The organism is Agrococcus sp. SL85, assembly GCF_026625845.1.
Classification (GTDB): Bacteria; Actinomycetota; Actinomycetes; order Actinomycetales; family Microbacteriaceae; genus Agrococcus.
On the sequence record NZ_CP113066.1, the window covers coordinates 2,293,110 to 2,347,940 of the forward strand.

Genomic DNA, 54,831 nt, shown 5'->3' on the forward strand with positions numbered 1-54,831 from the left:
CGAGGACCTCGGCTGGTTCGTCGTCGACAACCTGCCGCCGACGATGCTGCAGGCGCTCGTGCGCACCGCCGCGGCCGGCGCAGCCAGCCAGCCGCGCCTCGCGATCGTCGTCGACGTGCGCGGCGGCACGCTCTTCGACGACGCCAAGCAGTTCATCGAGATGCTCCGCAGCGAGCACAGCGTGCGCATCCTCTTCCTCGAGGCGAGCGACGCCGAGCTCGTGCGCCGCTACGAGCAGGTCCGGCGGCCGCACCCGCTGCAGGGCGACGGCACGATCCTCGACGGCATCCGGCTCGAGCGCACGCGCCTCCAGTCGATCCGCGGCCTCGCCGACGAGACCATCGACACCTCGGGGCTCAACCCCCACCAGCTGACGACGCGCGTGGGGGAGCGGTTCGCCCCCGGCGGGCAGCTCGAGGTGACCCTCACGATCATGAGCTTCGGCTTCAAGTACGGCACCCCGGTCGATGCCGACCTCATCGCCGACATGCGCTTCCTGCCGAACCCGTTCTGGATCCCCGAGCTGCGGGGCCACGACGGCACCGAGCCGGAGGTGGCGCAGTACGTGCTCTCCCAGGAGGGCGCGACGGAGTTCGCCGACCGCTACGTGGAGGCCCTGCGACCGGTGTTGGCCGGCTACCTCCGCGAGAACAAGCTGCACGCCGTGCTCGGCGTGGGCTGCACCGGTGGCAAGCACCGGTCCGTCGCGATGAGCCAGCGCATCGCGGCGAGCCTCGAGGGCACCCCTGGCGTCCGGGTGTCCGTCAAGCATCGAGACCTGGGGCGCGAATGACGAGAGGAGCGGGTGTGGCATTGACCGACGACGTCAAGGAGGAGCTCGCGCGCGTGCGCGTGACGCGACCCCAGACGAAGGCGGCGGAGGTCGCGACCCTCCTGCGCTTCGCAGGTGGGCTGCACGTGATCTCGAGCCGCGTCGCGGTCGAGAGCGAGCTGGGCAGCGCATCGGTCGCGCGCCGGCTCGCGAAGAGCATCCTGGAGCTGTACGGCATCCGGCCGGAGATCGCGCGGATCTCGTCGTCGTCGAACCGGACGAGCGGCGCGTACCTCGTGCGCGTCATCGCCGAGGGCGAGACCCTCGCGCGCCAGACGGGCCTCATGGACGCACGTCGCCGCCCCGTGCGCGGCCTGCCGAACAAGGTCACGACGGGCTCGCTCGAGGACCTCGCGGGCATCTGGCGCGGCGCCTTCCTCGCGCAGGGCACGCTCAGCGACCCCGGCCGCTCGGCCGCGCTCGAGGTGGCCTGCCCGGGCAACGAGGCCGCGATGGCGCTCGTCGGCGCCGCCGGGCGCCTCGGCATCCCGGCGAAGTCCCGCGAGGTGCGCGGCGCCCACCGCGTCGTGATCCGCGAGGGCGAGCCGATCTCGCGCATGCTCACGACGATGGGCGCGCACGAGACGGTCCAGGCGTGGGCGGAGCTGCGCCAGCGCCGCGAGGTGCGCGCCACCGCCAACCGCCTCGTGAACTTCGACGACGCGAACCTGCGCAGGAGCGCCCAGGCGGCGGTCGCCGCGTGCGCGCGCATCGAGCGCGCGCTCGAGATCCTCGGCCCGGAGGTGCCCGAGCACCTCGCGTACGCCGGCCGCCTGCGGCTCGAGCACCGCGACGCGAGCCTCGACGAGCTGGGCCACCTCGCGAGCCCCACGATGACGAAGGACGCCGTCGCGGGTCGCATCCGCCGCCTCCTCGCGATGGCCGACCGCGCCGCGCAGGACCAGGGCATCCCGAGCACGGAGGACGCCGTGCCCGAGGACCTCGACGCCTGAGCACCTGGTCGTCTGCGGACGTCCAGGCCGCTCCGATCCCGCGCATCCTCGCGCGGATAGGATCGAGACGACCGTGATGCGCGCGAGATCGCGCGCGAGTGAGGAGAACCGGACATGACCGTGTACACCCTTCCCGACCTGCCCTACGACTACGCGGCGCTCGAGCCCCACATCTCCGCGAAGATCATGGAGCTGCACCACGACAAGCACCACAAGGCGTACGTCGACGGCGCGAACACGGCGCTCGAGAAGCTCCAGGCAGCGCGCGACGCCGACGACTTCGGCGCGATCAACAAGCTCGAGAAGGACCTCGCGTTCAACCTCGGCGGCCACACGAACCACACCGTCTTCTGGAACAACCTCTCCGGCGACGGCGGCGGCGAGCCCGAGGGCGAACTGCAGGCGGCGATCGTCGAGTTCTTCGGCGGCTTCGCGAAGTTCCAGGCGCACTTCACCGCCAACGCCACGGGCATCCAGGGCTCCGGCTGGTCGGTGCTCGCGTGGGACTCCGTGGCCGAGCGCCTCAACGTCTTCCAGCTCTTCGACCAGCAGGGCAACGTGCCGGTCGGCGCCCACCCGATCCTCATGCTCGACATGTGGGAGCACGCGTTCTACCTCGACTACCTCAACGTCAAGGCGGACTACGTGCAGGCCTTCTGGCAGATCGCGAACTGGCAGGACGCGCAGGCCCGCTTCGACGCGGCGAAGGCCCAGACCTCGGGCCTCATCGTCCGCTGACCCCCAACGTCACCCAGTGACCCGGAGCCCCGGGCATCGGCCCGGGGCTCCTTCCACCCCCGACAGTCAGGAACCCACCCCATGACTCTCAAGGTCGCCATCAACGGCTTCGGCCGGATCGGCCGCAACTTCGTGCGTGCAGCGCTTGCCCAGGGCGCTGACATCGACGTCGTCGCGGTGAACGATCTCACCGACAACGCCACCCTCGCCCACCTCCTCAAGTACGACTCGGTCTCCGGCCCCCTCGCGCAGGAGGTCTCGTCCGACGAGGGCTCGATCCGCGTCGGCGAGCTCGAGTTCCGCGGCTACGCCGAGAAGGACCCGTCGAAGCTGCCCTGGGGCGAGCTCGACGTCGACGTGGGGCGAGCTCGTCATCGAGTCGACCGGCCGCTTCACGAAGGTCGACGACGCCTCGGCGCACCTCGCCGCGGGCGCCAAGAAGGTCATCCTCTCCGCGCCGGCCACCGGTGCCGCCCCGACCTTCGTCATGGGCATCAACGAGGCCTCCTACGACCCCGAGAACGACCACGTCATCTCGAACGCGTCGTGCACCACGAACTGCCTCGCGCCGCTCGCGAAGGTGTTCCACGAGTCGTTCGGCATCGAGCGCGGCTTCATGATGACGGCCCACGCCTACACGGCCGACCAGAACCTCCAGGACGGCCCGCACAAGGACCTGCGCCGCGCGCGCGGCGCGGCGATCAACATCGTCCCGACCTCGACCGGCGCTGCCAAGGCCATCGGCCTCGTGCTGCCCGAGCTCAACGGCCTGCTCGACGGCTCGTCGTACCGCGTGCCCGTCCCCACGGGCTCGATCGTCGACCTGACGCTCGTGACCCGCGACGGCCTCACGGTCGACGAGATCAACGCCGCGTACCGCGAGGCCGCCGACGGCGCCCTCAAGGGCTACCTGCAGTACTCGGACGAGCCGCTCGTCTCGAGCGACATCGTGGGCAACCCGCACTCGTCGATCTTCGACTCGGGCCTCACCGCCGTCATCGGCAACCAGGTGAAGGTCTCGTCGTGGTACGACAACGAGTGGGGCTACTCGAACCGCCTCGTCGACATCACCGAGTTCGTCGGCGCGAAGCTCTGACCCGCATGGCGATCCGCACGCTCGACAGCCTCGGCGACCTCGCCGGGCGCACGGTCCTCATCCGGTGCGACCTCAACGTCCCGCTCGAGGACGGCCGCATCGCCGACGAGGGCCGCATCGTGGCCTCGCTGCCCACCCTCCGCACCCTGCTCGAGCAGGGCGCGAAGGTGGTGGCGATGTCGCACCTCGGCCGCCCCAAGGGCGAGCCCGAGGCGCGCTACTCGCTCGCTCCTGTCGCGGCACGCCTCGGCGAGCTGCTCGGCCAGGAGGTCGCCTTCGCGACCGACACGGTCGGCGAGGACGCGCAGCGCGTGCGGATCGCCCTGCAGGACGGGCAGCTCGCGCTGCTCGAGAACCTGCGCTTCGACCCCCGGGAGACCAGCAAGGACGCCGCCGAGCGCGCGGCCTTCGCCGCCGAGCTCGCCGCGGGCGCCGACGCCTTCGTCTCGGACGGCTTCGGCGTCGTCCACCGCAAGCAGGCCTCGGTCTTCGAGGTCGCCCAGGCGCTGCCCAGCGCCGCGGGCCTGCTCGTGGCCAAGGAGCTCGAGGTGCTCTCGCGCCTCACCGAGTCGCCCGAGCGCCCCTACGCGGTCGTGCTGGGCGGCTCGAAGGTCTCCGACAAGCTCGGCGTCATCGAGCACCTGCTGCCCCGCGTCGACACGCTCGTCGTCGGCGGCGGCATGCTCTTCACCTTCCTCAAGGCGCTCGGCCACGACGTGGCCTCGAGCCTGCTCGAGGAGGACCAGGTCGAGCGGGTGCTCGGCTACATGAAGCAGGCCGAGGACCTCGGCGTGCGGCTGCTGCTCCCGACCGACGTCGTCGTCGCGGAGTCGTTCGGCGCGGACGCCGCGCACGAGACGGTCGCGGCCGACGCGATCGGCGACTCCCGCTTCGGCGCCGCCGGCCTCGGGCTCGACATCGGCCCCGACTCCGCCGCGGCCTTCGCCGAGGCGATCCGCGGCGCGAGGACGGTCTTCTGGAACGGCCCCATGGGCGTGTTCGAGCTGCCCGCCTTCGCGCACGGCACGAAGGCGGTCGCCGAGGCGCTCACCGAGGTCGACGGCCTCGCGGTCGTCGGCGGCGGCGACTCGGCCGCCGCGGTGCGCCGCCTCGGCTTCGAGGACGCGCAGTTCGGCCACATCTCGACCGGCGGCGGTGCGAGCCTCGAGTTCCTCGAGGGCGCCCGCCTCCCTGGACTGGAGGTTCTCGGATGGTGACCCGCATCCCCCTCATCGCCGGCAACTGGAAGCTCAACCAGGACCACCTGCAGGCCATCGCGCTCGTGCAGAAGCTCGCCTGGACGCTGCAGGACGCCAAGCACGACCACGCGGCGACGGAGGTGGCGGTGTTCCCGCCGTTCACCGACCTGCGCAGCGTGCAGACGCTCATCTCCGCCGAGCGGTTCGAGCTGCGCTTCGGCGCGCAGGACGTCTCGCAGCACGAGTCGGGCGCGCACACGGGCGAGGTCGCGGCCTCGATGCTCGCGAAGCTCGAGTGCTCGTACGTGATCGTCGGCCACTCGGAGCGCCGCCAGGACCACGGCGAGACCGATCCGATCGTGGGGCGGAAGGCCGCTGCGGCCCTCCGCGCCGGCGTCGTGCCCGTGATCTGCGTGGGCGAGACCGCCGAGGACCTCGAGACCCACGGCGCCTCCGCGGTGCCCGTGCAGCAGCTGCGCGACGTGCTGGCCGAGCTGCCGGAGTCCGGCGAGATCGTCGTCGCCTACGAGCCCGTGTGGGCGATCGGCTCCGGCCAGGCGGCCACCGCCGACCAGGCCCAGCAGGTGTGCCAGGCGCTCCGCGCGACGATCGCGGAGGTCCGCGGCGACGAGGCGGCAGCGGCGACGCGCATCCTCTACGGCGGCTCGGTGAAGTCGGGCAACATCGCCGGCTTCATGCGCGAGCCCGACGTCGACGGCGCGCTCGTCGGCGGCGCGAGCCTCGACGCTGCGGAGTTCGCGGCGATCGCGCGCTTCCGGAGCCACGTCGGCACCTGATCGGGCGACCGGTCCACGGCAGGCCGAAGGCCCTCCCGCCCCACGGGAAGGCCTGCGGTAGACTGCCCGTTGCACTTGACGCGGCTCGGCCGCGGAATCGGAAAGAGGGCTCGTGGAGATTCTCCAGATCATCATGCAGGTGATCCTCGGCATCACGTCGGTGCTGCTGACGCTGTTCATCCTGCTGCACAAGGGTCGCGGCGGCGGCCTGAGCGACATGTTCGGCGGCGGCGTCACGTCGTCGCTCGGCGCCTCGGGCGTCGCGGAGCGCAACCTGAACACGCTCACGGTCGTCATCAGCCTCGCCTGGCTGGCGTCGATCGTCGTGCTCGGGCTCATCACGAAGTTCGCGAGCATCTGATGGCCTCCGGAGGCAGCGCGATCCGCGGCTCGCGCGTCGGCGCGGGCCCCATGGGCGAGCAGGACCGGGGCTTCCACGCCGAGCGCGTGGCGATCTCGTACTGGGACGCGATGGGCAACGAGACCGTCCGCTACTTCGCGGCCGACCTCCCCGAAGAGGACATCCCCGAGGTCATCGACTCGCCCTCGACCGGCCTGCCCGCGGGCCGCGACAAGGCGAACCCGCCGCAGGTCGCGAAGAACGAGCCCTACAAGACGCACCTCGCCTACGTGAAGGAGCGTCGCACGCCCGAGGAGGCGACGCAGCTGCTCGACGAGGCCCTGCAGAAGCTCCGCGGGAGCGAGGGCCGCGCCTAGGCTGCGAGCCACCACGACGCAGCGGCCGTCCTCCTCGGGAGGGCGGCCGCTGCGTCGTGGTGCGGGCGCGTCAGGCGACGAGCGAGGCGGCGTCCGCGTCGGCGAGCAGGAGCGTCTCGACTCGGCCTCGCGCGTGCGCCACGGGTGCCTCCGACGGCGCGGCATCGCTCAGCGCGAGCCGCACGGCCTCTGCCTTGTCGGCGCCCGCGACGACGAGCCACGTGCGCTCGGAGGCCGCGATGGCGTCGAGCGTGAACGACAGCCGCTCGGGCGGCGGCTTGGGGGAGTCGCGCACGGCGATGATGCGCGCGCCGGCCTCCGCGACGCCAGGCAGGCCGGGGAAGAGCGACGCGATGTGCGCATCGGGGCCGACGCCGAGCAGCGTCACGTCGATGCCGCCCAGGTGCTCGAGGAGCGCGGTCGCCTGCAGCGCCGCCTGGTCGAGCGTGCCGGAGCCCGCGGCGGGCAGCTCGTGCACGTGGGTCGCGGGGATCGGGATCCGATCGAGCAGGGCCTCGCGCGCCTGGACGGCGTTGCGGTCACCGGAGCCAGCCTCGACGAAGCGCTCGTCGCTCCAGGTGACGTGCACGTGCGACCAGTCCACCGGCCGGTCGACGAGCGCGGCGAGCAGCTCGATGCCCACCGTGCCGCCCGTCACGGCGACGACGGCGCGCCCGCGCGCCGTGATCGCGTCGCCGATCGCCCGCACGAGGCGGTCGGCCGCGTCCGCGACGAGCGCGGCGCGATCGGGGGAGACGTGCAGCTGCGCGCTCATGCCGCGAGCTCCGCGATCTCGAGCAGCACCTGGCGATACATGTCGTCGGGATCGAGCTTGCGCAGCTCCTCGGCCAGCTGGTCCTCGAGGCCGCGCGTCGAGAGCGCGACGTGGTGCTCGGGCTGGCCCGGCTGCTCGAGGATGCCGACGGAGTCGCGCACGCGCGTGAGCGACGAGGGGCCGCTCTCGCGGTGCAGCTCGACGGCGTGGAGGCCGCTCGCGCCCACGGGCGCGTCGCCCGCGTCCTCGAGCGCCACGTCGATGCCGAGCCGCAGCCGCAGCCACGCCGCCATGAGGTGCGTCGATGGGTTGCCGAGGTCGCCGGAGACCCTGCCGGAGGCGACGGGCTCGAACGGCGGCTGGTCGAGGAGGGCCGCGAGGTGCGCGCGCCAGTTCGTGAGCCGCGTCCACGCGAGGTCGGTGTCGCCGGGCGCGTAGCAGTCCGCGAGGCCGAGGATCGCCGCGCGCGGGTCGCGCTGCTTCGCCGAGTCGGTGATGCGGCGCTGCGCGATCTGCCCGAGCTGCGAGCCCGAGGGGAGCGTCGGCATGAACGAGGGCCACCACGCCACGACCGGCGCGTCCGGCAGCAGCAGGCCCTGCACGATGCCGAGCAGGTGGCTGCCGAGCTCGCCGTAGCACTGCAGCAGCACGACCTCGCTCGCGCCCGCGTCGGCGCCGACGCGCAGCTCGGCGTCGAGGCGAGGCTCCTCGCCCGCGTTCACGTGGTCGGGGTTCCGCGAGACGACGATGACGCGCATGGGGTGCTCGCGCGAGGCGGCGTTCGCAGCCCGGATCGCCTCCTCCTCGGCACCGATCTGCGTGTGGACGACGAGCGTGAGCACGCGGCCGAGCGCGACGACGCCGCCCTCGTCGCGCATCTCGAGCATGCGCTTCTGGACCTCGGCGGTCGAGGTGCGGCTGAGTCGGATGATCACGGGCGCCTCCAGTGCCTGCCGTCGCGCTCGAGCAGCTCGTGGGCGCTCCGCGGCCCCCACGAGCCGGGCTCGTACTGCTCCACCGGGCCGCCGGCGGCGTCCCAGTGCTCCTCGATGGGGTCGAGGATGCGCCACGAGAGCTCGACCTCCTCGTGCCGAGGGAAGAGCGGGGGATCGCCGAGCAGCACGTCGAGGATGAGGCGCTCGTAGGCCTCCGGGCTCTCCTCGGTGAAGGCGTGGCCGTAGCCGAAGTCCATCGTCACGTCGCGCACGTGCATGCCGGGCCCCGGCACCTTCGAGCCGAAGCGCATCGAGACGCCCTCGTCGGGCTGCACGCGGATGACGAGCGCGTTCTCGCCCATCGTGCGCAGGTCCGAGGCGTCGAAGAGGTACTGCGATGCGCGCTTGAAGACGATCGCGATCTCGGTCACGCGGCGGCCGAGGCGCTTGCCGGCCCGGAGGTAGAACGGCACGCCCGACCAGCGGCGGGTGTCGACCTCGAGCTTGATGGCCGCGTAGGTCTCGGTGGCCGAGTCGGGGCGCATGCCGTCCTCGTCGAGGAAGCCCTTGACGAACGAGCCGCCGTGCCAGCCGCCGCCGTACTGGCCGCGCGCGGTCGACTCGGCGAGCGGACCCGGCACGCGGGCGGCGCGCAGCACCTTCTCCTTCTCGAGCCGCAGGTCGGCGGCGTCGAACGAGAGCGGCTCCTCCATCGCCGTGAGGGCGAAGAGCTGCAGCAGGTGGTTCTGGATGACGTCGCGCGCGGCGCCGATGCCGTCGTAGTAGCCGGCCCGGCCGCCCACCCCGATGTCCTCGGCCATCGTGATCTGCACGTGGTCGATGTGGTTCGCGTTCCAGATCGGCTCCCACAGCGCGTTCGCGAAGCGCAGGGCGAGGATGTTCTGGACGGTCTCCTTGCCTAGGTAGTGGTCGATGCGGAACACGCTGTCGGGCGGGAAGACCGACTCGACGACCTCGTTGAGCTCGCGCGCCGAGGCGAGGTCGTGCCCGAACGGCTTCTCGATCACGACGCGCCGCCAGCGGTCGCCGTCGGCCTTCGCGAGGCCCGAGCGCTTCAGCTGCTGCGTGACGAGCGGGAAGGCCTTCGGCGGGATCGAGAGGTAGAAGGCGTGGTTGCCCATGGTGCCGCGGCTCTCGTCGAGCTCGGCGAGCACCTCGGCGAGCCGGTCGAAGGCCGCGTCGTCGTCGAAGTCGCCCGTGACGAACCGGATGCCCTCGGAGAGCTGCCGCCACACCGACTCGCGGAAGGTCGTGCGAGCGTGCTGCTGCACCGCCTCGCGCACGATGTCGGCGAACTGCTCGTGCGTCCAGTCGCGGCGGCCGAAGCCGACGAGGCCGAAGCCGGGCGGCAGGAGGCCGCGGTTCGCGAGGTCGTACACGGCCGGCAGCAGCTTCTTGCGCGCGAGGTCGCCCGTGACGCCGAAGAACGTCATCGCGTTCGGACCGGGGATGCGCGTGAGCCGCTGATCGGAGGGGTCGCGGAGCGGGTTGACGCCAGGACCGACGGGCGCAGGGCCGATGGGCGCAGGAGCGACCTGCGCCGGCCCCACCGGGGCCGCCGGAGCGGCCCCGGTGGTCGCGGGCTCGGCGGTCACCGCGCCGCGAGGGCGAGGAGCCGGTCGAGGCCCTCGTCGAGGTCGTCGAGCGTCAGCGTCAGCACGGGGCGGCCGTGCTCGGCGAGCACGCTCGCGTCGCCCGAGGCCTGCGCGCGGATGAGCTGGCCGAACGTGAACGGACGACCGGGGATCTCGAGCTCCTCGTGCGGGCGGCCCAGCAGCTGCAGGAAGACGCCGTTCGGCGTGCCGCCCTTGTGGTACTGCCCGGTCGAGTGCAGGAAGCGCGGCCCCCAGCCGAACGTGACCGGTCGGCCCGTGCGCGCCGCGAGGGCGGCGCGGAGCCGCTCGAAGCGCGGCTGGCCGATGCGGTCGAGGTAGGCGTGCACGGCCACGTAGCCGTCGTCGCCGAGCGCCGCGAGGAGCGCGTCGAGCGAGGCCTCCACGGTCGCCTTCGCGACCTCGGCGGTGCCGCGCACCTCGATCGAGCCGTCGACGGCCTCGGGCGCCGCCTCGGGCGCGAGGTCGTCGAGGAGGCCGCGGGCGGCGACCTTCGCCGACTCCACGTCGGGCTGGTCGAAGGGGTTGATGCCGAGCAGGCGCCCCGCGACTGCCGTCGCGAACTCCCACACGAGCAGCTGCGCACCGAGGGTGCCGGTGACCTCGACCTCGCCGGGCGCGACCTCGCGGGCGTCGCGCGGCGAGCCGACGAGGCGCACGACCTGCACGTCGGCGGCGCCGGAGCGCAGCTCGGGGGCGTCCTTCTCGAGCACGACGGGCAGGATGCCCACGCCGTCCTTGCCCGTCGACTCCGCGATGAGCTGCTCGGCCCAGTCGCCGAGGCCCAGGATGTGGGTGCCGTCGGTGACGATGCCGAGCTTGTCGCGGAGCGGCATCGTGCCCGCGATGACCGCGGCCAGCCGGAGGCCCGGGTTGTCGTCCGCGTCCTCGCTGATCTCAGGCAGCGCCGCGATCGCCTCGTCGAGCAGCTCCGCGACGTCGACGCCCGCGAGGGCCGAGGGCACGATGCCGAAGGCGGTGAGCGCCGAGTAGCGGCCGCCGACGTCCGGGTCGGCGTTGAAGACGCGGTAGCCGGCCGCGCGGGCGTCCGCGTCGAGCGGGGAGCCGGGGTCGGTGACCACGACGATGCGCTCGGCCGGGTCGATGCCGGCCTCGCGGTACGCGGCCTCGAAGGCGCGGCGCTGGCTGTCGGTCTCGAGCGTCGAGCCCGACTTCGACGAGACGACGAGCGCCGTCGAGGCCAGGTGGTCCTTGAGCGCGCGGCGCACCTGGCCGGGCTCCGTCGAGTCGAGCACCGTGAGGCTCACGCCCTCGGTGCGCGTGATGACCTCGGGCGCGAGCGACGAGCCGCCCATGCCGGCGAGCGCGATGCGGTCGACGCCCCGGGCGCGGAGCTCCTTGCGGAGCGCCTCGAGCTCGGGCAGCAGCTCGCGGGTGACCGAGGCCGCCTCGACCCACCCCAGGCGGATCGACGCCTCGGGCTCGGCCGCCTCGCCCCAGAGCGTGGCGTCGCCCGAGACGATGCGGCCCGCGACGCCGTCGGCCACGAGCTGCGGCACGACGCGGTCGATGGCCTCCTGCGCGGGGCCGTCCGCGTGCAGCGTGAAGGTCATCGCGCCACCGCCGCATCCAGCTGGCCCTGCACCGTCTGCACGAGCTCGGCCCACGAGGCGTCGAACTTCTCGAGCCCCTCGTCCTCGAGCACGCGCACGACCTCGGCGTACGGGACGCCGACGGCCTCGAGCGCGTCGAGCACGCCCTCGGCCTCGTCGATCGCGCCGGAGACCGCGTCGCCGCGGATCTCGCCGTGGTCGGCGACCGCCTCGAGCGTCTTCTCGGGCATCGTGTTGACCGTCTGCGGCGCCACGAGCTCCGTCACGTAGAGCGTGTCGGGAAGCGACGGATCCTTGACGCCCGTCGACGCCCACAGCGGCCGCTGCGTGTTGGCCCCGGCCTCGAGGAGCGTCTGCGCACGCTCGGAGCCGAAGGCCTCCTGCCAGACGCGGTAGGCGAGGCGCGCGTTCGCGACCCCCGCCTTCGACTGCAGCGCCGCGGCCTCGTCGGTGCCGATCGCGTCGAGCCGCTTGTCGATCTCGGTGTCGACGCGCGAGACGAAGAACGACGCGACCGAGTGGATCCTCGAGAGGTCGTGGCCGGCCTGCTGCGCGCGCTCGAGGCCCGTCAGGTAGGCGTTGATGACATCGCGGTAGCGGTCGAGCGAGAAGATCAGCGTCACGTTGACGCTGATGCCCGCGCCGATCGTCGCGGCGATCGCCTCGAGGCCCTCCTGCGTCGCGGGGATCTTGATGAGGACGTTCTCGCGGCCGACGCGCTCATGGAGCTGCTTCGCCTGCGCGATCGTGCCCTCGGTGTCACGGGCGAGGCCCGGCTCGACCTCGATCGAGACGCGGCCGTCGAAGCCCTTCGTCGACGCGTAGAGCGGCGCGAAGAGGTCGCACGCGTTCGCGACGTCGGTCGTCGTGAGGTGCGTGATCGTCTCGTCGACGCTCGCGCCCTGCTCAGCGAGCGCCTTGACGTCCTCCGCGTACGACTCGCCGTTGGCGAGCGCGTTCGCGAAGATCGTCGGGTTCGTCGTGACGCCCACGACGTCGCGGGTCTCGATGAGCTCGGCGAGGTTGCCCGAGAGGATGCGCTGGCGCGACAGGTCGTCGAGCCAGATGCTCACGCCCGCGTCGGACAGCGCGCGGGTGTGCGGGGATGCGGTGTGCTGGGTCATGCGGATGCCTCCTGCTTCCGTCGCCCGCGTCAGCGAGCGGCCTCGATCGATGCGCGCGCGGCCTCGACGACGGCCTCCGTCGTGAACCCGAACTCGCGGAACAGCGTCTGCCAGTCGGCGCTCGCGCCGAAGTGGTCGATCGCGACGGTGCGGCCGGCGTCGCCGACGATGCCCTGCCACGTGAGCGCGGAGCCCGCCTCGACCGAGACGCGCGCGCGCACCGCGGCCGGGAGCACCGACTCGCGGTACTCGGCGCTCTGCTCGGCGAACCACTCGAGCGACGGCGCGGCGACCACCCGGGCCTGCACGCCCTCGGCGGCGAGCTGCTCGCGGGCGGCGAGCGCCAGCTGCACCTCGGAGCCCGTGGCGATGAGGATGACGTCGGGCGCGCCCTCGGTCGCGGCGAGCACGTAGGCGCCCTTGGCGACGTTCGACGCGTGCGCGAGCACGTCGCCCGAGGCCTCGCCCTCGCCGCGCTCGAGCACCGGCAGGTTCTGGCGCGTCAGCGCGATGCCGACCGGCTGGTCGCGGCGCTCGAGGATCGTCCTCCACGCCCACGCGGTCTCGTTGGCGTCCGACGGGCGGACGACCTCGAAGCCGGGGATGGCGCGGAGCGTCGCGAGCTGCTCGATGGGCTGGTGCGTGGGGCCGTCCTCGCCGAGCGCGATCGAGTCGTGCGTCCAGACGTGGATGGGGTGGACGCCCATGAGCGCGGCCAGGCGCAGCGCGGGGCGCTGGTAGTCGCTGAAGATGAGGAACGTGCCGCCGTAGGGACGCGTGTTGCCGTGCAGCACGATGCCGTTGAGGATCGCGGCCATCGCGTGCTCGCGGATGCCGAAGTGCATCGTGCGGCCGGCGTAGGAGCCCTGCGGCCACGCCTTCGTCGAGCGGTCGCCGGGCACGAAGGAGCCCTTGCCCTCGAGCGTCGTGTTGTTCGACTCGGCGAGGTCGGCGGAGCCGCCCCACAGGCTCGGGCAGCACGTCGGCGAGCGCGTTGAGCACCTTGCCGCTCGCAGCGCGCGTCGACACCTCGGTGCCCGCCTCGAAGACCGGCAGCGCGTCCTCGATGCCCTCGGGCAGCGCGCCGGTCTGCAGGCGGTCGAAGAGCGCCTTGCGCTCGGGCTCGGCCGCGGCCCACGCGTCGAAGCGGGCCTGCCAGGCCTCGCGCGCCTCGGCGGCGCGCGACGCGGCGTTGCCGCGCGTGTACGCGACGACCGAGTCGGCGACCGCGAACGACTGCTCCGGGTCGAAGCCCAGCACCTGCTTGACGGCCGCGACCTCCTCGCCGCCGAGCTTCGAGCCGTGGATCTTGCCCGTGCCCTGCTTCGACGGCGCCGGCCAGCCGATGATGGTGCGCAGGATGATCAGCGTCGGCCGCTCGAGCTCGCCCTTGCCGGCCTCGATCGCGGCGTGGAGCGCCTCGACGTCCTCGACGTAGCCCTCCTGCGTGCGCCAGGAGACCTCGAGCACCTGCCAGCCGTAGGCCTCGTAGCGCGCCTTGACGTCCTCGGTGAACGCGATGTCGACGTCGTCCTCGATCGAGATCTCGTTGGCGTCGTAGATCGCGATGAGGCGGCCGAGGCGCTGGTGCCCCGCGAGGGAGCCCGCCTCGCTCGTGACGCCCTCCTGCAGGTCGCCGTCGCCGGCGATGACGTAGGTGAAGTGGTCGAACGCCGACTCGCCCTCGGGGGTCGCCGGGTCGAAGAGCTGGCGCTCGAAGCGCTGGGCGTAGGCGAAGCCGACGGCCGAGGCGAGGCCCTGGCCGAGCGGGCCCGTCGTGATCTCGACGCCCTTCGTGTGCCGGTACTCCGGGTGCCCGGGGGTCTTCGAGCCCCACGTGCGGAGCGACTCGAGGTCGGCCTTCTCGAGGCCGGATCCCGTGAGGTAGAGCTGGATGTACTGCGTCAGCGACGAGTGGCCGACGGAGAGGATGAAGCGGTCGCGGCCGACCCACTGGTCGTCGGCGGGGTCGCGGTCCATCACCTTCTGGAACAGGAGGTGGGCGACGGGGGCCAGGCTCATCGCCGTGCCGGGGTGGCCGTTGCCGACCTTCTCGACGGCGTCGGCCGCGAGCACCCTCGCGGTGTCCACGGCCTGCTGGTCGTCGTTGGTCCATTCGAGCGCCAAGGAGGCTCCTTCTGACGGGCGGCACGCGGCCGCTGCGTGTGCGGGCTGTTGCGACCCGACCAGCATAGTGAGCGCATGGATGCCGCCCCGGCGCGGCGGCGGCGGGCCTCCACGCCCTCCGCGAACACCCTCGGACGCGCGGGGCGGGACCGTGGCCGGAGGGGCGCGATAGGATGGTCGCGGCCGCCGAGCGCGGCCCGCACGCCTCGCAGATCGGGAGTCCATGTCGCACGCGACCCAGCAGGACGCGCACGTCGCGCCCGCCGCCGGGCGACCCATCCTCCGCACGAAGGCCGCCGCCTACGTCGCCCTCACGAAGCCGCGCGTCATCGAGCCTGCTGCTCGTCACGGCGCTGCCGACGATGTTCCTCGCCGCGGGCGGCGTGCCGCCGATCCCGGCGCTCGTCGCGACGCTGCTGGGCGGCTTCCTGAGCGCCGGCAGCGCGAACGCCTTCAACATGATCATCGACCGCGACATCGATCGCGTCATGCACCGCACGAAGCAGCGGCCGCTCGTCACGGGCGCGCTCAGCGTGACCGAGGCGACGGTCTTCGCCTGGACCCTCGCTGTCGTCTCGACGCTCGTGCTCGGCCTCTTCGCCAACTGGCTCGCCGCGGCGTTCTCGGTCGCGGCTATCTGCTTCTACGTCTTCGTCTACACGCTGCTGCTGAAGCGCCGCACCGAGCAGAACATCGTCTGGGGCGGCATCGCGGGATGCTTCCCCGTGCTCATCGGCTGGGCGGGCGTCACGGGCACGGTCGAGTGGCCGGCGTGGATCCTCTTCACGCTCGTCTTCCTCTGGACCCCCGCGCACTACTGGCCGCTGTCGATGAAGTACCGCAGCGACTACGCGGCCGCCGAGGTGCCGATGCTCGCGGTCGTGCGCGGGCGCCAGATGGTCGGCGTGCAGGTCGTGCTCTACGCCTGGGCGTCGCTCGCGTGCACGCTGCTGCTCATCCCCGTGGCGGGCATGGGCCTGCTGTACACGACGGTCGCGGTGCTCGCGGGCGGCTGGTTCGTCGTCGAGTCGCACGCCCTCTACGGCCGCGCGATCCGCGAGGACCGCGAGATCCGCGCGATGCGCGTCTTCCACGCCTCGAACACGTACCTCACGCTCGTGTTCCTGGCGGTGGGCGTCGACCCGCTGCTGCCCTTCTGAGCCGCGCGGGGCGGCGCGCGGGAGGCGCGGCTCCCGGCGCGCCCTAGAGCCGGTCGAGCATCTGCAGCAGGCGGCCCTCGCGCAGCGCCCACGGGCTCACGTCGAGCTCCTTCGCGCCGAAGGCACGCATCGCCTCCGAGAGCACGATGCCGCCCGCGACGATCTGGAACGTGCGGTCGGGCGTGATGCCCGGCAGGGCGGCGCGGGAGGGCGCGTCCATCCGCGCGAGCCGCGGCACCCAGTCGTCGAGCTGGTCGCGGCGCAGCACCACGCGGTCGGCCCCGCCGACGCCCGGCATCGTGTTGCCCGCGAGCTTCGCGAGCGAGCGGATGGTCTTCGACGAGCCGACGACGTGGTCGGGCCTGCCGACCGGCCTCGCGGCCGCCACGGCGTCCTCGAGCACCGCCTTCGCGTACAGCCGCAGCGCCCGCTGGTCGGCCACCGAGGGCGGGTCGGCGTGGAAGAAGCCCACCGTCGAGCGGCCGGCGCCGAGCGGCACCGAGGTGGCGATCCGCGGCACCTCGTCGTCGCCCGCCGCGATCTCGAGCGAGCCGCCGCCGATGTCGAAGAGCAGGATGCGGCCGGCGGACCACCCGAACCAGCGGCGCACGGCGAGGAACGTGAGGCTCGCCTCGTCGGCGCCGGAGAGGATGTCGAGCGACACCTCGGCCTCGCGCTCGATGCGCGCGACGACCTGCTCGCCGTTCTCGGCCTCGCGGATCGCGCTCGTGGCGATGACGACGAAGTCGTCGAGCGCCTCCTGCCGCGCGATGGCGGTGCACGCACCGATCGCCTCGAGCAGCGCGTCGACGCCCTCGGCGCTGATCGCGCCGTCGACGAGGAAGCGCATGAGCCGCAGCGTCACCTTGTGCGATCGCGTCGGCACCGGCCGGCCGCCGCGCGCGACGTCGACGATGAGGAGGTGCACGGTGTTCGACCCGATGTCGAGCACGCCGAGGCGCGCGCCGGGGCCGATCGCGGGGTCACCGGGAGGCGTCATGGTGCGATCCTGCCACCGTGGGCGGCGCAGCGGATCGGCGGCGCGGGGGAGGCGGCCTCAGGCGGCGACGGCCTCGCGCTCCTCGGCCTCGGCCGGGGCGTCGGCGGCCGGCGGCCGCAGCGAGAGCACGACCGCCGCGCCGAGCGCGGCGGTGACGACCGAGAGCACCATGTGGATGCCCACGAGCGCGATGGGCAGCCCGAGGTTCGACTGCACGATGCCCACGGCCACCTGCACGAGCACGACGGCGAGCATGGCGAGCACGAGGCGCAGGTGCCGACGCGGGCCGCGCACGAGCGCGGCGGCGAGCACCGCGCCGAGCAGCGCGACGAGCGCGTAGCCGGGCCACGCGTGCACGTGCTGCATGACCGCGGGGTCGAGGCCGTTGCGGGCGGCGCCGCCGTCGCCCGCGTGCGGGCCGGAGCCCGTGGTGAGCACGCCCACGACGATGACGATCGCGAGGACCGCGGTCATCGCGTGCACGAGGATCGTCTGCGAGCGCGGCGCGACGCGCGGGCCGCTCGGGCCGACGACGACCTTCCAGGTGAGCACCGCCGAGAGCACGACGAGGATCACCGAGAGGAAGAAGTGGATGCCGACGGTGTCGGGGCGCAGCCGCATCCAGACCACCACGGCGCCGATGAGGGCCTGCGCGAGCGTGAGGCCCACGACGAGCGCCGCGAGCGTCACGACGCCGCGGCCCGCGCGGCGGACGATCGCGAGCACGAGCATGACGAGCGCGACGACGATGACGACGCCGCCCCAGACGCGGTTGCCGAACTCGATGACGCCGTGGATGCCCTGCTCGGGCACCGGCACGAACGACTCGGGCGTGCAGTTGGGCCACTCGGTGCACCCGAGGCCCGATCCCGTGAGCCGGACGGCGCCGCCGGTCCCGACGATCAGGATCTGCGTCACGAGCGTCGCCCAGGCGGCGACGGCCAAGGTCCGCGAGCGCTGCAGCACGATGCACCTCTCTGCCGCGCACGGTAGGATCGGGGGCGAGCCCATCGGCTCCGAACCCCTGCGCCGCCCGAGGCGGCGCGGCGTGCGCGCGGCACATCCAGTATGGCCCCGCCGCGGGGCGCTCGGGGCCGGGCGGAATGCCGCGTGGTGCGGCCGGGTTCTCACTGAGACGAAGACCGATGCGGAAAGAGGGGGAGACGATGTCCGACGTCCTGATCGATCGTCCCGAGCTCGAGGGCCTGGGGCAGTACGAGTTCGGGTGGCACGACTCCGACGAGGCCGGCTCGATCGCGAAGCGCGGTCTGAGCGAGCAGGTGGTCCGCGAGATCTCCGAGCTCAAGGGCGAGTCCGAGTGGATGCTCGAGCGCCGGCTCAAGGGCCTGCAGCTGTTCGGCCGGAAGCCCATGCCGACGTGGGGCGCCGACCTCTCGGGCATCGACTTCGACAACATCAAGTACTTCGTGCGCTCCACGGAGCGCCAGGCGCAGTCGTGGGAGGACCTCCCGGAGGACATCCGCAACACCTACGACCGCCTCGGCATCCCCGAGGCCGAGCGCGCCCGCCTCGTCGCAGGCGTCGCCGCGCAGTACGAGTCGGAGGTCGTGTACCACCAGATCCAGGAGGACCTGGAGGCGCAGGGCGTCATCTTCATGGACACCGACACGGCGCTCAAGGAGCACCCCGAGATCTTCGAGGAGTACTTCGGCACCGTCATCCCGGCCGGCGACAACAAGTTCGCCGCGCTGAACACGGCGGTGTGGTCGGGCGGCTCGTTCGTGTACGTGCCCAAGGGCGTCCACGTCGAGATCCCCCTGCAGGCCTACTTCCGCATCAACACCGAGAACATGGGCCAGTTCGAGCGCACGCTCATCATCGCCGACGAGGGCTCGTACGTGCACTACATCGAGGGCTGCACGGCCCCGATCTACTCGTCCGACTCGCTGCACTCCGCGGTCGTCGAGATCATCGTGAAGAAGGACGCCCGCGTCCGCTACACGACCATCCAGAACTGGTCGAACAACGTCTACAACCTCGTCACGAAGCGCGCCATCGCCGAGGAGGGCGCGACGATGGAGTGGATCGACGGCAACATCGGCTCCAAGGTGACGATGAAGTACCCGTCGATCTACCTCGTGGGGGAGCGCGCCAAGGGCGAGACGCTCTCGGTGGCGTTCGCGGGCCCCGGCCAGCACCAGGACGCCGGCGCGAAGATGATCCACATGGCGCCGCACACGACGTCGTCGATCGTCTCGAAGTCGATCGCCCGCGGCGGCGGCCGCGCGGGCTACCGCGGCGAGGTGCGGGTGGACGCGAACGCGCACCACTCGGCCAACACGGTGCGCTGCGACGCCCTGCTCGTCGACACGATCTCCCGCTCCGACACGTACCCGGCGATCGACATCCGCGTCGACGACGTCGTGCTCGGCCACGAGGCCACGGTCTCGAAGGTGAGCGCGGAGCAGCTCTTCTACCTCATGTCGCGCGGCATGGAGGAGGACGAGGCGATGGCCATGATCGTCCGCGGCTTCATCGAGCCGATCGCCCGCGAGCTGCCCATGGAGTACGCGCTCGAGCTCAACAAGCTCATCGAGATGAGCATGGAAGGATCCGTCGGCTGATGACCGTGATCGACACGACCCCGATCGTCCCCGTCCAGACGCGCTCGGAGCGCCCCTGGTCGTTCGACCCGGAGGACTTCGGCCAGCCCACGGGCCGCGAGGTCAACTGGAAGCTCAGCGACCTGCGCCGCCTGGCGCCGGTGCTGGTCGACGAGGAGACCGAGGACGGCGAGGGCTCGCTCTCGTACGACACCGGCGATGCCGAGGCCCGCGGCCTGCTCGTCGAGTCGACGGGCCACGAGGCCGCGCCGCGCGGCGAGATCTTCCAGCCGGAGGACCTCGCGAGCGCGATCGCGTGGAAGCGCTGCGCGAACGCGCTGCACGTCCGCCTGCCCGAGGGCGAGGCCGTGGAGGCGCCCGTCGTGATCCGCATCGCGGGCCGCGGCGCCGACGTGCACGGCAACGCGCACATCGTCATCGAGGCGCAGCCGCACTCGTCGGGCACCGTCGTGCTCGCCCACGAGGGCTCGGCCGCGTACGCGCAGAACGTCGAGATCATCGTGCGCGCCGGCGCGCGCCTCGAGGTCGTCTCGGTGCAGGACTGGGAGGACGACGCGGTGCACGCCTCGGCCCACCAGGCCGTGGTGGCCGAGGGCGCCTTCCTGCGCCACATCGTCGCCTCGCTCGGCGGCGGCGTCGTGCGAGTCAACCCCTCGGTGCGCCTCGCGGGCGAGGGCGCGGAGGGCGAGCTCTTCGGCCTCTCGTTCGCCGACTCCGGCCAGCACCTCGAGTCGCAGGTGTACCTGCACCACGAGGGCGTCTCGACCAAGGGCGACGTGCTCTACAAGGGTGCGCTGCAGGGCGAGGGCGCGCGCTCCGTGTGGATCGGCGACGTGCTCATCGGCCAGGGCGCCACGGGCACCGACTCGTACGAGAAGAACCAGAACCTCGTGCTCACCGACGGCACGCGCGCCGACTCGATCCCGAACCTCGAGATCGAGACCGGCGACATCGCGGGCGCCGGCCACGCCTCGGCGACGGGTCGCTTCGACGACGAGCAGCTCTTCTACCTGCAGTCGCGCGGGATCGAGGAGGAGGAGGCGCGCCGCCTCGTCGTCATCGGCTTCCTCATGGAGATCGTGCAGAAGGTCGGCGTGCCGGAGGTCGAGGAGCGCCTCGCCGCGGCCATCGAGGAGGAGCTGCGACGCGGCGCCTCGCTGGCCCCCGCGTCGCGGGCGGGCGCATGACCGCTCAGCGCGCCTGCGGCGTCGGCGACGTCGGCGTGGGCTCGGCCCTGCGGGTCGAGCTCGACGGCGTGGCCGTGTGCGTCGTGCAGGACTCCGCGGGCGCGATCCACGCGCTCGGCGACACCTGCACGCACGGCGAGATCTCGCTCGCGGAGGGCTTCGTCGAGGACGGCGCCATCGAGTGCTGGGCCCACGGCTCGCAGTTCGAGCTCGCGACGGGCAAGCCGAGGAACCTGCCGGCCTACGAGCCGGTGCCGGTCTTCCCCGTGACCATCGACGGCGACGACGTGCTCGTCGACGTCCAGAACCCACTGACGTGACGCGGCGCGAGCCGCGGAGGAAGGAAGCGCGATGAGCGTGCTGGAGATCAAGGACCTGCGGGTCTCGATCGAGACCGAGCAGGGCAAGAAGGACATCCTGCGGGGCGTCGACCTGCGCATCGACTCGGACGAGATCCACGCCGTCATGGGCCCGAACGGCTCGGGCAAGTCGACGCTGGCGTACACGATCGCGGGCCACCCGCGCTACACCGTCGACGGCGGCTCGATCACCCTCGACGGCGAGGACGTGCTCGCGATGAGCGTCGACGAGCGCGCCCGCGCGGGCCTGTTCCTCGCGATGCAGTACCCGGTGGAGATCCCGGGCGTCACGGTGTCGAACTTCCTGCGCACCGCGAAGACCGCGGTCTCGGGCGAGGCGCCCCGCGTGCGCGAGTGGATCGGCGACGTGCGCTCCGCGATGGAGGCGCTGCGCATGGACCCGTCGTTCGGCGAGCGCAACGTCAACGAGGGCTTCTCGGGCGGCGAGAAGAAGCGCCACGAGATCCTGCAGATGGAGCTGCTGCGCCCGCGCTTCGCGGTGCTCGACGAGACCGACTCGGGCCTCGACGTCGACGCGCTCCGCATCGTCTCCGAGGGCGTGAACCGCATCAAGGGCGAGACGCAGCTCGGCGTCCTGCTCATCACGCACTACACGCGCATCCTGCGCTACATCCAGCCCGACCACGTGCACGTGTTCGTGAACGGCCGCGTCGCCGAGCAGGGCGGCCCGGAGCTCGCCGAGCGCCTCGAGGCCGAGGGCTACGACCGCTACCTCACGGCAGGCGTCTGATGGCCCTCGTCGAGGTCGATGCGGCCAAGTTCGACCAGCTCACCGAGGCGCTGAAGGACGTCGTCGACCCCGAGCTCGACGTCAACATCGTCGACCTCGGCCTGGTCTACGACCTGGCGTGGGACGACGAGCAGGACGCGCTCGTCATCTCGATGACGCTGACCTCGGCGGGCTGCCCGCTGACCGACGTGATCGAGACCGAGATCGCCGAGAAGCTCGACGGCCACGTCGAGCAGTTCCGCATCAACTGGGTGTGGATGCCGCCGTGGGGCCCGGAGCGGATCACGGAGGACGGCCGCGAGATGATGAGGGCGTTGGGCTTCACGATCTGACCGAGGGTCAGATCGGCTCGACAGTCCAGTGGACCGTCGAGCCGAGCGCCGTCGCGAGCGCGAGCGAGCTGGGTTTCACCATCCGACCACCTCGACACGAAGGGGACGACCACCGCGGTCGTCCCCTTCGTCGTGCTCCGCGTCAGCGGGCCGCGCGCCGCACCCTCGGCGACCAGGCGCGCTCGGGCTCGGCGGCCGAGAGCATCGACCAGACCGTGGTCGCGAGCTGCGGGTAGTCGTCGACGATGCGGCGGAGGACCGCGTCGCTGACGTCCTCGTCGGGCCGCACGGCGCCGGGCGGCAGGATGCGCTCGGCGCGCAGCAGCAGCACGACGACCTCGTCGACCGTGGGGAGCTCCGACATGAACGTCCAGGGATCCTCGCCCGCGCGCAGCCGCTCCTCGACGAGCACCGAGCGCTCGTCGGCGGCCTCGGCCCGCAGCACCTCGAGGCTCGCGCGTCGGCGCGGCTCGGGGTGCGGCGCGGGGCGTCGCGCGGGCTGCTCGTGCATCCCTCCAGCCTAGGCGGGAGCGCGGCCGCGCCGCGCCGGGCACGCGCCGACGCGGAGCGCCTCAGGCGTCGGTGCCGTCCTGCGCGATGCAGAACGGCGACCAGTGGTAGCCGTCGGGGTCGTCGAACTGGCGCTGGTACATCGACGGGTACTCGTCGGTGTCCCCGATGCGCCCGCCCGCCTCGCGCGCCCGCTCGACGAGCGCGTCGACCTCCTCGCGGCTGCCGAGGTCGAACGACACGGTCACCTTCGAGGGCGTGTCGGGACCGCCGACGAGCGACTCGAGGCCGCCGACGCGCGCGTACATCGCGCGGCTCGCGAGCATGAGGTGCTGGTCGGGCGCGATGACGAAGCAGGACGCCTCGGGTCCCGACATCTCGGGCTCGAGCGTCCAGCCGAGGGCGGTGTAGAACGCGGTGGAGCGCTCGACGCTCTCGACCGGGCAGGTGATGTAGAGGCTCATGGCATGACGATCGCGCCGCGCGAGCCGGAGGTCAAGCCTCGGCCCTCGCGGCGCGACGGTCAGCGGTGCGGTCGCTCAGCGGCCGCGCGCGTGGCGGGGCTTCCGAGGCGGGCGCCCCTCGCCGCGATCGTCGCCCGGCCGGTCCTCGCGGTCGCGGCGCGGTCGGCGCTCATCGCGGTCCCGACGGTCGCCCCGGTCGCTCCGGTCGCCGCGCTCCGAGCGCTCGCGACGCCCCGTGTCGACGCGGATGTCGATCGGCACGCCGAGGATGCGGGTCTGGCCGAGGCGCTGCAGCTGGCCCTCGTCGAGCTCGGGCAGCTCGACGAGCGTGAAGTCGTAGCGGATGGTGATGCGGCCGAAGTCGTCGCGGCCGAGGCCGCCCTCGTTGGCGAGCGCGCCGACGATCTGGCGGGGCTCGACGCCGCGCTTGCTGCCGACCGCGAGGCGGTAGGTCGTGGCGTCCGAGGGGCCGCGGCGCTGGCCGCGCTCGGGCCGCTCGCGATCGTCCCCGCGCGGCGTGCGCTCGGCACGCTCGCGCGGCGGCTGCAGCACGCGGTCGGAGGCCTCGTCGAGCAGCAGCGGCGTGTCGCCCTGGGCGACGACTGCGAGCGCCGCGGCGACGTCCTCCTGCGGGGCGTCGTGGTGCTCGACGTAGTGGGCGATGATCTCGCGGAAGCGCTCGATCCGGTCGCTCTCGCCGAGCGCCGCGGTGATGGCGTCGTCGAAGCGCGTCAGGCGCGTCGCGTTGACCTCGCCGGCGCTCGGCATCGGCATGACGGCGACCGTCGCGCGCGTCGCCTTCTCGATGGCGCCGAGCATCCGGCGCTCGCGCGCGGTGACGAAGCTGATCGCGTCGCCCGTGCGGCCCGCGCGGCCCGTGCGGCCGATGCGGTGCACGTACGACTCGGTGTCGATCGGCAGGTCGTAGTTGATGACGTGGCTGATGCGCTCGACGTCGAGGCCGCGCGCGGCGACGTCGGTGGCGACGAGCACGTCGAGGCCGCCGCCGCGCAGCTGCTCGATCGTCTTCTCGCGCTGCGGCTGGGCGATGTCGCCCGAGATGGCCGCGGCCGCGTAGCCGCGCGCGCGGAGGCGCTCGGCGACCGTCTCGGTCTCGTTGCGGGTGCGCGTGAAGACGATGGCGGCCTCGAAGGGCTCCACCTCGAGCACGCGCGTCAGGGCCTCGAGCTTCTGCTGGTACGAGACCATGAGGGCGCGCTGGGTGATGCTCGGGGAGGTCTGCGCGCCGCCCTTCACCGTGATCTCCGCGGGCTCGCGCAGGTGCTGCTGCGAGATGGCGCGGATCTGCCGCGGCATCGTCGCGCTGAAGAGCGCGACCTGCTTGTCCTCGGGCGTCTGCTGGAGGATCTCGTCGACGTCCTCGGCGAAGCCCATCCGCAGCATCTCGTCGGCCTCGTCGAGCACGACGTGCGTGAGGCCGGACAGGTCGAGCGTGCCCTTGGCGAGGTGGTCCATGATGCGGCCGGGCGTGCCGACGACGACGTGGACGCCCCGGCGGAGCGCCGAGAGCTGCACGCCGTAGCCCTGGCCGCCGTAGATCGGCAGCACGTGCACGCCGCCGAGGTGCGCCGCATAGCGCTCGAATGCCTCGCAGACCTGCACGGCGAGCTCGCGCGTGGGGGTGAGCACGAGCGCCTGCGGCTCGCGGCGCTCGACGTCGATCGCGGCGAGCACGGGCAGCGCGAACGCGGCGGTCTTGCCGGTGCCGGTCTGCGCGAGGCCGATGATGTCGCGGCCCGCGAGGAGCGGCGGGATGGTCTGCGCCTGGATGGCGGAGGGCGTCTCGTAGCCGACGTCGTCGAGCGCGGCGAGGATGCCTGCGGGGAGGCCGAGGTCGGCGAACGTCGTGCGCTCGGCCGTGTCGTCGGCGGCGGGGGATGGGGCGTCGGTCATGCCTCAACGGTACGCGCTGCGGCGCGCCCCCGCGGACCTACCCTGGTGCCATGGACCTCGACTGGCTCTCGGCGATCTACGGCGCCACGATCCCCGTGGGCGGCGGCCAGGAGCTGCTGCTGCGCGAGGTGGTCGGCAACGCCTTCGGGCTCGCGAGCGCCGTCGGCGGCATGCTGCGGCGCGTCTGGGCGTGGCCGGTCGGCATCGTCGGCAACCTGCTGCTGCTCACGGTGTTCCTGGGCGCCCTGCTCGATCCGAGCCACACCCTGCCCGCGCTGCTCGGCCAGGCGGGCCGCCAGGTCATGTTCATCGCCGTCGCGATCTACGGCTGGGTGCGCTGGCGGCAGGCGCGCGCCGCGCAGGGCCAGATCGTGCCGCGCTGGGCGACCTGGCCGCAGCGCGCGGGCCTCGCGGTCGCGCTCGTGGTCGGCACCGTGGCGCTCACCCCGCTGTTCTCGGCGCTCGGGTCGTACGAGCCGGTGTGGGCCGACGCGTGGACCTTCGTCGGCTCCCTGCTCGCCACGTACGGCATGGCGCGGGGGTGGACGGAGTTCTGGCTCATCTGGGTGCTCGTCGACGTCGTGGGCGTGCCCCTGCTGCTCTCGGCCGGCTACTGGGCGACGGCCACGATGTACGCCTTCTACGGCGCGTTCACCGTGTGGGGGTTCGTCGTCTGGGCGCGCGCGCGGCGGAAGCCGGGGGTCGAGACGCTGCTGCCGGATCCGCGCATCGGCCCGGCCGGCCGCTAGTCGTCGGCGACGGCGCCGCGCGCGGGCGCGCTCGCGGCGTGCCGCTGCGGCTGGGGCCTCGGCGGCGCGAAGCACAGGGCGGCGACCACAGGGACGACGAGCACCGCGGCGGGCAGCAGGATCGACTGGCCCATCGCCGCCGCGAAGGGGCCGACGAACTGCTCGGGCAGCCCGCCCGAGCCCGACTCCTGCTCGGCCGTAGGCGGCCCGCCGAGCTCTGCCGTGAGGCGCGCCGTCATCATCGCCGCGACCGAGGCGGCGCCGATCACCGCGCCCACCTGGCGCATGGCGTTGTAGACGCCGGATCCGGCGCCCGCCGACTCGAGCGGCAGGTTGCGCGTGGTGGTGACCGAGATCGGCCCCCACATGAAGGCGTTGCCGACCCCGAGCAGCGCGGAGGGCAGCAGCAGCCAGAGCACGTCGACCTCGGGGCGCATCCAGGCGGCGTACCAGACGAGCGCGCCGGCGACCGATGCGATGCCGAAGGCCGCGAAGCGCTTGGCGTCGCGCCCCTGCAGCGCACGCCCGACGAGCGGCGAGAGGACGCCGGCGAGGATCGCCATCGGCAGCAGCAGGAGCGCCGCCTCGGTCGTGCCGAGGCCGCGGGCCGTCTGGAGGTAGAGGAAGAGCGGCACGCCCTGCGCGGTGATGGCGAAGCCCACCGCCGAGATCGCGATCGACCCGAGCGTGAAGTTGCGGTCGCGGAAGAGGCCGAGCGGCAGCAGCGGCTCGCCCGCCGTGCGCGCCTGCCAGAGCACGAAGCCCGCGAGGAGCGCGACGCCCGCTGCAGCGAGCCACAGCACGCCGAGGCCCGAGCGGCCCGCCTCCTGCACGCCGAAGACGAGCGCGAGCATGCCCGCGGACGAGAGCGCGACGCCCAGGACGTCGAAGCGATGCACCCGCACGGGCAGGCGCGGCACCGTGCGCACGACCAGCACGAAGCCGACGACCCCCACGGGCACGTTGATGAAGAAGATCCACGACCAGCCGACGCCGTCGATGAGGAGGCCGCCGACGAGCGGCCCGACGAGCGTCGCGAGGCCGGCGATGCCGCCCCAGAGGCCCAGGGCGGCGCCGCGCCGGTCGGGCGCGAAGGTGCGGGTGATGACCGACATGGTCTGCGGCGTCATGAGCGCGGCGCCGAGGCCCTGCACCACGCGGGCGACGATGAGCGCCTCGATCGTGGGGGCGAGCCCGCAGGCGAGCGAGGCGAGCGTGAAGATCGCGAGCCCGGTCAGGTACACGGGCTTCGGCCCGAAGCGGTCGCCGAGCCGGCCGGTGACGAGCAGCGGCGTCGCGTAGGCGAGCAGGTAGGCGCTCGTGACCCACACGACGCTCGTGACGTCGGCGTCGAAGGAGCGCATGAGCGCGGGCGTCGCGATCGTGACGATCGTCGAGTCGACGAGGATCATGAAGAAGCCGAGGACGAGCGACCAGAGCGCGGGCCAGGGCCGGTCGATGCGGGAGTCGCGGTCGCCCGTCGCTCCGTCGCTCTGCCCTGCGCGGCTCGGCTCTGCGCGGCTCGGCCCTGCGGTCATGACGGCTCCGATCCCGGCGTCGCGGTCGGGCGCCCAGGCAATCCTGCACCCGGGCGCCCACGCGGATCCTCCGAGCGCGGCGGGGCGGCGCTGCCGCGCACGACGAGCCGCGTCGCGAGCGGCGCGAGCGGCTCCGGACGCTGACCCGCGAGCATCGCCAGGAGCGCGCCGACGGCGGCGGCGCCCTTCGCGTCGAGGTCCTGCCGGACGGTCGTGAGCTGCGGCGTCACCCGCGACGCCATCGGCACGTCGTCGAAGCCGACGACCGAGAGGTCCTCCGGCACCCGCAGGCCCGTCTCCCGCGCCGCGGCGAGCACCTCGACGGCCGCGAGGTCCGACCAGCACAGCACCGCCGTCGGCGGCGCCTCGAGCAGGTCGCGGATGCCGGCGCGGGCCGCGGCGTCCGCGGCGGTCCGCCCCGTGGCGACGATGCGGGGCACGACGTCGGCGCGCTCGAGCGCGGCGTACCAGCCCCGGAGCCGGCCGCGCGTCATCGACCAGTCGGAGGCGGGCGGCTCGTGCAGCGGCGCGCCATCGGCCTCGATGCCTGCCGCGACGATCGCGATGTCGCGGTGGCCGAGCGCGAGCAGGTGCTCGGCGGCCGCCCGGGCGCCGCCCTCGTCGTCGATCGCGACGCTCGCGACGCCGTCGATCGGGAGCCCCTCGACGCGCACGATCGGCAGGCGGCGGCGGCGCAGGTCGGCGACGCCCTCCGACTGCGGCGCGCACGAGTAGACGATCGCGCCGTCCATCGCGACGTCGCGCGTCGGCACGATCTCGCCCTCGCGGTTCGCGTGCAGCAGCACGAGCGAGTAGCCGGCCTCCGCGAGCCCCGCGGCGGCGGCGCGCACGAACCCCACGGCGGCCTCGTCGACGAAGGCGTCGAAGGGCGAGGTGTCGAGGAGCATGCCGATGACGCCCGTGCGGCCTCGTGTGAGCGCGCGCGCGGCCGCGTCGGGACCGGCGTAGCCGAGCCGCTCGGCGGCGGCCAGCACGCGCTCGCGCAGCTCGGCGCTCAGCTGGTCGGGCCGCGAGAAGGCGTTCGAGACCGTCATGCGGCTCACGCCCACCTCGTCGGCGATGGTCTGCAGCGTCACCCGGCCCATGCGTCCATCCTCGCCGACGACGACGGAGGCCCGCACCGTGCTGGTGCGGGCCTCCGTCGGATCGGGGGATCAGGCCGTGCGGCCGCCGAAGAACCGACGCATGGCTGCCACGGCTCGACGCAGCCACGCGGCGATCGCGGCGCGGTTCCGGTGGACGAACCAGGCGCCGGGCATGATCGCGGCGGCGATCGCCCACTTCACGAGCCCGCCGACGATGAACGGCACGAAGCCGAGGCCGAGGGCGCCCAGGAGGTCGACGGGGGTGCCGAGCGCGGCGAGCACCGCCGCCATGTAGGGGATGCCGAAGGCGAAGGGGATGAGCGAGGCAGCACCGAACAGCGCCACCGCGAGCAGCGGTTGACGGTCCCAGCGGCGCTCGGCGAGCCAGCCGACGACCGCGGCGGTGGCGACGAAGCCGATGATGAACCCGAAGCTCGGCTTGCCGATCGTGGCGATGCCGCCCGAGAACGTGGCGAAGATCGGCAGGCCGGCGAGGCCCAGCGCGAGGTAGCCGAGCATCGCCATCGTGCCGCGGCGGAAGCCGAGCGTGGCCGCGACGAGCATGACGCCGAGCGTCTGGCCGGTGATCGGCACCGGCCACATCGGCACCTCGACCTGGGCGAGCGCGGCGACGACCGTGATGCCGGCGGCGACGAGCAGGAGGTCCTTGACGACGGTGCGCTGGCCGACGAGCGCGTCCGCCAGGACGGCGCGCCGTGTGAAGGGGCGAGCGGAGGCTGCAGCAGTCATGCGGCTCAGCCTAGGGGCACGCCGCGCCCCGCTCCGGCATCCGGCGCCCGCGACGCTCAGCCGCCGACGGGAGGGCGCGCGTAGCGTCGGGGCATGAGCGATCAGCACTCCACCGACCTGGCCTCGAAGGCCTCCGCCCTCCTCGCCCTCCACGACGACCTCGCCGTGCTCCCGACCGCGTGGGACGCCTGGTCGGCGCGCGCCCTCGTCGATGCGGGCTTCTCGGCCCTCACCGTCGGCAGCCACCCGCTGGCCGACTCGCTCGGCGAGGCCGATGGCGAGGCGATGAGCCTCGACACCGCGCTCGCCGGCATCGCGCGCATCGTGCGCTCGGTCGACGTGCCCGTGAGCGCCGACCTCGAGTCCGGCTACGGCGCGAGCCCCGACGAGCTGATCGACCGCCTGCTCGCCGCGGGCGCCGTCGGGCTCAACGTCGAGGACACCGTGCATGCCGAGGGCAGGATGCGCGAGCCGCAGGAGCACGCCGACTACGTCGCGGGCCTCCGCGCCGCCGCGGACGCCTCCGGCGTCGACGTCGTCATCAACGCCCGCACCGACGCGTGGGCGCGGCCCGAGCTGCACGGCGCCGACCCGACCGAGCAGGTGCTGCTGCGCCTGCGGCTGCTCGAGGAGGCCGGGGCCCGCGCCCTCTACCCCGTGAAGCCGCCGACCGCCGAGGCGCTGCGGGAGGTGCTCGCGGCGGTCTCGCTCCCGGTCAACGCCACCGCGCACCCCGTGCAGGGCACGATCCTCGGCGACCTCGCGGCCAACCGGGCAGCGGGTGTCCGCCGCATCTCCTACGGCCCGCTGCTGCAGGCGGCGCTCACCGAGCAGATCGGGGCGCTCACGGCCGCCTGGCGCTGAGCAGGACCACGACGCCCCGGCCGCGCGCCGGGGCGTCGTCGCGCCGGTAGCATGGAGGGCTGGGCTGCTCGCCCGACCACCCTCCACCGACGACCGACGGGATCCGGCCATGATCGACGTGCGCGACTTCGAGCTCTCCGTGGGCCCGCGCACCCTCATGACCGAGGTCGCGTTCCGCATCGACAAGGGCGACAAGATCGGCCTCGTCGGGCGCAACGGCGCCGGCAAGACGACGATGACGAAGGTGCTCGCGGGCGTGAGCGACGACCGCGACGGCCACGACTTCACCGGCACGATCACGCGCACGGGCGAGATCGGCTACCTGCCGCAGGATCCCCGCTCGGGCGACCCGAAGCAGACGGCGCGCCGCCGCATCCTCGACGCCCGCGGGCTCGGCGAGCTCGTCGAGGGCATGCGCGAGGCGACGATGGCGATGGGCGAGGGCGGCGCCGCCGCCGACGAGGCCATGCGCCGCTACGGCCGCCTCGAGGACCGCTTCCTCGCGCTCGGCGGCTACGCGGCCGAGGCGGAGGGCGCCGCGATCGCCGGCAACCTGCAACTGCCCGAGCGCATCCTCGACCAGCCGCTCGAGACGCTCTCGGGCGGCCAGCGCCGCCGCATCGAGCTCGCCCGCATCCTCTTCTCGGGCGCCGAGACGATGATCCTCGACGAGCCCACCAACCACCTCGACGCCGACTCGGTCGTGTGGCTGCGCGAGTTCCTCAAGGGCTACCAGGGGGGCCTCCTCGTCATCAGCCACGACGTCGAGCTCGTGGAGGAGACCGTGAACCGCGTCTTCTACCTTGACGCGAACCGCCAGGTCATCGACGTCTACAACATGGGCTGGAAGCACTACCTGCGCCAGCGCGAGGCCGATGCCGAGCGCCGCAAGCGCGAGCGCGCGAACGTCGAGAAGGCCGCGAGCCAGCTCGAGCTGCAGGCGGCGAAGATGGGCGCGAAGGCGTCGAAGGCCGTCGCCTCGAAGCAGATGGCGAAGCGCGCCGAGCGGATGCGCTCGGGGCTCGAGGAGGAGCGCGCCGTCGACAAGGTCGCGAAGCTGCGCTTCCCGAAGCCCGCACCGGTCGGCAAGACGCCGATCATGGCGCACGACCTGTCGAAGTCGTACGGCTCGCTCGAGATCTTCACGGCCGTGGACATCGCGATCGACCGCGGCTCGCGCGTCGTGATCCTGGGCCTCAACGGCGCGGGCAAGACGACGCTCCTGCGCATCCTCGCGGGCGTCTCCGAGAGCGACACCGGCGGCATCGAGCGCGGCCACGGCCTGCGCGTCGGCTACTACGCGCAGGAGCACGAGACCCTCGACGTGGAGCGCTCGGTGCTCGCGAACATGCTCTCGGCCTCGCCCGACATCACCTCCACCGAGGCGCGCCGCGTGCTCGGCTCGTTCCTCTTCACGGGCGACGACGCCGACAAGCCCGCGCGCGTGCTCTCGGGCGGCGAGAAGACCCGCCTCTCGCTCGCGATGCTCGTCGTCTCGAGCGCGAACGTGCTGCTGCTCGACGAGCCCACGAACAACCTCGACCCTGCGAGCCGCGAGGAGATCCTCGGCGCGCTCGGCGCCTACGAGGGCGCCGTCATCCTCGTCAGCCACGACGAGGGCGCCGTCGAGGCGCTCGACCCCGAGCGGGTGCTCATCATGCCCGACGGCACCGAGGACCTCTGGAACCCCGAGTACCTCGACCTCATCGGCCTGGCCTAGCGGGCCGGGCGCGGGGGAGGATGGAGCCGTGGAGCCCCTGACCGGCGCGTGGCTCGTCGCGCACGACGCCTTCGTCGCCCTCGGCGTGCTCGCCTTCGCGATCTCGGGCGCGCTCCTCGCGCTGCAGAAGCGCATGGACATCGTCGGCATGGCGGGGCTCGCGATCGTCACGGCCACGGGCGGCGGCATGCTGCGCGACCTGCTCATCGGCGCGACCCCCGTCGCGGCCCTCGTCGACTGGTGGATGCTGCTCGTCGCGCTCGTCGGCGCGCTGCTCGTCTTCCTCCTGCACCGCTGGATGGACCGACTCGACCGTCCCGTGCTCGTCTTCGACGCCGTCGGGCTCGGCATCTTCGCCGTCGAGGGCACGGCGAAGGGCCTCGAGCTCGGCGTCGGCCCCGTGGGCGCCGCCTTCGTCGGCATGCTCACGGGCATCGGCGGCGGCATCCTGCGCGACGCGCTCGCGAACGACCTGCCCGCGGTCTTCCGCCGCGACTCGCGCCTCTACCTCGTGCCGGCGCTGCTCGGCGCCGCGGGCGCCGCCGTCGCAGGCACGCTCGGCGCCGGCAACTGGGTGGTCCTCGGCCTCATCGCGCTGGGCGTCACCGCGCTCCGCATCGCGAGCGAGCTGCTGCGGTGGCACGCGCCCGCGGTGCGCACCGCTGCGATCCCGCTGCGGCCCGAGGAGCCTCGCGGGCGCTAGGCGCGGTCGAGGATCTCGTCCTCGACGTCGGCGTCCGAGCCGCGCCTCCGGGCGGGCCGCACGCCCGGCTCGCCGCGCGCCTCCTGCCGCATCGCCCACACGAGGGCGCCGAAGCCGCCCGCGGCGAAGACGAACCACTGCAGCGTGTACGACAGGTGCGGGCCCTCGTCGAGCACGGGCCGCGTCGCGAGCGCGACGTCGGCGGGGGCGCCGCCGGCCTCCTCGGCGAGGAGGCCGTAGGCGCCCGTGTAGGTGGGCTCGCCGAGGTCCGCGGCGATCGTCGCGAGGTTCACCGATGCGATCTGCCCCTCGGGCGCTCCGCGCCCGGCGATGTCGCCCTCGTCGGGGCGCAGGCGCGCGACGATCGTCAGCTCGCCCTCCGGCGTCACGGGCTCCGTGACGGGCCGCTCGGCGCCCGGTCCCTGCCGGATCCAGCCCCGGTCCACGACGAGGACGGCGCCGTCGGTCGTGCGGAAGGGCACCACCACGTCGAAGCCGACGTCGCCGCCGCGCACCCGGCCGCGCAGCAGCAGCGTCTCGTCGACGAGGTACTCGCCCGTCACCTCGACCGGGGTCCACTGCTGCGGCTGCTCGTAGGCGTCGAGCGCAGGCAGGGCCTCGGCGAGGGCGACGGGGGAGCGGTCGTAGTTGCCGTCGAGGCGCGCGATCGCGCCGAGCGCCTCCTCGCGGCGGTGCCACTGCCACATGCCGAGCGCGCAGCACACGACCGCGAAGGCGACGGCCATGCCGAGGTAGCCGAGCCACCGGGGCTCGCGCAGCAGGCGCAGCATCAGGCGACCCGCTCCACCGTCTCGCCGAAGGCGGTCACGCGCACGGGGAAGCCGCGCGAGCCGAGCCACGCGGCGAGCGCGTCGCGGTGCTCGGGGCAGGCCGCCCAGGTCTTCACCCGCTCCGGCCCGTGGATGCGGGGGTTGCGCCAGTGCACGGCGTGCGCCGCGTCCGCGGCGCAGCCGGTCGAGGAGCACACGGCGCCGGCCGCGCCGCCGAGCATGCCGAGCAGGCTCATCGCGGTCCGGGGTCGACGGTCGGCGGCACGGGGCGCTGCGTCGGCGACGCGGGGAGGGCGTTCGGCACCTCGCGATGCTCGACGTCGTGGTGCACGGTCTGACTGGCCATGACGACCGCGAAGTACGGGATGAAGATGGCGCCGAGCGCCGGGACGAGCTTCCACCAGTCGGGCACGATGAAGAAGACGACCAGGCACAGGACGCGCACGACCATCATCCAGAGGTACGTCCGGAATCGCCTCTGGCGCTCCTCATCGGGAGACATCGGGAGGTCGGTGATCGACGCGGTCCGGGCTCGCATGGCTCTCACCATGGTACGCCCGCACGCCCTGCGCAGCCTATGGCCCCGTCTAGGCTCGGAGGCATGACCCCTCGCACCGTGCTCGTCACCGGCGGCAACCGCGGCATCGGCCGCGCGATCGCCCAGGCCTTCCTCGACGCGGGGCACCGCGTCGCGATCACCTCGCGGAACGGCGAGGGCCCCGAGGGCGCGCTCGCCGTCGCGGCCGACGTGACCGACAGCGCCTCGATCGACGCGGCGTTCACGCGCATCGAGACCGAGCTCGGCCCGGTGGAGGTCGTGATCGCGAACGCCGGCATCACCCGCGACACGCTGCTCATGCGCATGGGCGAGCAGGACTTCGCCGAGGTCGTCGACACGAACCTCACGGGCGCGTTCCGCGTCGTGCAACGCGCCTCGAAGGGCATGCTCCGCGCCAAGTGGGGCCGCGTCGTGCTGATCTCGTCGGTCGTGGGCCTCTACGGCGGTCCCGGCCAGGTGAACTACGCGGCGTCGAAGGCGGGCCTCGTCGGCATCGCCCGCTCGATCACGCGCGAGCTCGGCGCGCGCGGCATCACCGCGAACGTCGTCGCCCCCGGCTTCATCGAGACCGACATGACGGCCGAGCTCGACGAGAGCACCCAGGCCGAGTACCGCAAGGCCATCCCGGCCGGCCGCTACGCGACCGCGGACGAGGTCGCAGGCGTGGTCCGCTGGATCGCCTCCGACGAGGCGGCCTACATCTCGGGCGCCGTGATCCCCGTCGACGGCGGCCTCGGCATGGGCCACTAGGCCCGAGGCGCGGAGCCTCCGGATGGAGTCCCGCCACCTGGGCGTCGTCGTCCGCCGAGAGCCCGCGACGGTCGCGGCCTTCGCGCGCGAGCACCTCGCCGAGTGGGCGGCGGGCCTCGCGGCGGGCCACCCGCGCCCCGACCCCGCGGACCCTGGCGTGCTCGTCGTCGACTCGCCGATGGGGGAGGTGCGGGTGCGGTTCGCGCCCGCGAACGACCTGGGCGTGCTCGACCACGCGGTCGAGCTGCCGGGCGGCGCGGTCGTGCTGAACCCGCTCCGGGTGCTGCCGCATCCGCACGGCGCCGAGGTCGTCTTCACGCTCCGCCGCCTCGACGGCGTCACGTCCGAGGCCTTCGAGGCCGACGCCGCGGCGGTCGCCGCGGACCTCGCCCGCCTCCGCGCCCTCCTCGAGCCCTGAGCCCTGAGCCCTGAGCCGTGAGCCCTGAGCCGTGAGGCCTGAGCCGTGAGCCCTGAGCCCTGAGCCCTGAGCCGTCCGCGTCGAGGGCGTCAGGGAGCGGAGAGGCGAGAGCGGTGGCGGCCGTCGGTGAGCTCTGCGATCCAGTGCTCCAGCATCGGGCTGACCATCGCGCGGGCGACGGCGATCTCCGCCTCGACGTCGTAGGCGACGCGGTGGAAGGCGATGGCGGGAGGGAGGTCGTCCGCCGCCTCGAGCAGCACGTAGGCCGCGCTCGTGTCGCCGTCGAGCGCGTTGCCGGCGCTGCCGCAGTTCACGAGCCGGCGACCGCGGCGGATGTCGAGGAACTGGTCGTGCAGGTCGCCGTAGACGACCACGTCGGCATCCGGCACCGGCCCCGTGCCCGCACCCGCGGCGAACATCGCGTCGAAGTCGTCGTCCCCGGCGCCCCAGCGCACGCGGTGGTGGACGGAGGCCGCCGACGCGTGGAAGAGGCGCACGACGGCACCGCCCAGCACCGCGTCGTGATGGAAGGGCAGCGCCGCGAGCCACGCGATCGCCTCGTCGCCGAGCTCGTCGCGGTACCACTCGGAGGTCTGCCACGGCGCCGCGGCGGGATGGGCGACCACCTCGTCCCAGTTGCCCCGCACCGTCACCTCGCACGCCTCGCGCGCGAGCTCGACGACCGCGCGGCCTCGCGGCCCCTTGCCCACGAGGTCGCCGCCGCACCAGATCGCGTTGACGTCGCGCGCGCGCGCGTCGGCGAGCACGGCCTCGAAGGCCGAGAGGTTGCCGTGCATGTCGGAGACGACGGCGATGCGCGTCATGCGGCGGGCAGCAGCGGGATGAGCTCGCGGAAGTCGGGCACGTCGACGACGTGCGTGGCGCGTTCGCGCACGAGCGGCTTCGCGCAGAAGGCCACCGAGATGCCCGCGACCTCCATCATGAGCAGGTCGTTCGCGCCGTCGCCGACCGCCATGATGCGCTCGCGCGGGATGCCGAGGTTCAGCCGCAGCGACTCGAGCGTGTCGCGCTTCGCGGCGCCGTCGATGACGGGGCCCACCGAGCGCCCCGTCAGGCGGCCGTCGACCACCTCGAGCCGGTTCGCCCGGGCGTGGTCGATGCCGAGCTCGGCGGCGAGCGGGTCGAGCACCTCGTGGAAGCCGCCGGACACCGCCGCGACCGTGCCGCCGAGCGCGTGCACCGCGGCCACGAGCTCCGGCACGCCGTCGGTGACGGTGACCGCGGCGCGCGCGTCGTCGACGACGCTCGAGGGCAGCCCCTCGAGGATCCGCAGGCGCTCGGCGAGCGAGGCCGCGAAGTCGAGCTCGCCGCGCATCGCGCGCTCGGTGACGGCCGCGACGTGCCGCTCCGCATCCGGGCCGACGGCACGGGCGAGCAGCTCGATCACCTCATCGCGGATGAGGGTCGAGTCGACGTCGGTGACGACGAGGACGCTCACGCGTCGAGCTTCGTGCCCTTGGGCACCGTGACGATGCCGGAGGCCGAGACGGAGAGGCCGCGCGCGCGGTCCTGCTCGTGGTCGACGCCCACCGAGACGTTCGGGCCGATCTCGACGTCCTTGTCGACGATGGCGCGGCGCACGACGGCACCCGCGCCCACCTTCACCTGATCGAACAGGATGGCGTCGGAGACGGTCGCGCCCGCATCGATCGTGCACCACGGCGCCACGACGCTGCGCACCACGGAGGCGCCCTGCACCACGGAGCCCGCGCCCACGATCGCCTCGTTGACGTCGGCCGCGCGCCCCCACGCGTCGCGCGTGAACTTCGCCGGCGGCATGTTCACCTGCTGCGTGTAGATCGGCCAGTCGCGGTTGTAGAGGTTGAAGATCGGCAGCGCCGAGATGAGGTCCATGTGGGCGTCGAAGAACGACTCGATCGTGCCCACGTCGCGCCAGTAGTACTTGTCGCGCTCGGTCGCGCCGGGCACGGTGTTCTCCTTGAGGTCGTAGACGCCGGCCTCGCCGCGCTCCACGAACCAGGGGATGATGTCGCCGCCCATGTCGTGGTCGGAGCCCTCGATCGCGTTGTCCTTCGTGACCGAGTCGACGAGCGCGTCGGCGTCGAAGACGTAGTTGCCCATCGAGGCGAGGATCTCGCCCGGGCCGACGGCGAAGGGCTCGGCGTCGGCGGGCTTCTCGTGGAAGGCCTTGATGGCACCGTCGTCCTCGGACTCGATGACGCCGAACTGGTTGGCGAGCTCGATCGGCTGGCGGATGCCCGCGACCGTCGCCTTGCGGCCCGAGGCGATGTGCGCGTGGATCATGTCCGAGAAGTCCATGCGGTAGACGTGGTCGGCGCCCACGACGACGACGATGTCGGGCTTCTCATCGACGATGAGGTTGAGCGACTGGTAGATCGCGTCGGCGGAGCCCGCGAACCACGACTTGCCCGTGCGCTGCTGCGCCGGCACCGAGGTGACGTAGGAGTTCAGCATGTTCGACATGCGCCACACCTGCGAGATGTGGCGGTCGAGCGAGTGCGACTTGTACTGCGTGAGCACCACGATCTGGCGGAGCCCGGAGTTGATGAGGTTCGAGATCGCGAAGTCGATCAGCCGGTACGCGCCGCCGAACGGCACGGCGGGCTTGGCCCGATCCGCGGTGAGCGGCATGAGCCGCTTCCCCTCGCCGCCCGCCAGCACGATGCCGAAGACCTTCTTGTCGATGCGGCGCGCCGTGTCCATGCCCCAACCCTAGGGGCGGAGGGCTGGGCACGGCATGCATGTGGCGCAGGGAGTCGCGGGGCTAGTCTCGAGCCGTGCGAGTCGACCTCATCACCAAGGAGTACCCGCCCGCGATCTACGGCGGCGCCGGCGTCCACGTCACCGAGCTCGTGCGAGCGCTGCGGCGCTCGGCCGAGGTGCAGGTGCGCTGCTTCGGCGCGCCGCGCGAGGAGGCCGACGTCACGGCCTACGACGTGCCGGCGGAGCTCGCCGAGGCGAACGGCGCGCTGCAGACGATCGCGGTCGACCTGCAGATCGCCGACGCCGTCGCGGGCGCCGACGTCGTGCACTCCCACACCTGGTACGCGAACGAGGCGGGGCGCCTCGCGCAGGAGCTGCACGGCATCCCGCACGTGGTCACCGCGCACTCGCTCGAGCCGCTGCGCCCGTGGAAGGCCGAGCAGCTGGGCGGCGGCTACGCGATCTCGAGCGACATCGAGCGGCGCGCCTACGAGGCCGCCGACCGCGTCATCGCCGTCTCCGACGGCATGCGCGCCGACATCCTGCGCAGCTACCCCTCGCTCGACCCCGAGAAGGTCGTGACGATCGTCAACGGCATCGACCTCGAGGACTGGGCGCCGAACCCCGACGCCGACCGCGCCCGCGAGCTCGGCCTCGACCCCGACCGCCCCTCGGTGGTCTTCGTCGGCCGCATCACGCGGCAGAAGGGCCTCCCGCACCTGCTGCGGGCCGCGCGGCAGCTGCCGCCCGAGGCGCAGCTCGTGCTGTGCGCCGGCGCGCCCGACACGCCGGAGATCATGGCCGAGGTGCGCGGCCTCGTCGAGGAGCTGCGCGCCGAGCGCGACGGGGTGGTCTGGATCGACCGCGTGCTGCCGCGCGAGGACCTGCGCTCGCTCCTCACCCACGCGACGACCTTCGTCTGCCCGAGCGTCTACGAGCCGCTCGGCATCGTGAACCTCGAGGCGATGGCGTGCGGCGCGGCCGTCGTCGGCAGCGCCACCGGCGGCATCCCCGAGGTGATCGAGGACGGCGTCACGGGCGTGCTCGTGCCGATCGACCAGGTGCAGGACGGTACGGGCCGCCCCACCGATCCCCAGCGCTACGAGGCCGACCTCGCGGCCGCGCTCACGCGCGTGCTCGCCGACCCCGCGGCCGCGCGCCGCATGGGACAGGCGGGCCGCGAGCGCGCGCGCACGCACTTCGACTGGGGCCGCATCGCCGAGCGCACGCTCGAGGTGTACGAGCAGGTCGTCGCCGAGCGCGCCGCGCGCTGAGGGGCGTCCCCGCGTCGATAGGGTCGTGGCATGGCCCAGGTCCTCGAGCTCACCGACGTCTCGTTCGTCCGCGACGGCAACCGCATCCTCGACTCGATCACCTGGTCGGTCGACGAGGCCGACCGATGGGTCATCCTCGGCCCGAACGGCGCCGGCAAGTCGACGATCCTGCAGCTCGCGGCCGCGGCGACGCACCCCTCGAGCGGCACCGTGGAGGTGCTGGGGGAGCGGCTCGGCCGCGTCGACGTGTTCGAGCTGCGCACCCGCATCGGCCTCGCCGCGACGGCGCTCGCGCGCCGCATCCCCGCGCAGGAGCGCGTGGGCGACGTCATCCTCACGGCCGCGTACGCCGTGACGGGCCGCTGGCGCGAGGGCTACGAGTCGCTCGACCTCGAGCGCGCCGCCGAGGTCATGGATGCGTGGGACCTCACGGGGCTCTCCACCCGCACCTTCGGCACCCTCTCCGACGGCGAGCGCAAGCGCGTGCAGATCGCTCGCGCCGTCATGACCGACCCCGAGCTGATGCTGCTCGACGAGCCGGCCGGCAGCCTCGACCTCGGCGCGCGCGAGTCGCTGCTCGAGTCGCTCGAGGAGTACGCCTCGAGCCCGCTCGCGCCCGCGATCGTCATGGTCACGCACCACGTCGAGGAGATCCCGCCGGGCTTCACGCACGGCATGCTCCTCGCCGAGGGCCGCGTCGTCGCCGCGGGTCCGCTCGCCGAGGCGCTCACCGACGACAACCTCACGGCGACCTTCGGCACGCCGCTGCGCGCGCACCAGGAGGACGGCCGCTGGACGGCGCGCGCGGCGCGGTGACGCTGGCCCGACGCCCCGCCACCTGGTACATTCGTATGTCGGCCCGCGCGGCCGAATTCCAGACTTCCCTCGCTCGAGCGACTTAGGACGACCATGAAGACCGAGATCCACCCCGACTACCAGCCGATCGTGTTCCGCGACCTCGCCTCGGGCGAGACGTTCCTCACGCGTTCGACGATCACGAGCGAGAAGACGATCGAGCTCGACGGCGAGACCTACCCCGTCATCGACGTCGAGATCTCGTCGGCCTCGCACCCGTTCTACACGGGCAAGCAGCGCATCATGGACTCGGCCGGTCGCGTCGAGAAGTTCAAGAACCGCTACAAGGGCTTCGGCGGCTGAGCCGACCCGCAGCGTCCGGAGGGGGCGGCGAGCATCTGCTCGCCGCCCCCTCCGTCGTCCCCGGTCCGGGTGCCGGTGCCAGGCCGCTCAGGCGCGCAGCGGCCATCCCCGGCCGGCGGTGAACGAGGGATCGGTGCGACGCCGGAACTCCTCGAAGTCGGCCGCCTGCTCGTCGGCCCAGCGCTCGGTGCGCTCGTGGAGCGAGATCGGATCGATGCGCAGCTCCTCGTAGCGGGCCGCCATCGCCTGCGCGACGCGGCCCGCGGCGATCGCATCGCCCGAGGCGTCGTGCGCGTCGACGAGCTGCACGCCGTAGTGCTCGGCGACGACCCCGAGGGTGCGCTTGCCCCTGCGGAAGCGGTCGACCCGCTTGTCGAGCACGAGCGGGTCGACGACGGGGCGCACCACGACCGGCTCGAGCGCGTGCCGCGCGCACTCGGCCGCGAGGAGCGAGACGTCGTAGGCGGCATTGAAGGCGCAGACCGCGAGGCCCGCGGCCAGGTGGCCCGCCAGGACGTCGCGGATCTCGGCCACGACCTCCGAGGCCGGACGCCCCTCGGCGCGGGCGCGCTCGGTGGTGATGCCGTGGACCGCGATCGAGCCCTCGGGGATCTCGACCCCCGGGTCGGCGAGCCAGTGGCGCTCCTCGAGGACCTCGCCCGCGGCGTCGAGCACACCGACGTAGGCGGTGACGATGCGCGCCTCGCGCGGGTCGACGCCCGTGGTCTCGAGGTCGAACACGACGAGCCGGTCGATCCAGCGATCCGGGGCCTCGGGGCTGACCTCGAGGATCGGGCGGTGGAGCGTCGTCTCGGCCATGCCCCGAGGGTAGCCGCGGCCGCCCACGCGCGCCGGTAGGCTCGGCGGGTGCCGACGCCCTCGCCCTACGCCGACCTCCTGGCCGCGCTGCCGCGGCGCGAGTCGCGCGTCGAGGCCGCAGGCGTCGCGACCGCGATCGTCGAGCACGGCGCACCCGAGGCGCCGCCGCTCGTGCTCGTGCACGGGTTCCGCGGCGACCACCACGGCCTCGAGCCCATCGCGGCGCACCTGCCGGGCGTGCGCTCGATCCTCCCCGACCTCCCGGGCTTCGGCGCCTCCGCGGCCCTGCCGCACGGCACGATCGAGGCCTACGCCGACTGGCTCGTCGCGCTCGTGGCCGAGGTCGCCCCCGGCGCGGCGGTGCTCGGCCACTCCTTCGGCTCGATCGTCGTCGCCCACGCCGCCGCGCGCGGCCTCGACGCGAGCCGCATCGTGCTCGTGAACCCCATCGCGACCCCCGCGCTCGAGGGCGGCAGCCGGCTCGGCTCGCTCGCGGCGCTCGGCTACTACCGAGCCGCCGCGGCCCTGCCGGAGCGCGCGGGCCTCGCGCTGCTCGGCGCACCGCCGATCGTGCGCGGCATGAGCGCGTACATGGCGAAGACGCGCGACCGGGCGCTCCGCGCCTGGATCCACGACCAGCACGACCGCTACTTCTCGCGCTACGCCTCGCGGCAGGCGGTGCTCGAGGCCTTCGACACCTCGATCCGGCACACGGTGGGGGAGGTCGCGGGCACCATCCGCAGGCCCGTGCAGCTCATCGCCGCCGATCGCGACGACATCACGCCCCTCGCGCACCAGCACCGGCTGCGCGGCGCGTTCCCGGACGCCCGGCTCTCGGTGCTCACGGGCGTCGGCCACCTCGTGCACTACGAGCGGCCGCGCGAGGCCGCCGCCGTGATCCGCCGCTTCCTCGCGGAGCCGCTGGCGCGCGGCGCCGCGGAGGACGCCGCGTGAGGGTGCTCTTCGACTGCCGCTACGTGCGGATCGGCCGCCACGACGGCATCTCGCGCTACTCGGCGGAGCTCGTGCGCGCGCTCGCGGCGCATCACGAGGTGACCATGCTCGTGAGCGACGCGCGGCAGCTGGGGATGCTGCCGGACCTCCCGCACGTGCTCGGCCCCTCGCCGACCGGACCGCTCGAGCCGCTCGCATCCTGGCGCCTGCGCGGGCTGGACGTCGACGTCGCGTTCTCGCCCATGCAGACGATCGGCGCGCTCGGCAGGCGCTGGCCGCTCGTGACCACCGTGCACGACCTCATCTACTACCGCCACCCGACGCCGCCGCGCGACCTGCCCGCGCCCGTGCGCGCGCTCTGGCGGCTCTACCACCTCTCCTACGGGCCCCAGCGGCTGCTGCTCGACGGCGCCGATGGCGTCGTGACGGTCTCCGAGACCACGCGGGCCCTCATCGCGGAGCACCGCTTGACGAAGCGGCCCGTGGCGGTCGTGCCGAACGCGGCCGCCGACCTCGGCGAGCCCGTCGCGCACGAGGCGCCCCCGACGCGACGGCTCGTCTACATGGGCTCGTTCATGCCGTACAAGGACGTCGACACGCTCGTGCGCGCCGCAGCGCTGCTGCCCGACCACGAGCTGCACCTGTGCAGCCGCGTCGATCCCGCCGAGCGCGCGCGGCTCGAGTCGCTCGCAGCGGGGGCGCGCCTCGTCTTCCACGACGGCATCTCGGACGGCGACTACGTCGAGCTCCTCCGCTCGGCGACGGCCTTCGTGCACGCCTCGCGCGACGAGGGCTTCGGCATCCCGATCCTCGAGGCGATGAGCCTCGGCGTGCCCGCGGTGGTCGCCGACACGACCGTCTTCCGCGAGGTCGGCGGCGAGGCGGCCCGCTACTTCCCGGTGGGCGACGCGGCGGCGCTGGCGGATGCGGTGCGCGGCCTCGAGGGGGAGTGGGCCGAGCGCTCGCGCGCCTCGCTCGCGCACGCGGCGCGATGGTCGTGGGCGGAGTCCGGCGCGCGGCTCGCGGCGTTCCTCGAGCGGGTCGTGGCGAGCGCGAGGCGCTGACGCGGGACTCGTGACGCGGGCGACCGGCGGTCGCGCGCTCCTCGGGCGGCGGAGGCTAGAAGGGCGCGATGAGCGCGTCGGCGAGCTCGGTGAGCAGCTCGCTCGTGCCGCCCTCGACGCGCACCGCGGCCCGCGCGTCCCAGCGGGTGGGACCGCGGTTGATGATCACGATCGGCACGGCCTTGCGGCGCGCCACCTCCAGCAGCCTCGTGCCGGAGTTCACGACGAGCGACGATCCCGCGACGAGCACCGCCTCGCCGCGATCGATGACCTCGCGCGCCGCCGCGAACACCGCCGGCGGCACGATCTCGCCGAAGAACACGACGTCCGGCTTCAGCACCCCGCCGCAGACGGGGCAGGGCGGCACGTGGAAGTCCTGCGAGGCGTCGATCTCGACGTCGCCGTCGGGCTGCAGGCGCACCTGCTCGGGGATCACGATCCAGGGGTTCCGCCGCTCGATCTCGGCGGCGATCCGCTCACGGTCGAAGGTCGTCGCGCACGTGAGGCACGTCACCGTGTGCATCTGCCCGTGCACGTGCGTGACCGCGCTGCTGCCGGCGCGCTCGTGCAGGTCGTCGACGTTCTGCGTCGCGATGCCCGTGATGAGCCCGGCCTCCTCGAGGCGCGCGAGCGCGCGGTGCCCGTCGTTCGGGTGCACCGAGGTGAAGCGGCGCCAGCCCAGGTGGCTGCCCGCCCAGTAGCGGCGGCGCGCATCCTCGCTCGCGCGGAAGGTGTCGAACACCATCGGGGTGCGCGCGGGCGCGCCCTCGCCGCGGTAGTCCGGGATGCCCGAGTCGGTCGAGATGCCCGCCCCCGTGAGCACGGCCACGCGCTTGCCGCGGAGGAGGTCGATGGCTGCGTCGAGCACGTCGCCCAGCCTATCCGCCGCTACCATCGACTCCGGCGGGAAGGGGTCCGGATGCCGATCATCGCGATCGACTCGCTCGACGACCCCCGGCTCGAGGACTACGTGGGGCTCACCGACGTGGCGCTGCGCCGCAGGGCCGAGCCCGAGCGGGGCCTGTACATCGCCGAGTCGCAGACCGTGCTCGAGCGTGCGCTGCGCGCCGGGCACCGGCCGAGGAGCGTGCTCGTGGCGCCCCGCTGGCTGCCGCAGGTGGAGGCGGTGCTCGCGGCCTCCGAGGTCGACGGCGCGGCCGTGCCCGTCTTCGTCGGCGAGGAGCCCGTGCTCGAGGCCCTCACGGGCTTCCACCTGCACCGCGGCGCGCTCGCCGCCATGCAGCGGCCCGAGCTGCCCGATCCCGCGGCGCTCCTCGACGGCGCGCGGCGCGTCGTCATCCTCGACGGCCTCGTCGACCACACGAACGTCGGCGCCGCGTTCCGCTCGGCGGCAGGCATCGGCGCCGACGCGGTGCTCGTCACGCCCACGAGCGCCGACCCGCTCTACCGCCGCAGCGTGCGCGTGTCGATGGGCACGGTGCTGCAGGTGCCGTGGACCCGCATCCCCGCCATCCCGGAGGCCATGCCGCTGCTCCACGCGGCGGGCTTCGAGGTGGCCGCGCTCGCGCTCCGCGACGACGCGGTGGACCTCGCCGAGTACGCCGCCGCGCCGCCGGAGCGCGTCGCGCTGCTGCTCGGCTCCGAGGGGCCGGGGCTCGATCCTCGCGCGCTCGCCGCCGCCGACCGGGTCGTGACGATCCCGATGCTCCACGGCGTCGACTCGCTCAACGTCGCCGCCGCCGCGGCGGTGGCGATGTGGGCCCTACGCGGCACGGATCGACCGCGGGCCGACGCGTGACCGTCACCGCCGCCACCCAGCGCGCGCAGCGCCCGCCGTGGGGCGTCGTGCTGCTGCGCTCGCTCGTCGCCCTCGGCCTCGCCCTTGCGGTGGTCGCGGCCACCGCCGTCGCGTTCGCGCCCGCGCCGCCCGTCGAGGCGACCGCGCTGCCCATCGCCGAGCCCGAGGCGCCCGAGCCCTCGGTGGCATGGCCCGAGACCGCGCGCGCGGCCGGCTACGCCGTCGTCGGGGCGGAGGGCTCCGCGCGGCACGTCGGCAGCGAAGGCGCGCACCCGATGGCGAGCGTGACGAAGCTCGTCACCGTGCTCGTCGTGCTCGACGCGCATCCGATCGCGGGCGACGACCGGGGCGCGTCGATCACGATGGGGCGCGCCGACGTGAACGCCGTCGGCGCCGCGCTCGCCGACAACGCGCCGATCGCGCCCGTCTACGAGGGCATGGTCGTGACGCAGCGCGACCTCATCGAGTGGTCGCTCGTCGACTCGGCCGGCAACGCCGCGTGGTCGCTCGCGCACTGGGCCTTCGGCTCGATCGACGCCTTCCTCGCCGCGGCCGACGCCTACGCCGCCGAGCACGGCCTGCCGCAGACCGACCTCGCCGACCCGGCGGGGCTCGATGCCGCGAGCGTCTCGAGCGCTGCAGACCTCACGCAGGTCGCGCTGCTCGCCGTGACCGATCCCGTGATCCTCGCGACCCTCCAGCTCGAGTCGGTCCGCATCCCGGGCATCGGCTCCGCGCCGAACACGAACCGGATCCTCGGCGAGGGCGACGTCGACGGCGGCAAGACCGGCACCCTGCGGGTGTGGGGCCGCAACCTCTTCGCGACCGCCGTGCGCGACGTCGACGGCAGGGAGCAGCGCGTCGTCGCGATCGTCATGGGCACGATCACCGCCGACGACATCGACGCGCAGATGCTCGCCCTCGTCGACTCGCTGTGGGACGACTTCGGCGAGCGCACGGTGCTGCCCGCGGGCACGGCCGTCGCCGAGCATCGGGCGCCGTGGGGCGAGACGGTCGTCGCGACCACGACCGAGGAGCTCGCGCTCGAGACCTTCGGCGACATCGTGCCGGCGGCGAGCGCGGAGGTGGGCTCCGTCGCGGTCGACGCGCCCCGCCGCGACGTCGGCGAGGCCTGGTTCGCCGGGCAGGACGGCGCGCGCGTCGCGACGCCCGTGCGCACCTCCGGCATCCTCGAGGGTCCGAGCCTCCAGTGGCGGCTCGCGCACCCCGCCGAGGTGCTCGGCTGGTACCGGGTCGGCTGACCCGGCCGCCCAGGCGCAGCTCGCCGCGGCCCGCCCGTCGAGGCGCCGCTAGTCGAGGTGCTCGAAGGGCAGCACGGGGCCGGGCGTCGGGCGCTTCGGGTGGATGGTGTCGCCCGAGGACTGCCCGCGGATGCGCCGCACCACCCAGGGCGCGAGGTGCTCGCGCGCCCAATGGAGGTCCTCCATGCGCAGCTGCTGGCGGGTGCGGTGGGGGAGCGGCTCCGGCTCCATCGGCTGCAGCGAGTGCTGCACGCCCAGCGCGTCGAGCACGAGCATCGCGATCGTGTGGTGGCCGAGCGGCGCGAAGTGCAGGCGGTCCGGCGCCCACATCTGCGGCTGCTGCAGCTGGCGCGCCGACCACATGTCGGCGATGACCGCGCCGTGCTTCGCCGCGACGCCGTACAGGTTCGCGTTGTAGATGCCGACCTTGCCGCGGATCGCGCGGAGCACGGGCGTCATGGCGATGTCGGGACCGTTGAAGAGCACCACGTCGGCGCCCGTCGCGCGCAGCCGCCCGACGACGCCGTCGAGGCGCGCGGCGATCTCGTCGGGGTCGCCGCCGGGGCGGATGAGGTCGTTGCCGCCGGCCGAGATCGTGACGAGGTCGGGCTCGAGCGCGATGGCGGCGTCGAGCTGCTCGGCGACGATCTGGCCGAGCAGGCGGCCGCGGATCGCGAGGTTGGCGTAGCCGAGGTCGGGCCGGGTGCGCGCGAGCTCCTCCGCCACGCGGTCGGCCCAGCCGCGCACCCCGTTGGGCAGGTCGGGCTCCTCGTCGCCCACGCCCTCCGTGAAGCTGTCGCCGAGGGCGACGTACCGCGAGTAGGGGTGCTCCATGCCGGCGTGCTGCATGCCTCCATCCTGCACCCCCGGACCGGGGTGCGGCCCAGCGCGCCCGGCGTGTGGGCGGGCCGTGCCAGCATGGGGTCGTGAGCAAGCAGGACGGGTCGGATCGCCTCGTCTCCGGGCCTGAGGTCGACGACGCGACGGCCACGATCCTGCACGTCGACCTCGATGCGTTCTTCGCTTCGGCGTCGCTGCTCTCGCGGCCCGATCTGCTGGGCCTGCCGGTGGTCATCGGGCACGACTCGTCGCGCTCGGTCGTCACGGCCGCGACCTACGAGGCGCGACGGTTCGGGGTGCACTCGGCCATGCCGATGGCGCAGGCGCTGCGGCTGTGCCCGACCGCCGTCGTCCTCGAGCCCGACTTCCGCCGCTACTCGGCGCTGTCGAAGCAGGTGATGGCCATCCTCGACGACGTCTCGCCCGAGGTCGAGCGGCTCGGCATCGACGAGGCCTTCGTCGGCATCGCGGGCGTCCGCCGGCTCTCCGGGGGTGCGAACCGCATCGGGCCGGCGCTGCGCGCACGCGTGCGCGCGGAGACGGGCCTCGTCGCCTCCGTCGGCGCCGCCTCCACGAAGTACGTCGCGAAGCTCGCCTCCTCGCGCGCGAAGCCCGACGGGATGCTCGTCGTGCCCGACGACCAGGTGCTCGCGTTCCTGCACCCGCAGTCGGTCTCTGCGCTGTGGGGCGTGGGGCCGAAGCAGCAGGAGCGGCTCGCCCGCTACGGGCTGCGCACGATCGGCGACGTCGCGCAGACGAGCCGCGAGCGGCTGTCGGCCTGGTTCGGCGAGGCGACCGGCGCGCACCTGCACGCGCTCGCCTGGGCGCGCGACCCGCGCTCGGTCGTCGAGCGCGAGGCGCAGGAGCGCGGCCACGAGCAGTCCTTCGGCCACAACCACACGTTCTTCCGCGACGTCACCGAGCGCGCCGAGCTGCAGAGCGAGCTCCTGCGGCTCGCGACGGGCGTCGGCAGGCGCCTGCGCGACGCCGGCGTGCAGGGGCGCACGATCACCCTCACGGTGCGCTTCCACGACTTCCGCACCATCACGCGCTCGCGCACGCTGCCCGAGGCCACCGATGTGACGCGCGTCATCGTCGAGACCGCGTGGTCGCTGCTCGAGGCGCTCGGGCCCATCCCGCCCGTGCGGCTCGTGGGGGTGCGGGCGAGCGGCGTGCAGGCCGCCGCCGACCACGGCCTGCTGTGGGACGACGCCGAGTCGTGGGGGAGCACCGAGCGGGCGATGGATGCGGTGCACGACCGCTTCGGCGCCGCCGCGGTGACGCCCGCGAGCATGCTGCGGCGCGAGCGCAAGCGCGACGACACGGGCACGTCGGGCGACTAGGCACCTGCGGCGGCTCGGCACCTCCGGCGACGGCGCGACCGGGTCAGGCGAGGAAGGCGTCGAGCGTCGTGACGGTCGCGAAGCGGTCCTGCAGGGCAGACGCCGTCGCGCGCTGGATCTCGGCTGCCGAGATCGTGCCGCCGCCCCAGGCGGCGTGGGGATGCGTCGCCGTCGCATCGAGGACGACGGTGACGGCGTACCCGAGGTCGCTCGCGGCGCGCGCGGTCGTCTCGCAGCACTGCTCGGTGCGGATGCCCGTCACCACGACCTCGTCGACGCCGAGCGCCCGGAGGCGCGCGTCGAGGTCCGTGCCTCCGAAGGCGCTGTGGACACGCTTCGTCACCCGCAGGTCGTGCGCAGCCGGCGCGACGCCCGGCTGCAGGCGGACGTGGCCCGAGGCCGCGTCGAAGGGCCCGCCGGAGCCCGGCTCCTCGTGCAGCACCCACACGATCGCGTCGCCCGAGGCGCGGCCGTGGTCGACGACGCGCTGCACGCGCTCGGCGATGTCGGGGGCCGAGACCTCCGCCCACTCCGCCGCGCGGGCGCGGAAGGACTCCTGGACGTCGATGGCGAGGATGGCGCGCATGCGCTCATCCGACCACGTGCGCCAGGGTACGGCCAGCGCCGAAGGCGTCAGCGGGCGACGAGATGCCGCCAGCGGGCGCCGAGGGCCAGAGGCGGCCGAGCCGCCGCGCGGTGCCTGCTCGCGGCGGCCGAGCCGCCGCGAGGTGCCTGCTAGCGGCGGCCGAGCCACCGCTCGAGCGGGATGGACCCCGACTGGTTCGGGGTCACCGCCCAGAGCACGAGGTAGAGGCCCCAGCCGACGACCGGCAGCAGGAACAGCAGCAGCGTGACGATGCGCACGATGAGCGGGCTGACGCCGAGCTTGGCGGCGATGCCGCCGCAGATGCCCGCGAGCAGGCGCGAGGGGCCGCGGCGGAAGCCGGAGGAGCGGATGCTGTCGAAGACGGACATGGGACAGACGCTAGCCGGGGCCGTGCGGCGGCACCTGTGCGCCGGCCGCGCGCGGACTCGACGTCAGCACGGGACGGCGCCGGGCGGTGCCCCGACGAGCGGCAGCGCTGCCCACCGATCCGTCAGCTCCGGGGGGAGCCGCGAACCGCGGCCCCGGCGCCACCGGGTCCGGACGGTCGGTGTGGAGGGTGCCGATGGGGCTGGTCCGTTCGAGGACCCCCGGGACGCTCTGCCTGACCCGCCAGCGGGTGGCGTGCTTGATGACGTGGTGGCGCCTGCAGAGGAGCGCCAGGTTCGCGGTCGCGGTCGCGCCGCCCAGGGCGTGATCGCGGGTGTGATCGGCGTCGGCGCGGTGGGCGGGCATGCTGCAGCCGGGGAAGCGGCAGCGACCGTCGCGCGCGCGGAGCCAGCGCCGCTGTGCGGCGGTGGGGCGGTAGCGGTCGGTGGCGACGGCGAGGCCGGTGACGGGGGAGACGAAGAGCCGCTCCCAGTCGCCCGCGCCGCCGGCGAGGCGGCGGGCGGTCCCGGGGTCGACGAGCGAGCGCCCGTCGAGCACGCAGGGCTCGCGGCCCTCGCTCGTGGCTTCGTCGGCGGTGAGCGCCGTCGCGGGGATCATCACGGTCAGGACCGGTGCGATCGCGTTCGCCAGCGCGGCGTCGTCGGGCGCCTGCCCGCACAGCAGCAGCTCGGCGGCCGCGTCGGCGCGCCGCTGGTGGATCGTGCGGGAGTCGTCGACAGGGGCGGCCTTCGCGGCCTGCGTCAGGCGGTCGAGGATCGCCACGCCGAGCAGCGCGGGGAGGCGGGCGACGAGCTCGCACATGCCGTCGGGCAGCCCGTGCAGCCGCACGTGCCGCTCCTCGCGCCCGATCATGCCGCTGCTGCAGCGGCGCGGTCAGCGCTGCGTCGACGATCCGCCTCGCCCGCCGCCGCAGCCGCGCGGGCGTCGTCTGCTCGGCGATCGCGACCAGCTGCGCCTCGACGTCGCGGATCGTCGTGGCCGAGGCGGCAGGATCGAGCCGCAGCGCGGTCGTCTCCGCGTCGATGACCCGTAGGTGCCCGGCGCCGATCCGGCCCTCGCTCGCGGCCGCGTCGGTGAGCGGCAGCTGCTCGAGGCTCGTGACGGCCTCGTCCATCGAGCGCTCCATCGCGAGGTCCGAGATCCGAAGCTCTGCAGCCGCGATCGTCGCGAGCTCCCGCACCTGCACGCGCGCGTCCCCGCCTCGAGCGGCGGCGCGCCGCAGGTGCTCGGCCAGCAGCCCCCGCCGTCGGCCCGCGATCCTCGCCGCCTGCGCGTCGAGCGCCCGCAGCTGCCGCGCGAATGCCTCGTCCGCGCGCGCATCGGCCACGGCGACCGGTTCGTGCACGGCCGGAGCGGGCAGCAGGTTCGCACCCGATGCCGCGATCACGCCGATCTCGTCGTGCGACAGCGCGAGCAGCCGCTCCGACCAGGCGGCCTCCGCCGCGGCGAGCGATGCCTCGAGCTCGTTCGCCGTCGCGCCGCTCGGATCCAGCACCACGCCCGAGCGGACGAGACCGATCAGGTGCTCCGCATCGATGCCGGGCTCCGGGTGCATGCCTGCACGATGCCACCGGCCACGGACATCGATGCGAGGGGGGTGCGGGCCGCGATGCGCATGCGCACCCGGGGACGACGAAGGCCCCGGAGCATCTGCTCCGGGGCCTTCACTCGTGCGCGAGGGGGGACTTGAACCCCCACGCCCTAATACGGGCACTAGCACCTCAAGCTAGCGCGTCTGCCATTTCCGCCACCCGCGCAAGGTGTCGGACCACTTGGTGGGCCGAGAAGAAACACTAGCACGGGCTCGGAGGCCTCGATGACCACCCGGCGACCATCGGCGCGGCGGCGCTCCCGACGGCCGGCACCGCGGCCCGGGGAGGGCCCGTGCGACCGGCCGGGCGCGCGCGGAGGACTAGCCTTGCGTGGTGACCGACGCCCTCTCCCGAACCGCCAGGATCGCGCAGGACCTCATCCGCTTCGACACCCAGAACTGGGGCGGCGGCCGCTCGAACGGCGAGGCCGACGCCGCCGCCTACGTCACCGAGGTGCTCGCCTCCATGGGCGTCGAGAGCACGACCTACGAGTCGGCGCCCGGCCGCGCGAGCGTCGTCGCGCGCATCGAGGGCGAGGACACGAGCCTCCCGTGGCTCGTCGTGCACGGCCACCTCGACGTCGTCCCGGCCGACGCCGCCGAGTGGAGCGTCGACCCCTTCGCGGGCGAGGTGCGCGACGGCCTGCTGTGGGGCCGCGGCGCCGTCGACATGAAGGACATGGACGCGATGATCCTCGCCTCGCTCGAGCGCATCCTCGCCGCGGGCCGCCGCCCGCGCCGCGGCGTCGTCGTCGCCTTCTTCGCCGACGAGGAGGCGGGCGGCCTCTACGGCGCGCACTGGCTCGTGCAGCACCACCCCGAGCTCTTCGAGGGCGCGACCGAGGCCATCAGCGAGGTCGGCGGCTACTCCGTCGAGATCGCCGGGCAGCGCGCCTACCTGCTGCAGACCGCCGAGAAGGCGCTGCAGTGGATCCTCCTGCGCGCCCGCGGCACCGCGGCCCACGGCTCGCAGCGCATGCGCGACAACGCGGTGACGAAGCTCGCGCGCGCCGTCGCGGCGGTGGGGGAGCACGAGTTCCCGGTGGAGCTCACCGACACGACCCGCGAGCTCGTCGCCGGCATCGCGCGCCTGCTCGACATGGACGACGCCGACCCGGACGCCGTCGCCGAGCGCACCGGCTCCATCGCGCGCTTCCTGCGCTCGAGCCTGCGCCACACGGCGAACCCGACGATGCTCGAGGCGGGCTACAAGCACAACGTCATCCCCTCGGTCGCCGAGGCCCGCATCGACGTGCGCCCGCTGCCGGGCCGCGAGCAGGAGGCGCTCGACGCCATCCGGGCGCTCGTGGGCGACGACATCGAGGTGGAGCTCGTGCACGGCGACGTCGGCCTCGAGCAGCCCTTCGACACGGCGCTCGTGCAGGCGATGGCCGCCTCGCTCGGCCGCCACGACCCCGAGGCCCCCGTGCTGCCCTACATGCTCTCCGGGGGCACCGACAACAAGGCGCTCTCGGAGCTCGGCATCGCCGGCTACGGCTTCGCGCCCCTGAGGCTCACGCCCGACCTCGACTTCGCCGCGATGTTCCACGGCGTCGACGAGCGGGTGCCGCTCGACGCCCTCGACTTCGGCACCGACGTGCTCGAGGACCTGCTGCTCACCTACTGAGGGATCCATGGACTGGCTGATCGCGATCCTCCTCGGCGCCCTCCAGGGCGCCACGGAGTTCCTGCCCATCTCGTCGAGCGCGCACCTGCGCATCGCGGGGCTCTTCCTGCCCGGCGCCGAGGACCCGGGCGCCACCTTCACCGCCATCACGCAGATCGGCACCGAGCTGGCCGTCGTGCTGTTCTTCTGGCGCGACATCGTGCGCATCATCTCGCGCTGGTTCGGGGCGCTCCGCGGCAGCGTGCCGAAGGACGACCCGGACGTGCGGATGGGCTGGCTCGTCATCATCGGCACGGTGCCCATCGTCGTCGCGGGCGTGCTCTTCCAGTCGCTCATCCGCGACCAGCTGCGCAGCCTCTGGATCACGGCGACCGTGCTCATCGTCTTCGGCCTCATCCTCGGCGCCGCCGACATCTACGGCCGCCGCACGAAGACGCTCGAGGGCATCACCTACCGCGACGGCGTCCTCGTCGGCATCGGCCAGGTGCTCGCGCTCATCCCGGGCGTCTCCCGCTCGGGCGCGACCGTGACGGTCGGCCGCGCGCTCGGCTACGAGCGCCCGGCGGCGGCGAAGTACGCCTTCCTGCTCGCGATCCCCGCGGTGTTCGGCTCGGGCCTCTACGAGACCTACCAGGCGCTCACCGAGCCCGAGTCGATCGGACTCGGCTGGGGGCCGACGATCCTCGCGACGATCGTCGCGTTCGGCGTCGGCCTCGTCGTCATCAAGTGGCTCATGGCCTTCATCTCGAAGCGCTCCTTCGCCCCCTTCGTCGTCTACCGGATCGCGCTCGGCGCGGTCCTCCTCGTGCTGCTGTCCGTCGGCGCGATCCAGCCGCTGTGAGGGCCTGGGAGGGGGCGGCCGTCCCGTCGCTCGACGCGCTCGGCCTCGGCCTCGGCGAGCGGCCCGCCGTGCACGACACGAAGCGCGACGAGCCCATCGTGGTGCCGCAGGGTGCCGAGGCGACCATGTACACGTGCGGCATCACGCCCTACGACGCCACGCACCTCGGCCACGCCTTCACGTACCTCGCCTTCGACACGCTCACCCGCGTGTGGCTCGACGCCGGCATCCCGGTGCGCACGGCGATGAACTCCACCGACGTCGACGACCCGCTGCTCGAGCGCGCGGCCCGCGACGGGGTCGACTGGCGCGCGCTCGCCGAGCAGCAGCAGCAGCTCTTCCGCGACGACATGACGGCGCTCAGGATCCTGCCGCCGGACGCGTGGATCGCCGTCACCGAGCGCATCGGCCGCATCGGCGACGCCGTGCGCCGCATGCTCGACTCCGGCGACGCCTACCTGCTGCCCGCGGAGGGCGCGAGCGAGCCGGGAGCGCAGGACGTGCTCTTCGACACGACGCGGGCCCGCGCGTTCCCCATCGGCCTCGGCAGCCGCACCGACGACGCCGAGATGCTCGCGCTCACGCGCGAGTTCGGCGGCGACCCCCACCGGCCCGGCAAGCGCTCGCCGCTCGATCCGCTGCTGTGGCGCGCCGAGCGGCCCGGCGAGCCCGCGTGGGACTCCGCCGTCGGCCGCGGCCGCCCCGGCTGGCACGTGGAGTGCACCGAGATCGCGATGGACGAGCTCGGCGCGCCGTTCACGGTCGCCGCGGGCGGGCGCGACCTGCGCTTCCCGCACCAGGAGCTGCAGGCGCACCACGCGCTCGCGCTCGGCGCCCCGCTCTTCAGCGAGATCCGGATGGGCGCGGGCCTCGTGGCCTACCAGGGCTCGAAGATGTCGAAGTCGCTCGGCAACCTCGTGCTCGTCTCCCGGCTGCGGGAGGCCGGCGCGCGCCCTGCGGCGATCCGGCTGGCGCTGCTCGCGCACCGCTGGCGCGACGACTGGGAGTGGCACGACGACGAGCTCGAGGCGGCCGAGCAGCGGCTCGACCGCTGGGCGGCGTGGGCGCGCGTCGAGGGCGACGACCCCTCGCTCGTCGACAGCGTCGTGCCGTGGCTGCGGGTGACGCTCGCCGCCGACCTCGACACCCCGGCGGCACTGCAGGCGATCGACGACTTCGTGCTGCGCGCGCCCGCCGACGAGGGGAGCCTCGCCGCGATCGACGCGCTGCTCGGCATCGACCTGCTCGCGGTCGAGCCGCGCTGACGCGGCCGGCCGGCGCACCCGCTGGTCGAGGAGCGCGCGGCGCAGCCGCACGCGGCACGAGGCCCGCACCGCCACCGGGGTCTCGTGACGGCAGCGCCCTGCGGGCGCGGCCGCCTCGACCAGCAGGGAGCCGCTCACACGGGCGGCGGGTGCTCCTCGTCGCGGCCGCCCTCGGGCGCCTCGCCGTCGGCGGGACCGTCGCCCTCGGCGTCCGCCGCGGGCTCGGTGCCCGCCTCCGGCCGCTGCCGCGCCGTGCCGCCGTCGGCGCGGAGGCGCGGGTCGGGCCGGCGCGCCTGGTCGCGCAGGAACCGCTCGAAGTCGTGCGCGATCGCCTCGCCGGAGGCCTCGGGGCTCTCGACCGCGTCGCGCTGCTCCTCGAGCTTGCCGATGTAGGCGCGCATGTCGTCGTCGCGCTCGGTGATCTCGTCGATCCCGCGCTCCCACTCGCCCGACTGCTCCACGAGGTCGCCGAGCGGGATCGTGACGTCGGCGATCTCCGAGAGCCGGTCGACGAGCGCGATGACGGCCTTCGGGGCGGGCGCGTTGTGCACGTAGTGCGGCACGGAGGCCCACAGCGAGGCGGTCTGGATGCCGGCCTCCTGCGCGGCGAGCGCGAGCACGCT

Annotated in this window: 55 protein-coding genes, 1 tRNA gene and 3 pseudogenes (2 of these 59 running past the window's edge); 31 read left to right on the forward strand and 28 right to left on the reverse strand. The window is 73.7% G+C overall.

Annotated elements, in window-relative coordinates:
• The 8 genes and pseudogenes from rapZ to OVA14_RS11405 form a co-directional block, all read left to right on the forward strand.
• A protein-coding gene (gene rapZ / locus OVA14_RS11370) for an RNase adapter RapZ (protein ID WP_267503957.1) crosses the window boundary here: on the forward strand, positions 1–793 show its 3' portion. Its footprint begins 71 nt before the window's first position; the window shows 793 of its 864 coding nt (coding positions 72–864); its start codon lies beyond the left edge, outside the window; the stop codon is at positions 791–793.
• A 14-nt stretch (positions 794–807) separates the two neighbouring features.
• Positions 808–1,785 (forward strand): DNA-binding protein WhiA, encoded by a 978-nt coding sequence (gene whiA, locus OVA14_RS11375; RefSeq protein WP_267503958.1) that lies wholly within the window; start codon positions 808–810, stop codon positions 1,783–1,785.
• A gap of 114 nt (positions 1,786–1,899) precedes the next feature.
• Positions 1,900–2,523, forward strand: coding sequence for a superoxide dismutase (locus tag OVA14_RS11380; protein WP_267503959.1), 624 nt, complete (start codon positions 1,900–1,902; stop codon positions 2,521–2,523).
• A gap of 81 nt (positions 2,524–2,604) precedes the next feature.
• Positions 2,605–3,619, forward strand: a pseudogene (gene gap, locus OVA14_RS11385) (type I glyceraldehyde-3-phosphate dehydrogenase).
• A gap of 5 nt (positions 3,620–3,624) precedes the next feature.
• Positions 3,625–4,836 (forward strand): phosphoglycerate kinase, encoded by a 1,212-nt coding sequence (locus OVA14_RS11390; protein ID WP_267503960.1) that lies wholly within the window; start codon positions 3,625–3,627, stop codon positions 4,834–4,836.
• Positions 4,830–5,615 (forward strand): triose-phosphate isomerase, encoded by a 786-nt coding sequence (tpiA, locus tag OVA14_RS11395; protein WP_267503961.1) that lies wholly within the window; start codon positions 4,830–4,832, stop codon positions 5,613–5,615. Before OVA14_RS11390 ends, tpiA begins: the two co-directional genes overlap by 7 nt.
• Positions 5,616–5,727: 112 nt before the next feature.
• Positions 5,728–5,976, forward strand: a complete 249-nt coding sequence (gene secG, locus OVA14_RS11400; RefSeq protein WP_267503962.1) for a preprotein translocase subunit SecG — start codon at positions 5,728–5,730, stop codon at positions 5,974–5,976.
• Complete coding sequence (locus OVA14_RS11405; RefSeq protein ID WP_267503963.1) at positions 5,976–6,332, forward strand: RNA polymerase-binding protein RbpA; 357 nt, start codon at positions 5,976–5,978, stop codon at positions 6,330–6,332. Before secG ends, OVA14_RS11405 begins: the two co-directional genes overlap by 1 nt.
• 70 nt (positions 6,333–6,402) lie before the next feature.
• On the opposite strand, the gene pgl is transcribed toward OVA14_RS11405, so the two are convergent.
• The 6 genes and pseudogenes from pgl to tkt form a co-directional block, all read right to left on the reverse strand.
• Positions 6,403–7,107 (reverse strand): 6-phosphogluconolactonase, encoded by a 705-nt coding sequence (gene pgl, locus OVA14_RS11410; protein WP_267503964.1) that lies wholly within the window; start codon positions 7,105–7,107, stop codon positions 6,403–6,405.
• On the reverse strand, positions 7,104–8,042 hold the full coding sequence (locus OVA14_RS11415) for a glucose-6-phosphate dehydrogenase assembly protein OpcA (protein ID WP_267503965.1): 939 nt from the start codon (positions 8,040–8,042) through the stop codon (positions 7,104–7,106). Before OVA14_RS11415 ends, pgl begins: the two co-directional genes overlap by 4 nt.
• Positions 8,039–9,583 (reverse strand): glucose-6-phosphate dehydrogenase, encoded by a 1,545-nt coding sequence (gene zwf, locus OVA14_RS11420; protein WP_267505583.1) that lies wholly within the window; start codon positions 9,581–9,583, stop codon positions 8,039–8,041. The genes OVA14_RS11415 and zwf overlap by 4 nt, the downstream gene beginning before the upstream one ends.
• 71 nt (positions 9,584–9,654) lie before the next feature.
• Positions 9,655–11,250, reverse strand: a complete 1,596-nt coding sequence (locus OVA14_RS11425) for a glucose-6-phosphate isomerase (RefSeq protein WP_267503966.1) — start codon at positions 11,248–11,250, stop codon at positions 9,655–9,657.
• On the reverse strand, positions 11,247–12,374 hold the full coding sequence (gene tal / locus OVA14_RS11430) for a transaldolase (protein ID WP_267503967.1): 1,128 nt from the start codon (positions 12,372–12,374) through the stop codon (positions 11,247–11,249). The genes OVA14_RS11425 and tal overlap by 4 nt, the downstream gene beginning before the upstream one ends.
• Before the next feature lie 29 nt (positions 12,375–12,403).
• A pseudogene (gene tkt, locus OVA14_RS11435) lies at positions 12,404–14,567 on the reverse strand (transketolase).
• A gap of 157 nt (positions 14,568–14,724) precedes the next feature.
• On the opposite strand from tkt, the pseudogene OVA14_RS11440 reads away from it, so the two are divergent.
• Positions 14,725–15,661, forward strand: a pseudogene (locus OVA14_RS11440) (heme o synthase).
• 43 nt (positions 15,662–15,704) lie between these two features.
• Here the strand turns inward: OVA14_RS11440 and OVA14_RS11445 are convergent.
• Together OVA14_RS11445 and OVA14_RS11450 are read right to left on the reverse strand one after the other, a co-directional pair.
• Entirely contained in the window at positions 15,705–16,661 is a 957-nt protein-coding gene (locus OVA14_RS11445) for a Ppx/GppA phosphatase family protein (protein WP_267503968.1), read from the reverse strand.
• 57 nt (positions 16,662–16,718) lie between these two features.
• Entirely contained in the window at positions 16,719–17,672 is a 954-nt protein-coding gene (locus OVA14_RS11450; RefSeq protein ID WP_267503969.1) for a COX15/CtaA family protein, read from the reverse strand.
• Between the two features lie 155 nt (positions 17,673–17,827).
• Here OVA14_RS11450 and sufB point away from each other — a divergent pair, with 155 nt between their 5' ends.
• From sufB to OVA14_RS11475, 5 genes are read left to right on the forward strand one after another with little or no spacing between them, the layout of a single operon-like run.
• Positions 17,828–19,246, forward strand: coding sequence for a Fe-S cluster assembly protein SufB (gene sufB / locus OVA14_RS11455; RefSeq protein WP_267503970.1), 1,419 nt, complete (start codon positions 17,828–17,830; stop codon positions 19,244–19,246).
• Complete coding sequence (gene sufD / locus OVA14_RS11460) at positions 19,246–20,433, forward strand: Fe-S cluster assembly protein SufD (protein WP_267503971.1); 1,188 nt, start codon at positions 19,246–19,248, stop codon at positions 20,431–20,433. Before sufB ends, sufD begins: the two co-directional genes overlap by 1 nt.
• A complete protein-coding gene (locus tag OVA14_RS11465) occupies positions 20,430–20,753 on the forward strand; it encodes a non-heme iron oxygenase ferredoxin subunit (protein WP_267503972.1) in 324 nt (107 codons plus the stop codon). The genes sufD and OVA14_RS11465 overlap by 4 nt, the downstream gene beginning before the upstream one ends.
• A gap of 31 nt (positions 20,754–20,784) precedes the next feature.
• A complete protein-coding gene (gene sufC / locus OVA14_RS11470; protein WP_267503973.1) occupies positions 20,785–21,543 on the forward strand; it encodes a Fe-S cluster assembly ATPase SufC in 759 nt (252 codons plus the stop codon).
• The gene (locus OVA14_RS11475; RefSeq protein ID WP_267503974.1) at positions 21,543–21,875 is read left to right on the forward strand and encodes a metal-sulfur cluster assembly factor; all 333 of its coding nucleotides are present in this window, start codon (positions 21,543–21,545) and stop codon (positions 21,873–21,875) included. The genes sufC and OVA14_RS11475 overlap by 1 nt, the downstream gene beginning before the upstream one ends.
• Positions 21,876–22,017: 142 nt before the next feature.
• On the opposite strand, the gene OVA14_RS11480 is transcribed toward OVA14_RS11475, so the two are convergent.
• The 3 genes from OVA14_RS11480 to OVA14_RS11490 all read right to left on the reverse strand — a co-directional run bounded on the left by OVA14_RS11480 (position 22,018) and on the right by OVA14_RS11490 (position 24,763).
• Positions 22,018–22,386: a tryptophan synthase subunit alpha gene (locus OVA14_RS11480; RefSeq protein WP_267503975.1), complete on the reverse strand. Its 369-nt coding sequence runs from the start codon at positions 22,384–22,386 to the stop codon at positions 22,018–22,020.
• 61 nt (positions 22,387–22,447) lie between these two features.
• A complete protein-coding gene (locus tag OVA14_RS11485; protein WP_267503976.1) occupies positions 22,448–22,849 on the reverse strand; it encodes a VOC family protein in 402 nt (133 codons plus the stop codon).
• A 75-nt stretch (positions 22,850–22,924) separates the two neighbouring features.
• Positions 22,925–24,763, reverse strand: coding sequence for a DEAD/DEAH box helicase (locus OVA14_RS11490; RefSeq protein WP_267503977.1), 1,839 nt, complete (start codon positions 24,761–24,763; stop codon positions 22,925–22,927).
• Positions 24,764–24,813: 50 nt separating this feature from the next.
• Here OVA14_RS11490 and pnuC point away from each other — a divergent pair, with 50 nt between their 5' ends.
• Complete coding sequence (gene pnuC / locus OVA14_RS11495) at positions 24,814–25,512, forward strand: nicotinamide riboside transporter PnuC (RefSeq protein ID WP_267503978.1); 699 nt, start codon at positions 24,814–24,816, stop codon at positions 25,510–25,512.
• Here the strand turns inward: pnuC and OVA14_RS11500 are convergent.
• The 3 genes from OVA14_RS11500 to OVA14_RS11510 all read right to left on the reverse strand — a co-directional run bounded on the left by OVA14_RS11500 (position 25,509) and on the right by OVA14_RS11510 (position 28,906).
• Positions 25,509–27,050, reverse strand: a complete 1,542-nt coding sequence (locus OVA14_RS11500; protein WP_267503979.1) for a DHA2 family efflux MFS transporter permease subunit — start codon at positions 27,048–27,050, stop codon at positions 25,509–25,511. The two genes, pnuC and OVA14_RS11500, sit on opposite strands and share 4 nt — an antisense overlap.
• Positions 27,047–28,156 carry a LacI family DNA-binding transcriptional regulator gene (locus OVA14_RS11505; protein ID WP_267503980.1) on the reverse strand — a complete coding sequence of 370 codons (1,110 nt, stop codon included), beginning with the start codon at positions 28,154–28,156 and terminating at the stop codon, positions 27,047–27,049. The genes OVA14_RS11500 and OVA14_RS11505 overlap by 4 nt, the downstream gene beginning before the upstream one ends.
• 69 nt (positions 28,157–28,225) lie before the next feature.
• On the reverse strand, positions 28,226–28,906 hold the full coding sequence (locus OVA14_RS11510) for a biotin transporter BioY (RefSeq protein WP_267503981.1): 681 nt from the start codon (positions 28,904–28,906) through the stop codon (positions 28,226–28,228).
• Between the two features lie 93 nt (positions 28,907–28,999).
• Between OVA14_RS11510 and OVA14_RS11515 the strand changes: the two genes are divergently transcribed.
• The 3 genes from OVA14_RS11515 (at position 29,000) to OVA14_RS11525 (ending at position 32,193) form a co-directional block, all read left to right on the forward strand.
• Positions 29,000–29,770 carry an isocitrate lyase/PEP mutase family protein gene (locus OVA14_RS11515; RefSeq protein ID WP_267503982.1) on the forward strand — a complete coding sequence of 257 codons (771 nt, stop codon included), beginning with the start codon at positions 29,000–29,002 and terminating at the stop codon, positions 29,768–29,770.
• Positions 29,771–29,879: 109 nt separating this feature from the next.
• Entirely contained in the window at positions 29,880–31,490 is a 1,611-nt protein-coding gene (locus OVA14_RS11520; protein WP_324288008.1) for an ABC-F family ATP-binding cassette domain-containing protein, read from the forward strand.
• Between the two features lie 28 nt (positions 31,491–31,518).
• A complete protein-coding gene (locus OVA14_RS11525) occupies positions 31,519–32,193 on the forward strand; it encodes a trimeric intracellular cation channel family protein (protein WP_267503983.1) in 675 nt (224 codons plus the stop codon).
• On the opposite strand, the gene OVA14_RS11530 is transcribed toward OVA14_RS11525, so the two are convergent.
• From OVA14_RS11530 to OVA14_RS11540, 3 genes are read right to left on the reverse strand one after another with little or no spacing between them, the layout of a single operon-like run.
• Positions 32,190–32,984: an SURF1 family protein gene (locus OVA14_RS11530; RefSeq protein ID WP_267503984.1), complete on the reverse strand. Its 795-nt coding sequence runs from the start codon at positions 32,982–32,984 to the stop codon at positions 32,190–32,192. The genes OVA14_RS11525 and OVA14_RS11530 overlap by 4 nt on opposite strands.
• Positions 32,984–33,220, reverse strand: coding sequence for a hypothetical protein (locus tag OVA14_RS11535; RefSeq protein ID WP_267503985.1), 237 nt, complete (start codon positions 33,218–33,220; stop codon positions 32,984–32,986). Before OVA14_RS11535 ends, OVA14_RS11530 begins: the two co-directional genes overlap by 1 nt.
• On the reverse strand, positions 33,217–33,534 hold the full coding sequence (locus OVA14_RS11540; protein WP_324288009.1) for a DUF3099 domain-containing protein: 318 nt from the start codon (positions 33,532–33,534) through the stop codon (positions 33,217–33,219). The genes OVA14_RS11535 and OVA14_RS11540 overlap by 4 nt, the downstream gene beginning before the upstream one ends.
• A gap of 51 nt (positions 33,535–33,585) precedes the next feature.
• Here OVA14_RS11540 and fabG point away from each other — a divergent pair, with 51 nt between their 5' ends.
• Positions 33,586–34,293, forward strand: a complete 708-nt coding sequence (gene fabG / locus OVA14_RS11545; RefSeq protein WP_267503987.1) for a 3-oxoacyl-ACP reductase FabG — start codon at positions 33,586–33,588, stop codon at positions 34,291–34,293.
• 22 nt (positions 34,294–34,315) lie between these two features.
• Entirely contained in the window at positions 34,316–34,711 is a 396-nt protein-coding gene (locus OVA14_RS11550; RefSeq protein ID WP_267503988.1) for an SRPBCC family protein, read from the forward strand.
• 89 nt (positions 34,712–34,800) lie between these two features.
• On the opposite strand, the gene OVA14_RS11555 is transcribed toward OVA14_RS11550, so the two are convergent.
• From OVA14_RS11555 to glgC, 3 genes are read right to left on the reverse strand one after another with little or no spacing between them, the layout of a single operon-like run.
• The gene (locus tag OVA14_RS11555) at positions 34,801–35,535 is read right to left on the reverse strand and encodes a metallophosphoesterase family protein (RefSeq protein WP_267503989.1); all 735 of its coding nucleotides are present in this window, start codon (positions 35,533–35,535) and stop codon (positions 34,801–34,803) included.
• Positions 35,532–36,170 carry a phosphoserine phosphatase SerB gene (serB, locus tag OVA14_RS11560; RefSeq protein WP_267503990.1) on the reverse strand — a complete coding sequence of 213 codons (639 nt, stop codon included), beginning with the start codon at positions 36,168–36,170 and terminating at the stop codon, positions 35,532–35,534. Before serB ends, OVA14_RS11555 begins: the two co-directional genes overlap by 4 nt.
• A complete protein-coding gene (gene glgC, locus OVA14_RS11565) occupies positions 36,167–37,417 on the reverse strand; it encodes a glucose-1-phosphate adenylyltransferase (RefSeq protein ID WP_267503991.1) in 1,251 nt (416 codons plus the stop codon). Before glgC ends, serB begins: the two co-directional genes overlap by 4 nt.
• 74 nt (positions 37,418–37,491) lie before the next feature.
• Between glgC and glgA the strand changes: the two genes are divergently transcribed.
• The 3 genes from glgA (at position 37,492) to OVA14_RS11580 (ending at position 39,849) form a co-directional block, all read left to right on the forward strand.
• Positions 37,492–38,691: a glycogen synthase gene (gene glgA / locus OVA14_RS11570; RefSeq protein WP_267503992.1), complete on the forward strand. Its 1,200-nt coding sequence runs from the start codon at positions 37,492–37,494 to the stop codon at positions 38,689–38,691.
• 30 nt (positions 38,692–38,721) lie between these two features.
• Positions 38,722–39,507 carry an ABC transporter ATP-binding protein gene (locus OVA14_RS11575; protein ID WP_267503993.1) on the forward strand — a complete coding sequence of 262 codons (786 nt, stop codon included), beginning with the start codon at positions 38,722–38,724 and terminating at the stop codon, positions 39,505–39,507.
• A 93-nt stretch (positions 39,508–39,600) separates the two neighbouring features.
• Positions 39,601–39,849, forward strand: coding sequence for a type B 50S ribosomal protein L31 (locus OVA14_RS11580; protein ID WP_267503994.1), 249 nt, complete (start codon positions 39,601–39,603; stop codon positions 39,847–39,849).
• Between the two features lie 87 nt (positions 39,850–39,936).
• Here OVA14_RS11580 and OVA14_RS11585 read toward each other — a convergent pair whose 3' ends face one another.
• Positions 39,937–40,668, reverse strand: coding sequence for an exonuclease domain-containing protein (locus OVA14_RS11585; protein WP_267503995.1), 732 nt, complete (start codon positions 40,666–40,668; stop codon positions 39,937–39,939).
• A gap of 48 nt (positions 40,669–40,716) precedes the next feature.
• On the opposite strand from OVA14_RS11585, the gene OVA14_RS11590 reads away from it, so the two are divergent.
• Together OVA14_RS11590 and OVA14_RS11595 are read left to right on the forward strand one after the other, a co-directional pair.
• Complete coding sequence (locus OVA14_RS11590; RefSeq protein ID WP_267503996.1) at positions 40,717–41,622, forward strand: alpha/beta fold hydrolase; 906 nt, start codon at positions 40,717–40,719, stop codon at positions 41,620–41,622.
• Entirely contained in the window at positions 41,619–42,686 is a 1,068-nt protein-coding gene (locus tag OVA14_RS11595; protein WP_267503997.1) for a glycosyltransferase family 4 protein, read from the forward strand. The genes OVA14_RS11590 and OVA14_RS11595 overlap by 4 nt, the downstream gene beginning before the upstream one ends.
• A gap of 55 nt (positions 42,687–42,741) precedes the next feature.
• Here OVA14_RS11595 and OVA14_RS11600 read toward each other — a convergent pair whose 3' ends face one another.
• A complete protein-coding gene (locus tag OVA14_RS11600) occupies positions 42,742–43,581 on the reverse strand; it encodes a Sir2 family NAD-dependent protein deacetylase (RefSeq protein ID WP_267503998.1) in 840 nt (279 codons plus the stop codon).
• A gap of 24 nt (positions 43,582–43,605) precedes the next feature.
• On the opposite strand from OVA14_RS11600, the gene OVA14_RS11605 reads away from it, so the two are divergent.
• Positions 43,606–44,445 (forward strand): TrmH family RNA methyltransferase, encoded by an 840-nt coding sequence (locus OVA14_RS11605; protein WP_267503999.1) that lies wholly within the window; start codon positions 43,606–43,608, stop codon positions 44,443–44,445.
• On the forward strand, positions 44,442–45,707 hold the full coding sequence (locus OVA14_RS11610; protein WP_267504000.1) for a hypothetical protein: 1,266 nt from the start codon (positions 44,442–44,444) through the stop codon (positions 45,705–45,707). Before OVA14_RS11605 ends, OVA14_RS11610 begins: the two co-directional genes overlap by 4 nt.
• A 48-nt stretch (positions 45,708–45,755) precedes the next feature.
• On the opposite strand, the gene OVA14_RS11615 is transcribed toward OVA14_RS11610, so the two are convergent.
• The gene (locus OVA14_RS11615; protein ID WP_267504001.1) at positions 45,756–46,556 is read right to left on the reverse strand and encodes an SGNH/GDSL hydrolase family protein; all 801 of its coding nucleotides are present in this window, start codon (positions 46,554–46,556) and stop codon (positions 45,756–45,758) included.
• Positions 46,557–46,633: 77 nt separating this feature from the next.
• On the opposite strand from OVA14_RS11615, the gene dinB reads away from it, so the two are divergent.
• Positions 46,634–47,890: a DNA polymerase IV gene (dinB, locus tag OVA14_RS11620; protein WP_267504002.1), complete on the forward strand. Its 1,257-nt coding sequence runs from the start codon at positions 46,634–46,636 to the stop codon at positions 47,888–47,890.
• A 43-nt stretch (positions 47,891–47,933) separates the two neighbouring features.
• Here dinB and OVA14_RS11625 read toward each other — a convergent pair whose 3' ends face one another.
• The 4 genes from OVA14_RS11625 to OVA14_RS11640 all read right to left on the reverse strand — a co-directional run bounded on the left by OVA14_RS11625 (position 47,934) and on the right by OVA14_RS11640 (position 50,641).
• On the reverse strand, positions 47,934–48,476 hold the full coding sequence (locus OVA14_RS11625) for an isochorismatase family protein (RefSeq protein WP_267504003.1): 543 nt from the start codon (positions 48,474–48,476) through the stop codon (positions 47,934–47,936).
• A gap of 149 nt (positions 48,477–48,625) precedes the next feature.
• Positions 48,626–48,865, reverse strand: coding sequence for a PspC domain-containing protein (locus OVA14_RS11630; protein ID WP_267504004.1), 240 nt, complete (start codon positions 48,863–48,865; stop codon positions 48,626–48,628).
• A gap of 10 nt (positions 48,866–48,875) precedes the next feature.
• A complete protein-coding gene (locus OVA14_RS11635) occupies positions 48,876–49,712 on the reverse strand; it encodes an HNH endonuclease signature motif containing protein (RefSeq protein ID WP_267504005.1) in 837 nt (278 codons plus the stop codon).
• An 843-nt stretch (positions 49,713–50,555) separates the two neighbouring features.
• Positions 50,556–50,641, reverse strand: a tRNA-Leu gene (locus OVA14_RS11640).
• A 168-nt stretch (positions 50,642–50,809) separates the two neighbouring features.
• Between OVA14_RS11640 and OVA14_RS11645 the strand changes: the two genes are divergently transcribed.
• From OVA14_RS11645 to OVA14_RS11655, 3 genes are read left to right on the forward strand one after another with little or no spacing between them, the layout of a single operon-like run.
• Positions 50,810–52,102 carry a M20/M25/M40 family metallo-hydrolase gene (locus tag OVA14_RS11645; RefSeq protein ID WP_267504006.1) on the forward strand — a complete coding sequence of 431 codons (1,293 nt, stop codon included), beginning with the start codon at positions 50,810–50,812 and terminating at the stop codon, positions 52,100–52,102.
• A gap of 7 nt (positions 52,103–52,109) precedes the next feature.
• Positions 52,110–52,943 carry an undecaprenyl-diphosphate phosphatase gene (locus tag OVA14_RS11650; protein ID WP_267504007.1) on the forward strand — a complete coding sequence of 278 codons (834 nt, stop codon included), beginning with the start codon at positions 52,110–52,112 and terminating at the stop codon, positions 52,941–52,943.
• Positions 52,940–54,208 (forward strand): cysteine--1-D-myo-inosityl 2-amino-2-deoxy-alpha-D-glucopyranoside ligase, encoded by a 1,269-nt coding sequence (locus OVA14_RS11655; protein WP_267504008.1) that lies wholly within the window; start codon positions 52,940–52,942, stop codon positions 54,206–54,208. The genes OVA14_RS11650 and OVA14_RS11655 overlap by 4 nt, the downstream gene beginning before the upstream one ends.
• Before the next feature lie 134 nt (positions 54,209–54,342).
• Here the strand turns inward: OVA14_RS11655 and OVA14_RS11660 are convergent, their stop codons facing one another.
• On the reverse strand, positions 54,343–54,831 hold the 3' portion of the coding sequence (locus OVA14_RS11660; protein ID WP_267504009.1) for a PAC2 family protein. 540 nt of this gene lie beyond the right edge of the window; the window shows 489 of its 1,029 coding nt (coding positions 541–1,029); its start codon lies off the right edge, out of view — the gene reads right to left on this strand; the stop codon is at positions 54,343–54,345.

Excerpts from the sequence above, each read along its gene's own strand:
- OVA14_RS11380 (WP_267503959.1), top strand. The coding sequence starts at position 1,900 with ATGACCGTGTACACCCTTCCCGACCTGCCCTACGACTACGCGGCGCTC.
- OVA14_RS11390 (WP_267503960.1), top strand. The coding sequence starts at position 3,625 with ATGGCGATCCGCACGCTCGACAGCCTCGGCGACCTCGCCGGGCGCACG.
- tpiA (WP_267503961.1), top strand. The coding sequence starts at position 4,830 with ATGGTGACCCGCATCCCCCTCATCGCCGGCAACTGGAAGCTCAACCAG.
- OVA14_RS11405 (WP_267503963.1), top strand. The coding sequence starts at position 5,976 with ATGGCCTCCGGAGGCAGCGCGATCCGCGGCTCGCGCGTCGGCGCGGGC.
- pgl (WP_267503964.1), bottom strand. The coding sequence starts at position 7,107 with ATGAGCGCGCAGCTGCACGTCTCCCCCGATCGCGCCGCGCTCGTCGCG.
- OVA14_RS11425 (WP_267503966.1), bottom strand. The coding sequence starts at position 11,250 with ATGACCTTCACGCTGCACGCGGACGGCCCCGCGCAGGAGGCCATCGAC.
- tal (WP_267503967.1), bottom strand. The coding sequence starts at position 12,374 with ATGACCCAGCACACCGCATCCCCGCACACCCGCGCGCTGTCCGACGCG.
- OVA14_RS11445 (WP_267503968.1), bottom strand. The coding sequence starts at position 16,661 with ATGACGCCTCCCGGTGACCCCGCGATCGGCCCCGGCGCGCGCCTCGGC.
- OVA14_RS11450 (WP_267503969.1), bottom strand. The coding sequence starts at position 17,672 with ATGGGCTCGCCCCCGATCCTACCGTGCGCGGCAGAGAGGTGCATCGTG.
- sufB (WP_267503970.1), top strand. The coding sequence starts at position 17,828 with ATGTCCGACGTCCTGATCGATCGTCCCGAGCTCGAGGGCCTGGGGCAG.
- sufD (WP_267503971.1), top strand. The coding sequence starts at position 19,246 with ATGACCGTGATCGACACGACCCCGATCGTCCCCGTCCAGACGCGCTCG.
- OVA14_RS11465 (WP_267503972.1), top strand. The coding sequence starts at position 20,430 with ATGACCGCTCAGCGCGCCTGCGGCGTCGGCGACGTCGGCGTGGGCTCG.
- sufC (WP_267503973.1), top strand. The coding sequence starts at position 20,785 with ATGAGCGTGCTGGAGATCAAGGACCTGCGGGTCTCGATCGAGACCGAG.
- OVA14_RS11475 (WP_267503974.1), top strand. The coding sequence starts at position 21,543 with ATGGCCCTCGTCGAGGTCGATGCGGCCAAGTTCGACCAGCTCACCGAG.
- OVA14_RS11480 (WP_267503975.1), bottom strand. The coding sequence starts at position 22,386 with ATGCACGAGCAGCCCGCGCGACGCCCCGCGCCGCACCCCGAGCCGCGC.
- OVA14_RS11485 (WP_267503976.1), bottom strand. The coding sequence starts at position 22,849 with ATGAGCCTCTACATCACCTGCCCGGTCGAGAGCGTCGAGCGCTCCACC.
- OVA14_RS11490 (WP_267503977.1), bottom strand. The coding sequence starts at position 24,763 with ATGACCGACGCCCCATCCCCCGCCGCCGACGACACGGCCGAGCGCACG.
- pnuC (WP_267503978.1), top strand. The coding sequence starts at position 24,814 with ATGGACCTCGACTGGCTCTCGGCGATCTACGGCGCCACGATCCCCGTG.
- OVA14_RS11500 (WP_267503979.1), bottom strand. The coding sequence starts at position 27,050 with ATGACCGCAGGGCCGAGCCGCGCAGAGCCGAGCCGCGCAGGGCAGAGC.
- OVA14_RS11505 (WP_267503980.1), bottom strand. The coding sequence starts at position 28,156 with ATGGGCCGGGTGACGCTGCAGACCATCGCCGACGAGGTGGGCGTGAGC.
- OVA14_RS11510 (WP_267503981.1), bottom strand. The coding sequence starts at position 28,906 with ATGACTGCTGCAGCCTCCGCTCGCCCCTTCACACGGCGCGCCGTCCTG.
- OVA14_RS11515 (WP_267503982.1), top strand. The coding sequence starts at position 29,000 with ATGAGCGATCAGCACTCCACCGACCTGGCCTCGAAGGCCTCCGCCCTC.
- OVA14_RS11520 (WP_324288008.1), top strand. The coding sequence starts at position 29,880 with ATGATCGACGTGCGCGACTTCGAGCTCTCCGTGGGCCCGCGCACCCTC.
- OVA14_RS11530 (WP_267503984.1), bottom strand. The coding sequence starts at position 32,984 with ATGCTGCGCCTGCTGCGCGAGCCCCGGTGGCTCGGCTACCTCGGCATG.
- OVA14_RS11535 (WP_267503985.1), bottom strand. The coding sequence starts at position 33,220 with ATGAGCCTGCTCGGCATGCTCGGCGGCGCGGCCGGCGCCGTGTGCTCC.
- OVA14_RS11540 (WP_324288009.1), bottom strand. The coding sequence starts at position 33,534 with ATGGTGAGAGCCATGCGAGCCCGGACCGCGTCGATCACCGACCTCCCG.
- fabG (WP_267503987.1), top strand. The coding sequence starts at position 33,586 with ATGACCCCTCGCACCGTGCTCGTCACCGGCGGCAACCGCGGCATCGGC.
- OVA14_RS11550 (WP_267503988.1), top strand. The coding sequence starts at position 34,316 with ATGGAGTCCCGCCACCTGGGCGTCGTCGTCCGCCGAGAGCCCGCGACG.
- OVA14_RS11555 (WP_267503989.1), bottom strand. The coding sequence starts at position 35,535 with ATGACGCGCATCGCCGTCGTCTCCGACATGCACGGCAACCTCTCGGCC.
- glgC (WP_267503991.1), bottom strand. The coding sequence starts at position 37,417 with ATGGACACGGCGCGCCGCATCGACAAGAAGGTCTTCGGCATCGTGCTG.
- OVA14_RS11575 (WP_267503993.1), top strand. The coding sequence starts at position 38,722 with ATGGCCCAGGTCCTCGAGCTCACCGACGTCTCGTTCGTCCGCGACGGC.
- OVA14_RS11580 (WP_267503994.1), top strand. The coding sequence starts at position 39,601 with ATGAAGACCGAGATCCACCCCGACTACCAGCCGATCGTGTTCCGCGAC.
- OVA14_RS11585 (WP_267503995.1), bottom strand. The coding sequence starts at position 40,668 with ATGGCCGAGACGACGCTCCACCGCCCGATCCTCGAGGTCAGCCCCGAG.
- OVA14_RS11600 (WP_267503998.1), bottom strand. The coding sequence starts at position 43,581 with ATGGTAGCGGCGGATAGGCTGGGCGACGTGCTCGACGCAGCCATCGAC.
- OVA14_RS11605 (WP_267503999.1), top strand. The coding sequence starts at position 43,606 with ATGCCGATCATCGCGATCGACTCGCTCGACGACCCCCGGCTCGAGGAC.
- OVA14_RS11615 (WP_267504001.1), bottom strand. The coding sequence starts at position 46,556 with ATGCAGCACGCCGGCATGGAGCACCCCTACTCGCGGTACGTCGCCCTC.
- OVA14_RS11625 (WP_267504003.1), bottom strand. The coding sequence starts at position 48,476 with ATGCGCGCCATCCTCGCCATCGACGTCCAGGAGTCCTTCCGCGCCCGC.
- OVA14_RS11630 (WP_267504004.1), bottom strand. The coding sequence starts at position 48,865 with ATGTCCGTCTTCGACAGCATCCGCTCCTCCGGCTTCCGCCGCGGCCCC.
- OVA14_RS11650 (WP_267504007.1), top strand. The coding sequence starts at position 52,110 with ATGGACTGGCTGATCGCGATCCTCCTCGGCGCCCTCCAGGGCGCCACG.